The sequence below is a fragment of the Streptomyces sp. NPDC054786 genome (assembly GCF_053611685.1).
Window position 1 is genome coordinate 1 of sequence record NZ_JBSHAW010000055.1, and the last position, 51,145, is coordinate 51,145.

A 51,145-nucleotide genomic window follows, 5' to 3' on the forward strand; every position below is an offset into this window, starting at 1 on the left:
CGGTTACATTTCGAACCCGGAAGCTAAGCCTTTCAGCGCCGATGGTACTGCAGGGGGGACCCTGTGGGAGAGTAGGACGCCGCCGAACAATCATTGTGGGAAAGCCCCGCACCTTATGGTGCGGGGCTTTTCTGCGTTCTGGGCCGGAAATCGGAACGGTCGGAAACGGGAAGTCTCGTTCAGCGGGATGGCGTGCTGGGATGCTGGGCCGCATGGGGTACTTGATCAGGCCGGTGACGGCGGATGAGTGGAAGAGGCTCAAAGAGCTGCGGCTGGCGGCGTTGGCCGATCCGGTGGCTCGGGTGGCGTTCAACGAAACCTTTGAGGCGGCGGCCGGCCAGCCGGATGAGTTCTGGCAGCGGCGGGCATCGTCCCTCGACGAGGGCGGTGCGGCGCTGACGTTCGTCGGGGAGACGGAGGACGGCAGTTGGGGCGGCATGGTGGTGGTCCTTGTCGAGCGGGACAAGGAGGTGCCGCAGACGCACGTGGTGGGGGTGTATGTGCGGCCCGAGCACCGGGGGACGGGGCTGGCGCGGGAGTTGTTCGAGGCGGCAATCGGGTGGTCGTGGGGCCTCGTGGACCCGGTCGTGGAGCGCGTACGGCTGTGGGTGCATGAAGAGAATGCGCGGGCCGCGGGGTTGTACCGGTCTCTGGGGTTCGTGACCACGGGGCGGACCATCGCCGATCCGAAGAATGCCGCCGCCACGGAGTGGGAGATGGCGCTGACCAGGGGGTAGCGAGCTGTGGGCCGGCGCTGTGGCGGGGCTGGGGCGTGGAGACCGGTTCCGGGCGGATGCCTCGCTGCGGGCCATTGCCGGCGAGGCGGGGGGTGCGGGTCGGGCATCTGCAGCACTACTTCCCGGCCCGGGCCGATTTGATGTTGTCGCGCTGGTGGAAGGGGCGGCCTTGGTGCGGTCGGGTATCGCCGGCAGCCGGTCGGCCGCGATGGAGGCGCAACTGGTGTGGTGTGCGGTGCAGTTGCTGCGGGACTGACGTCCGGGCGCGGAAGGGAGCCGCCCGGCTCTGGTGCGCCGCGGACACGTCCGCCTCGTCGCGTACGGGCCGGATCCGGCGCAAGGCCTCGGGCGGGCGTCAGGCCGGCAGGGAGTGATGCGGCCAGCGGGCGCGGGCCTGTTCCCGGGAGCGCATGGTCGCCAGGGTCAGCAGTCCGCGGCTGCGGCCCGTTTCGAGGAGGCCGGGGAGGGCGGGCAGTGGGGCGAGGGCCGCGATGTCGTCCAGGACGAGGGTGAGTGGTGGGTCGAGCCGACCGTCAGATGACCGTTCGGCCATGCGGCGGCCGTGCTCGACCACGCTCGAGAGGAGTGCGGTGAGCAAGGGCATCGCACCCGGGTCGGTACGCGGATCCTCGATGGGCTCGCCTACCACGTAAAGCGTTCCCCCCTCTGCGATAAATGATTCGAGGATGACCGAATCCGCTCGAAGTGGATTGCAGGCATCCCGGATATGGATCGAGGAGAGGGCGGCCAGCGCCCGGCCGACCAACTGCTGTGCTGCTTCCCGGCGTTCGGGGTGTGCGGTCAGCACCGACTCCAGCTCGCCGGCCTGGCCGGCGGAGGACTTGGCGCTGGTGCGCAGGATGCGTACGGGTTCCTGGGCGGCGCCGGCGGTATGGGCCCAGCGGTGCAGCTGGCGGAACGGACGGCCGTCCACCGCGGCGGCGTGCAGCCAGCAGCGCAGCAGGGTCTGGGCGGCGTCCGCGACGGCCGAGTCCAGCGCCCCGGACGGGCGTACGGGGGCCAGCAGGGCGGTGGCACGGGCGGTGGCGGTGGCCAGGTCCGTACAGCCGGAGGTCGGTGACCAGCGCAGCCGGGCCGGGGTGTCGAGGAGGTGCGTGGGGTCGTAGGTCAGCAGCGGGCCGAGCTTGGCGCGGGTGTCCTTGGTGTCGGACCAGAGGACGGGGTCGGTCGTGGCGACGATCAGGGGGCCCGGGGCGGCGGCCGCGGTGGTGAGGGACGCCGCGAGGGTGACGGCGCGGTCGGTGGAGAACTGGATGCGGGGGAGGGCGGGTTCGGAGCGGGTGTCGGTCGTGTCGGTACCCGGGAGCGTCGGAGCGGCCGGGGGAGCGGTGCGCTGCTCGGGGACCGGGCCGGTGGCCGCTGCCATGGTTTCGAGGGGCGGGGGCGGGGTGGCGGGCGCGGCCGGTCGGGCCGGTGCGTCCTCGCTGTGCGCCGGGCGCTCGTGGGCCGTGCGGGCCGTCTCCCGGACCGCTTCCCGGGCTTCCCGTGCCTCCGGGGCCTGCCGCGCGTCGAGTGCCGCCTCCCGGGCGTCGAGTGCCGCCTCCCTGGCCTCCCTGGCCTTCGTCCGCCGTGTCGCCCGTACGGCGCGATAGCGGGTGACCGTCCCCAGCGTGAAGATCGTCAGGACCAGCAGCACCATCAGCTCGCCGATGAGGATGCCCCAGAACAGGCCGTAGCCGGAGAGCTGGGCCTTGGGGGTGTCGGGCCAGGCGGCGGCCATGTCGTGCGGCGCGGAGACCAGATGACGCAGCGCCATCGGGGTGCCGGGGTAGGTGACCCCGTCGGGCCAGGCTCCGTGGGTGAACAGGCCGGCCAGGCCGGTCGCGGTCCACACCAGAACGGTCAGGCCCAGCAGGAAGGCGAGCAGCCCGACCAGCAGGGAGTCGGGGATGCCGCGCCCCCGGCCGCCGGGTGCGTCGCGATAGCCGCGGCCGCCTCGTTCGTCGTCGTATCCGCGCGTCACGCCACCGTCTCGCTCGACTCGTCTCTCCACTGCCGCTCCATCGCCATGGCCTCGGCGCGTGCCTCGGCCTCGGCGTCCGCCGCCGCCTGGAGGGCGCGCGCCTCGTCCGTCGGCACGGCCGATGCCTCGCTCATCGCGGACGCCTCGGTCATCGCCCGGTCGGTGTAGACCAGCGGGCGTTCGGCCTCGGTGATGAGGTGTTTGACGACCTGGACATTGCCGTTGACGTCCCAGACCGCGATGCCGGGGGTGAGGGTCGGGATGATCTCGACGGCCCAGCGGGGCAGGCCGAGGACCCGCCCTGTGGCGCGGGCCTCGTCGGCTTTCTGGGCGTAGACGGTGCGGGTCGAGGCCATCTTGAGGATCGCCGCGGCCTCCCGGGCGGCGGCGCCGTCGACCACATCGCTGAGGTGGTGGACGACGGCCACGAACGACAGGCCGAGCCGGCGGCCGAACTTCAGCAGCCGCTGGAAGAGCTGGGCGACGAAGGGGGAGTTGATGATGTGCCAGGCCTCTTCGACCAGGAAGATGCGCTTCTTGCGGTCGGGCCGGATCCAGGTGTGTTCCAGCCAGACGCCGACGATCGCCATCAGGATCGGCATCGCGATGGAGTTGCGGTCGATGTGCGAGAGGTCGAAGACGATCAGCGGTGCGTCGAGGTCGATGCCCGCCGACGTCGGGCCGTCGAACATGCCGCGCAGGTCACCGTCGACGAGCCGGTCGAGGACCAGCGCCACGTCCAGACCCCAGGCCCGGACGTCGTCTATGTCGACATTCATGGCCTCCGCCGACTCCGCTTCCGGGTGCCGCAGCTGCTCGACGATGTCGGTCAGGACGGGCTGCCGGTCGGTGATGGTGTCGTTCACATACGCATGCGCGACCTTGAGGGCGAAGCCGGAGCGTTCGTCCAGGCCGTGGCCCATCGCGACCTCGATGATCGTCCGCAGCAGGGCCAGCTGGCCGGTGGTGGTGATCGACGGATCGAGGGGGTTGAGGCGGATGCCGCCGTTGAGGGCGGAGGTCGGGTCCAGCCGGATGGGAGTTATCCCCAGCTCCTCGGCGATGAGGTTCCACTCGCCGACGCCGTCCTCGCCCTGAGCGTCCAGCACCACGACCTGACGGTCACGGAACCTCAACTGCCGCAGCACATAGGTCTTCTCCAGCGCCGACTTGCCGTTGCCGGACTCGCCGAGGACCAGCCAGTGGGGGGCCGGCAGCTGCTGGCCGTAGAGCTGGAAAGGGTCGTAGATATAGCCCTTGCCGCTGTAGACCTCACGGCCGATGATCACGCCGGAGTCGCCGAGGCCGGGGGCCGCGGTGGGCAGATAGACGGCCTGGGCCTGACCGGTGGAGGTGCGTACGGGCAGCCGGGTCGTCTCCACCTTCCCGAACAGGAAGCTGGTGAACGCGTCGGTGAGCGCTCCGAGCGGATCGATCATGGCCATGACGTACGCGCCTCCCAGCGGCTTTAGCGGCGGATTCCGGTCGCGAACGGCAGGGTGTTGACGAACGCCCGGTGGTGCTCGCGGTCGCACCACTCCAGCTTGAGGTAGGACTTGCCGGCCGAGGCGCGGATGGTGCGCTTGTCGCGTGCGAGCGCCTCGGGCGAGCGGGAGGAGACCGTGAGATAGCCGACGAGGTTGACGCCGGCGGCGCCGGACGCCAGGTCCTCGCCGCGCTGGTCGACGCGGCCGTGGTGGGCGACATCCCGCGGGTCGACGACCCGGTTCATCTTCGCCGCCCGGCTGGCCTCCGCATCGTCGTTCGTCTTCTCCGTGAGCATCCGCTCGATGGCGATCTCGGTGGGCTCCAGGTCCATGCAGACCGCGACCGTACGGATCACGTCCGGGGTGTGCACCAGGAGGGGCGCGAGGAAGTTGACGCCCACCGGGGTCAGCGGCCACTCCTTGACCCAGGCGGTGGCATGGCACCAGGGCGCGCGGGTCGTCGACTCACGCGTCTTGGCCTGCAGATACGTCGGCTCCATCGCATCCAGCTCGGCCGGCCAGGCGTTGCGCTTGCCCATCGCCTGGATGTGGTCGATGGGGTGGTCCGGGTCGTACATGGAGTGCACGAGGGAGGAGAGCCGGGCCTGGCCCAGCGGCTGCCGTACGCGGATGTCGGCCTCGGCGAGCCGGGCACAGATGTCGGTCAGCTCACGGGCCATGACGACCGCGAGGCCGGCGTCGCGGTCCAGCTTCTTGCGCAGCAGCCCGCCCTGGTGCATCCGGGCGGCGCGCGCCATGGTGTGCGCCTCGGCGGCCAGCTCACGGGTGTAGTGCATACAGGCGACGAGGTAGGCGCGGTGCTGCTCGGAGGAGGTGGAGACCATCGACTGCAGCTGGTCGTAGGAGTCCTGCAGCCAGGCCGGGGAGGAGCGGTCGCCGCGCTGGGCGACGTCCTTGGCGTGCGCGTCCGGGTCGGCGGGCAGCGTACGGGCCAGCATCTGCAGCCGGGTCACGAAGCCGTCGCCGTTGGCCACATGCTTGAGCAGCGTCCCGAAGCGGTCGACCAGCGCCTCCTGGTCCTCGCTGTCGCGCAGGCCGACGCCCGGCCCCTCGATCTCGATGGCGGCCGTCACCGTCTTGCGGTCGGCGTGCAGCAGCACCGCGATCTCGTCCGGGCCGAACGGGGCGGAGAGCCAGTTGATCCGGCCGATGCCGGGCGGCGGGCCGATCTCGACCTCCCGGCCGTCCAGCCGGATGCCCGCCTCGGCGTTGCCGGAGCGGTAGCTGGCGCCGCGGCGGACCGAACGGCGGAAGCTGCGCCGGATCTCGAACCACTTGTAGAACGTACGGCCCTTGTACGGCACATAGACGACGGCGAGCGCCAGCATCGGGAAGCCGGTGAGGGACACGATCCGCAGCGGCAGCATCGGCACCAGCAGCCCGCACATCATGCCGAGGAACGCCCCCGCGATGATCAGCGCGATCTCACCGGTCTCGCGGTTCTTGCCGACGATCGCGTTGGGCCGGGCGCGGCCGATGAGATAGGTGCGACGTGGCGCGATCGGGTGGGACTGCGTGCTCAACGCCCCTCACCTCCTGCTGTCTTGCCGGAGCGGGAGCTGGTGCTCGGGCCGGGGTTCGTACGGGGGGCAGGGGTGGCGGGTGCCGAGGACCTGCCGCCGCCGGTGCGGGAGCTGTGCGCGGCGACACCGCCGGCCACCGCGTCGGCCGGCCGGGACTGGCCGCCCTGTGCGCCCTGGGCCTGCCCGCCGCCGTCCCCGCCGGACCTGCGGGAGCTGTGGGTCTTGATGCCCTGGGACACCAGCGCGGCGGGCGAGGAGATCATGGCGGCGGCCTGGCTGCCGTCGGTGGCCCGGCCCTTGTTCGTACGGGCCGAGACCATCTCGTCGCCGAAGCCGGGGACGAAGCGGTAGATCACCGCACTGGCGAAGATGGCGAGGACGATGATCGCGAGGCCGGAGACGACCGCGGAGAAGGCGTTCGGGCCCTTGTCGTGGGAGAGCGCACCGGCGATGCCGAGCACGATCACGATGACCGGCTTCACCATGATCACCGCGATCATGATGCCCGCCCAGCGGCGCACATGCCCCCACATGTTCTTGTCGACCAGCCCGGCGTAGACGACCGTGCCGAGCAGCGCCCCGACGTACAGCAGCGCGGCCCGGATCACCAGCTCCAGCCACAGCACACCGGCGGCGAGCACCGAGACCAGCGACACCACGATCAGCATGATCGGGCCGCCGCCGATGTCCGTGCCCTTCGTGAGCGCCTGCGAGAACGCCCCGAAGAAGGTGTCGGTCTGTGCTCCGGTCCCCTTCGCGATGATCTCGGTGACCCCGTCGGTCGCCGAGACGATCGTGTAGAGGATGAGCGGGGTGAAGGCGGAGGCGAGGACGGTGAGCCAGAGGAAGCCGACCGCCTCGCTGATCGCCTCGGTGAGCCGTACCCCGCGCACCGCGCGCTTGGCGACGGCCAGCAGCCACAGGACGAGGGTGAGGATCGTCGAGGCGGCGAAGACGACGGCGTACTGCCGGAGGAAGGCGGCGTTGGTGAAGTCCACCTGGGAGGTGGCCTTCACGGCGTCGGAGAGCTTGGTGACGATCCAGGCGGCGGCTTTGGCACAGCCCTTGGCGAGGGAGTCGAGGGGGTCCAGGGGGTTGTTGTCGGTGAGGCCGCCGCCACCGGGGTCGGGTGTGCTGCCACCGCCGCCGCCCCGTCGTTCGCAGAGCTCCTTGGCCTTGTCCGTGAGCAGATCGCAGGCGCCCTCGCTCGGCTTGGGCGAGGGCGCCGCGAACGCGCGGGCCGAGAGGACCACCAGCGTTGCCTGCAGACCGGTCAGCGCCGAGGCCACAGCGAGGGCACGACGTCCGTTGTTACCTCGCATACGTGAACCCTCCGAACCCTTGGACGGCCTGGGACATGTCCTTGGCCGTCGCAGCGGTCTGGTCGCCGCCGATCGGCGCCGGCCCGGCCTTCTGCGTGAAGCCGGCGACCTTCCAGTCGCTGTTCACCCACTGCATCTGCATCGTGGACGTGTACCAGCTCTCGGCGACCGGGTTCTGGGATCCCTGGCCGGCGAGGCCGAACAAGGTGGAGTACCAGACCGCGACCGTGGCCGTGGAGCCCTCGAACTTCTCGACCTTCGTTCCGACCGGGTTCGCCCGGGAGACGAAGGTCATCCCGCCAGGTGCGTTGCCATCTGCCTTGAGGCCGATCCGGCTGAGGAACTTGGGGTCGGTGTAGATCTTGCGCAGGCTTTCCTTGCGGTCCGCGGCCGCAGAGGAGGTGTAGACGGCATCGACGATCGCGTCACGCTGGGCGGACTTGTACATTCCGCCGCTGGAGAGCGCCACCGCATAATTCGCCGCCGCCGACTGCGCCCCCTGTTCCGTCTTGGCGAAGCCCGACGCGATCCCCCCGGTCTTGCCGGTGGCCGGCTTGGTGCCGGTGGGGGCGGTGGGCTGGGCGTGGCCGGCGTCCTTGGGGGAGTCCTGGGGCGACGTCTCGCTGTTGCCGCTGCCGCCGCGGTTGGCGAAGGCGATGGCCGCGAGCAGCAGGACGATCACGCCGACGATGGTGACGAGGTTGCGGCTGGACATGCCCGCGCGGGGCCGCCGTCCCGAGCCGTAGATGTCGCCGTCGTTGTCGGGAAGTCTGGTCCGTGTCTGGCCCGTCTCGGAACCGCGGTGGCCGTCGCCTCCGTAGCCGCCGTCGTCACTGAGACTCATCGCGCCTGTGCCCCCTCTGCCGCCGTCGCCATGCGTGCCCTAGTTGTGCCGCCCTCATATGACCGTAGCCGCGCGGGCGGCGGCTCGGGTGCAGCGGTACGAGTACATCTCACCGTGACGGGTCCTCAGATGCGGTACGGCAGGGGCGAATGGGGGACTCTGGGTCATATGTGCTCATCGCCCGCTCCGCGGTTGCCGTCGTCTGCTTGCGCCTTCTTGTCTCCGGGTCCACCTGTCCCCGCGCAGCGGCCGGCCCAATCGGTCCGCTGGTGGCGGGGGTGGCGAGGGCGCGGGGGCGGGTCCGTCGGGCCGGACGTGAGGCGGCGTCAGCATGTGGCCTCGGCAGGGGAGGTGGGGCCGGTGGGAGCGAGTGGGGGCACGGGACGGCGGAGAGATGGCGGGCGGGGGCGCATAGGGAGCGGCCCGGGGACGGGCGCGGGCCGGGGTGTGCACCATGCGGGCGGCCGCGGCACGCCCTGAGGTGTGGCCGCGCTAGACCGCCATGCCGTAGACGATCGTGAACAGCGTCCCCAGGGAGCCGATGATGAAGACGCCGGTCAGGCCGGCCACGATCAGGCCCTTGCCCTGTTCGGCGCTGAAGGTGTCGCGCAGCGCGGTGGCGCCGATGCGCTGTTTGGCGGCGCCCCAGATCGCGATGCCCAGGCACAGCAGGATCGCCACTGCCATGACCACTTCGATCATCACGCGGGCTTCGTTGCCCAGGGTTCCGAACGGCCCCCAGTCCGGGGCGATTCCGCCGATGATGGTGGTGATGTCGCCTTTTTCGGCCGCAATGAACATGTGTGAACTCACCGCCCCTTGATGGGTAGTTGTGTGCCCGTGCCGACGCGGCACGGGTCAGTCTCTATCTTCGCTGACGAACGGGCCGTCAGCTGTCGACTTGGCGGCTTTCTTCGACGGATCCCGTGGGAGTGGCGTGTATGTGTGGGCGCACGCCGTCCATTGAACCGACTGGTCTCACTGTGTGTATCACGGGGGTCAACCCTGAGCAATGATCATCGGAAGCACTGGTGGCCGGTCCGGCGCGCCGTGAGGGCCGGGGGCCGTTCGGGTGGCGGCCGTGGCCCGTGCGCGGCTACTTGGGGGCGTGCGACATGGCGAAGATCATGACGAGCGCCACCAGGTGGATGGCGAACAGGAAATACCCGACGCGCCACCACAGGTGCCGGCTCATCTGCTTCTGATTGTTCGGGTCCACGGCTCTCGTTCCGTCTCGGGGCTCTTGTGCAGTGTCGCCCATCCGGCGGTGTTCCGGGCGTCGCCGTGAGCGGACTCGCACCCCGGGCCGGAGCGCCCCCTGCGCCCTGCCATGCGCCGCCGTGCCGCGCCGGGGGCGACACAACGCGCGGGGAGCGACCGGAAAAAGGCAGTGAACCGCGGCTGAATGGGGGAGGGTTGGGGCGTGCGGAAATTCTGGGTGGCCGGTGGGCTCGGGGTGGGGCTGGTGCTCTGCCTGCTCGGGCTGCTTGTGATCGGTACGTACACGGTGGCGGCCGGGCTGGCCGGGGCCGGTGGACGGGCGCTGGGGCTGGCGAAGGGATCGGTGCCGGCCGAGTACCAGCAGCTGGTGCAGAAGTGGGGGACGCTCTGCCCGGCGATAAGCCCCTCGCTGCTGGCGGCGCAGCTCTATCAGGAGAGCGGGTGGAACCCGCGGGCGCAGAGCCCGGCGGCCGCGCAGGGCATGGCGCAGTTCATCCCGGGGACGTGGCAGACCCATGGCGTCGACGGGAACGGCGACGGCAAGAAGGACGTGTGGGACCCGCACGACGCGATCGCGTCGGCGGCCTCGTACGACTGCGAACTGGCCGGCTATGTGAAGGGCGCGCCGGGCAACGCCACGCACAACATGCTCGCCGCGTACAACGCGGGGGCGTACCGCGTGATCCAGTACAACGGGGTGCCGCCGTACCGCGAGACACGCAACTACGTGAAGACGATCACGACGCTCGCCAAGAGCTTCGAGGCGCCGGCCGGGCCGGTGGCGCCGTCGAGGCAGGCCGCGGGGGCCATCTACTTCGCGCAGGAGAAGCTCGGCTCGCGCTATCTGTGGGGTGGTACGGGAACGGCGTCGCAGGGCGGGCGGTTCGACTGTTCGGGGCTGACCCAGGCGGCGTACCACTCCGTGGGCATCGAGCTGCCGCGGGTGGCGAACGACCAGTGGAACGCCGGGGCGCATCCGAAGCGGGATGAGCTGCTCCCGGGGGACCTGGTGTTCTTCGCCTACGACCTGAAGGACCCGCGGTCGATCCACCATGTGGGGATCTATGTGGGGGGCGGGTACATGATCAATGCGCCGTACACCGGGGCCGTGATCCGGTTCGACAAGATCGATTCGCCGGACTACATCGGTGCCACCCGCGTCACGTCGGATGGCGCAAAAGCGCTGCCCGGTACGAACGCTGCGTGAACATAGGGCCCTGAACTGCAGTGATGGGTCAAGCTTCGATAACGTCCTGGTGATCTTCCGGTGGAGAGTGGAACGGCAGGGGTGTACATCGCGTTTCCTTGGCGTGGGGACGTAGCAGAGCTCGACGCAGCACACGCTCGACGACCACGGGGGCAGGCAGCACACGACGGCGCTCGCGCGCGCGAAAGATAAGGGGCCGCGGCAGATGGCTGGACTCGCACTCGAGGGGCCGAACCCCGACGTCGACGTGCTCGACGGCATCAACGGCCTCGCGAAGGACGCCCCCCACTGGGTCAACAAGGCCATGGAGTACATCGGCGAGTACGGCATCATCGCCGGCCTCGCGCTGCTGTGTGTGATCGCCTGGTGGTCCGCGCGTCGTAAGCCGGGCGCGCCGTCCGTCGTCGCGGGCCTGGTCTGGGCGCCGCTGGCCGCGGGCATCGCGCTGCTGGCCAATATCCCCATCCGGGCGTTCGTCGAACGGCCGCGGCCGTTCAAGGACCATGCCGGGCTGGAAGTGCTGATCCCCGGCAAGAGCGACTTCTCGTTCGTGAGCGATCACGCGACGCTCACCATGGCGGTCGGCGTCGGCCTCTTCCTCGCCCACCGGAAGTACGGCCTGATCGGGATCGCGCTGGCGCTCGCGGAGGGCTTCTGCCGCGTCTACATGGGCGTGCACTACCCGACCGATGTGATCGGCGGGTTCGCGCTGGGCACGGCCGTCGCGCTGCTGCTCGCGCCGCTCGCGCAGGCGCTGTTGGTGCCGCTGACGACCGCGATCGGCCGGTCGAAGCTGGCGTGGCTGGTGCGGGCGCGGGGCGCGGGCGGCTTCACGGGGCAGGACGCCGAGGGCGGCCGGGTGGTGGCCACCGGATCGGCGATGCCGCGGGGACACAAGGAGCGGGACAAGGATCTGGCGGCCTGAGGGGCGGTCAGACCGGTGGGGCGAACCGGTCTGACGGCCTCCGGGAGGACGACCTGGCGGATGCGGACGGCCCGGACCCCCTCGTGGGGCCGGGCCGTCCGTGTGTCCGCCGGGGTGCCGGGCGGGGTCAGAGCGCCTGCGGGAAGGTGCTGAACAGTCGCTGCGGGTCGTAGGTCCGCTTGACCTGGGCGAGGCGGGTGGCGGCGGCGCCGTAGTAGGCGGACTTCCAGTCGCTGAGGCCCGGGTCGGTGTAGTTCTGGTAGGCGGCGCCCGAGGAGTGGCGGCGCATCGCGTCATGGAACGAATTCAGCCACGCTGTGCGCGTGCTGGACGAGCCGTTCGCCGACCACGACGTCAAGTACTGGGCCAGGAACCGCGAGCCGCGGTGGACGAAGGCGGTGTCGGTGCGCCCGACGCGGTTGATGGCGCCGCCCAGCGCCGTCAGCGCCACGTTCCCGTTGACGCCCTGACGGCCGCCGCGCTCGATCTGGTCCATCAGGGTGCGGATACCGGTCGTGGACAGCGAGCGGTCGAAGAAGTGCGAGCGGGCGGCGTAGGTCTCGCGGCCCAGTTGGCCGGCGCCGGTGTGGCCGGGCAGCGAACCCGGCATATGGCACTGCGCGGTGGACTTGGAGGAGCAGCCCGCGTAGGACTCCATCGCGTCCAGGTAGCCGGTCGGCGTGAGGTGGACGGTGGTGGCCGGGCCGGGGCCGCCCGGCTGGTCGGCGAGCTTGTCGACGGCGTTCTGCAGCTCGCGGTAGCTGCCCAGCGAGAAGGCCGCGACGGAGACGGACGGGGTGTTGCCGGGGCGTGCGTCGAGATGGCAGGCGGACCATATCTCGTCGGCCTGCGCCGGCCCCCACTTCTGCCAGGACGCCACGACCTTCGCCGCCTTGGACCACGGCCAGGTCATGTACGCCATCACCGCGCGCGGCGCCGGATGTGTACGGAAGCGGAGTTCGGTCACCACGCCGAAGTTGCCGTTGCCGGCGCCGCGCAGCGCCCAGAACAGGTCGGAATGCCGGCTCTTGTCGCAGTCGACGGTCTTGCCGTCGGCCGTGACCAGGGTGGCACCGACGAGGCTGTCGCAAGTCAGCCCGTACGCACGGGAGACCACGCCATGGCCGCCGCCGAGGGTGAGACCGGATATGCCGACGGTGGGGCAGGAGCCCCCGGGTATCGTCACGCCGTGCGGCGCCAGGCCCTCGTAGACGTCGATGAGCTTGGCCCCGGCGCCGATGCGGGTGGTGCCGCCGGACGGTGCGCGGACCTTGGAGAGGGCGGAGACGTCGACGATGAGCTTGCCGTTGCCGCTGGACCAGCCGGCGTAGGAGTGGCCGCCGCTGCGGATGGCGACCGGGGTGTCGTAACGCCGGGCGAAGGCGAGGCATTCGGCGATGTCCGACGGGTGCTGGACATACGCGATGGCCGACGGCTTCAGCGTGTCGTAGCGGGTGTTGTAGAGGCGGCGGGCGGTCGCGTAGGCGGCGTCGGAGGCCCGGACCAGCTTGCCGTCCAGGCTCTTGCCCAGCGCGGTCCAGGAGGACTGCGAGGCGCGGCTCCGGGCGGCGCCCGCGGGGGCGGAGGCCGCGTTGGTCTGTGCCGTGCCGGTGCCGCTCGCGGCCCCTGTGGCGGATGTGGAGGACGCCGCACCCGCCTTGCCGGTCTTGTTGTCGCAGCCGGTGGCCCAGGCGACCGAGGTCGCTGCCGCCAGTCCGCCGCCCGCCTGCAGGAGTGTGCGCCGCTTCACTGGGATGAATCCCCCTCGATGTTCGTACGGTCCTGCCCCGCCGCCGATGGCCCGGCCGCCGGCCGCGGGGCACGTGCCGGGAACGCAGCACCGGGCGGGTACGGCGCGCTGCCCGCACGTTCCGCTGTGCCCGGTAATGCTCCGCACTGTCCGGTGCCGTCCGTGAAGTCCGTTACCGGCGCGGTGCTTTTGCTTCCCTCACTAGCCAGATGCCGTACGGGCGTGGGGGGTTCCCGGAACGGACTCGCTCATACCCGGGGAGGCTCGGGGGCGGTGCCCGTTTCCGGTCCGGCCCCGGCGTCGGCCAGATGGCGCTCCGCGTCCGTACGCGCCTGAGAGCGGGCACGACGGGCCGGCCCCCGCCAGCCACAGGCGCAGCGAGCCGTGCAGAAGGCGCCGCTCTCGGTGGTGGAGGTCGCATGGGGGGCTCGGTCGGGCACCCCGTCACGCTACGCGTCCCAGGTGGCCTTGCGTGACGAGCCCCCTTGCCGGTCGTTGAACGAATCGGTCGACGGAACGTCAGATGCGGCGGTGGCGGAACGTCCGACCCTCCCGAGCGGACCGGCCGGCCCAGGCCGTTCCCGAAGACAGCGGCCGAGGGGGCTCGTACGCGATGGTGGTGCAGGACAGGCGAGGCGGCGGCGCGGCCGCCGTGGCCGTGGCGTGCGGGACGGGTCTGGCGGTCGGGCTGCTGACGACGGGCTGTTCCCCGGACGGTGCCGCGGCCGACGACCAGGAGCCGTCCGCCCGGGCCGCTGCCGCCGCGGAGGTTCGCAACAGCGCCGCCGCCCTGCTGCGGGCCGGCTCCGCCAGGGTCCGTACGTCCATGGAGATGGTGAGCGGCGGCACCCGCGTCGCCATCCGGGGCGCCGGCAGCTATGACTTCGCCACGAGCACCGGACGGCTGCGGGTGATCCTCCCCGATCCGGCGGGCAGGCCCAGCGGGGGTCGTCAGCCGATCACGGAGATCCTCGCGCCCGGTGCGCTGTACATGAAGAACCGCGGCGCGGGAGTGCCGGCGGACAAGTGGGTGCGGGTGGACACCGCTTCGCTGAGCGACGGGAATCTGGTCACCGGCGGTGCCACCGACCCGCTGGCCGCCGCGGAACTGCTGCGCGGCGCGCGGGAGGTGACGTACCGGGGCGAGGAACGACTGGACGGCGTCCCGGTGCGGCACTACCGGGGGACGACGGACATCGGGACGGCCGCGAGGGCGGCGTCGCCGCGTACGAGGCCCGCGCTGGTCGCTGCGGAGCGGGGGTTCACCACCGACGCGGTGCCGTTCGACGCGTATCTGGACGAGGACGGGCGGCTGCGCAAAGTGCGCCAGTGGTTCCACTTCGCCAACGGTGCGCCCAAGGGGGCATCGGTGACATCGACCACGCAACTGTCAGAATTCGGGACGAAGGTCGCGGTGCAGTTGCCGGACGAGCGCACCATCTACGCGGGGAAGATCGCTTCGCCCCCACCGTAGGGCGGGGCGGCCGGGCACGTGACGGGGGCGCTTGCCGGATGGCGGAAATGGTCCATCCGTGCCATGCGCGGAGCGTGCGCCCGTCCTTACGCTGACGGTAACCACCGGAGGCGTGGGAAGGCGCTCGAAGGAGGAGGTGTTGTACGTGGCCGGACACCGCCCTACGACGGTCCAGGACCACGTAGCCCTCGTCGAGATCGACCTGGCCGGTGAGTTGATGATCGCGGCTGCGGCCGCGAGCGAGGATCGGCTCAGCCCGGACCGCATCGACGAGGTGCTGGAGGTCGACGGGGAGGACGGCTGCGGTGTGGACCGGGTGCCTCCGGGGCCCGGGGCCGCGAGGCGCTCTCCGGGCTAGCGCGGGGCCCGGCGGGCGGGCCGGTCAGGTGCGCAGCATCCGTTCGATGGCCTTGGTGGCTTCCTGGACCTTGGCGTCGATGGCCTCGGGTCCCTTGACGGCGGCGTCGGCGACGCAGTGCCGCAGATGCTCCTCCAGGAGTTGGAGGCCGAAGGACTGCAGGCCCTTCGTGCTCGCCGAGACCTGGGTGAGTATGTCGATGCAGTAGACATCCTCTTCGAGCATCCGCTGCAGTCCGCGGATCTGCCCCTCGATCCGGCGCAGTCGCTTGATGTGTGCGTCCTTCTGCTTTGCGTAGCCGTGGGTACCGGATGTCGCCGAAGTCTCTGCGTTATCGGTCACGGTTTGAGCAGCGTCCCGGGGGTCGGTACCCGGCTGCTGGGGGTGGCAGGCCGCGGCGGCTGCGGCGCTGCCGTTGGTGTCGGCGTCCGTGGTCGTCATGGCCGTCTCCCGTGGTATCTAGGCGATCTATATACCCCTGGTAGGTATATGGTACCGAACTTTGCGGGCACCCGTGGTACCCCGTGCAGAGCATGCTGCACGATGGGCGACACTGAAGGAATGCCGGTTAGCTGTGGCTGGATGATGCGCCTAGCATCAACTCGACCGAATCCGATGCACCCCGAGGATTTCACGTGCGCTTTCGTCTGACCCCCAGGGAGACGAGCTTCTACGACATGTTCGCCGCCTCCGCGGACAACATCGTCACGGGCTCCAAGCTCCTGATGGAACTGCTCGGGGCGGACGCCTCCGCTCGTGCAGAGATCGCTGAGCGAATGCGGGCGGCGGAGCACGCGGGTGATGACGCGACCCACGCGATCTTCCACCAGCTGAACTCCTCGTTCATCACGCCGTTCGACCGCGAGGACATCTACAACCTCGCCTCGTCGCTCGACGACATCATGGACTTCATGGAAGAGGCGGTCGACCTGGTCGTCCTCTACAAGGTCGAGGAGCTGCCCAAGGGCGTCGACCAGCAGATCGAGGTACTGGCACGGGCGGCCGAGCTGACCGCCGAGGCCATGCCGCATCTGCGGACCATGACCAACCTCACCGAGTACTGGATCGAGGTCAACCGACTGGAGAACCAGGCCGACCAGATCCACCGCAAGCTGCTCGCGCACCTCTTCAACGGCAAGTACGACGCCATGGACGTGCTGAAGCTCAAGCAGATCGTGGACATCCTGGAGGAGGCGGCGGACGCGTTCGAGCATGTCGCCAACACGGTCGAGACCATCGCGGTCAAGGAGTCCTGAGCGCCGCCCATGGACACCTTCGCGCTCGTCGTGACCATTGCGGTCGCGCTCGGTTTCACGTACACCAACGGCTTCCACGACTCCGCGAACGCCATCGCGACCTCGGTCTCGACGCGGGCACTGACCCCGCGCGCGGCGCTGGCGATGGCCGCCGTGATGAACCTCGCCGGTGCGTTTCTCGGCAGCGGGGTCGCCAAGACGGTCAGCGAAGGGCTGATCGCCACTCCCCAGGGCAACCAGGGGATGGGCATTCTCTTCGCCGCGCTGCTCGGCGCGGTGGTCTGGAACCTCGTCACCTGGTACTTCGGTCTGCCGTCCTCGTCCTCGCACGCGCTGTTCGGCGGCATGGTCGGGGCGGCGCTCGCCGGTGGCACCAAGGTCATCTGGGGCGGGGTGATCGAGAAGGTCGTCCTGCCGATGTTCATCTCGCCGGTCATCGGCCTGGTGCTCGGCTACCTCGTGATGGTGGCCATCCTCTGGCTGTTCCGTAAGTCCAACCCGCACAAGGCCAAGCGCGGCTTCCGCATAGCGCAGACCGTCTCGGCCGCCGGTATGGCGCTCGGACACGGTCTGCAGGACGCGCAGAAGACCATGGGTGTCGTGGTGATGGCGCTGGTCATCGCCGATGTCGAGGACGCGAACGACGCCATCCCGATCTGGGTCAAGCTGGCCTGTGCGCTCACCCTCTCGCTGGGTACGTACGCGGGTGGCTGGCGCATCATGCGCACCCTGGGCCGCCGCATCATCGAGCTGGACCCGCCGCAGGGCTTCGCCGCGGAGACCACGGCCGCCTCGGTCATGTACACCGCGTCGTTCATGTTCCAGGCGCCGATCTCCACGACGCACGTCATCACCTCCGCCATCATGGGCGTCGGCTCGACCAAGGGCCCGCGCGCGGTGCGCTGGGGCGTCGCCAAGAACATCGTGATGGGCTGGTTCATCACGATGCCGGCGGCGGCGCTGGTCGCGGCGCTCGCGTACTGGCTGATCCAGCTGGCGTTCGGCTGACGGACCGGCTCGCGGCCCCGGGGGGGCCGCGGAACGGGCCGGGGCCGGCGGCCCGCGGGCCGCAGCCGGCCGTGGCCGACCCACGCAGAGCAAAGGAATGGGCCCGCCCCCGGGAAGAGGGGCGGGCCCTTCGTCGTGCGGTGGCACCGCCATGCAGCACCGCAGGACGTGGAGGGGGCGGCCCGGCCGGAGCGGCCGGGCCGCACTCGCCGCTCAGCCGAAGCGGCCGGAGATGTAGTCCTCCGTGGCCTGGACCGACGGGTTGGAGAAGATCCGCTCGGTCTCGTCGATCTCGATCAGCTTGCCGGGCTGACCGACGGCGGCGAGGTTGAAGAAGGCCGTACGGTCCGAGACGCGCGCGGCCTGCTGCATGTTGTGCGTCACGATGACGATCGTGAAGCGCTCCTTGAGCTCACCGATCAGGTCCTCGATGGCGAGGGTGGAGATCGGGTCGAGCGCCGAGCACGGCTCGTCCATCAGCAGCACCTGCGGCTCGACGGCTATCGCGCGGGCGATGCACAGCCGCTGCTGCTGGCCGCCGGAGAGGCCGGAACCGGGCTTGTTCAGGCGGTCCTTGACCTCGTTCCAGAGGTTGGCGCCCTTGAGGGACTTCTCGACGATGTCCTTGAGCTCGCTCTTCTTGTAGGAGCCGTTCAGCCGCAGACCGGCCGCGACATTGTCGAAGATCGACATCGTGGGGAACGGGTTGGGGCGCTGGAAGACCATGCCGACGGTGCGGCGGACGGCGACCGGGTCGACGCCCGAGCCGTAGAGGTTCTCGTCGTCCAGCATCACCTTGCCCTCGACGCGGCCGCCGGGGGTGACCTCGTGCATCCGGTTCAGGGTGCGCAGGAAGGTCGACTTGCCGCAGCCGGACGGGCCGATGAAGGCCGTCACGGAGCGCGGTTCGACCGTCATCGAGATGTCGTCGATGGCCTTGTGGCTGCCGTAGTAGGCGGAGAGGCCGCTGACGTCGATTCGCTTGGCCATGGAAATCACTGCTTCTTTCGTGTCGCCGGGCTTGGTCAGCGGCCGGTCTTGGGGGCCTTCCAGCGGGCGATGCCGCGGGCCACCAGGTTGAGGATCATGACGAAGGCGATGAGGACCAGTGCCGCGGCCCATGCGCGGTCGTAGGAGGCCTCGGAACCCTGCTGCCACTGCTGGAAAACGTAGAGCGGAAGTGACTGCTGGGCATCTTCGAAGGGGTTGTTGTTGATCGTCTTCGCGCCCCACACCAAGAGCAGCACGGGTGCCGTCTCCCCGGTGATACGGGCGATGGAGAGCATCACGCCGGTGGTGATGCCGCCGATCGACGTCGGCAGGACGACCTTGAGGATGGTGCGCCACTTGGGCACGCCGAGGGCCAGGGACGCCTCGCGCAGCTCGTTCGGGACGAGCTTGAGCATCTCCTCGGTGGAGCGGACGACGACCGGCATCATCAGGATCGCCAGGGCCATCGCACCGGCGAAGCCGGACGGGCCGAAGCCGAGGATCAGGATCCACACGGAGAGGATGAACAGTCCGGCCACGATCGACGGGATACCGGTCATGACGTCGACGAAGAAGGTGACGGCCCGGGAGAGCCGGCCGCGCCCGTATTCGACGAGGTAGATCGCGGTGAGCAGACCGATCGGCGCGGCGATCAGGGTGGCCAGGCCGACCTGCTCCAGGGTGCCGATGATCGCGTGGTAGATACCGCCGCCGGGCAGCGCGTCCGGGGTGGTGCCCATCGAGTGCGACAGGAAGTAGCCGTTCAGGACCTTGGTGCCGCGGGCGACGGTCTCCCACAGGAGGGAGGCCAGCGGTACGACGGCGATCAGGAAGGCGAACCAGACCAGGCTGGTGGACAGCCGGTCCTTGGCCTGCCGGGCGCCCTCGACGCCCGCGGCCAGCGCGAACGTGCCGAAGACGAAGAGCAGGGCGGCGATCAGGCCCCACTGGATGAAGCTGTCCAGGCCGGCGGCCAGCCCGATGCCGCAGCCCGCGCCGGCCGCGACCAGCGCGAGAACCGGCGGGGTCCAGCGGGGCAGCCGGGCCTGCTTGAGGGAGACCGGAAGCGGGCTGCCGCCGTTCGAGACCGCGGGGCGGTCGGTCGTGATGCTCATGCGGCGGCTCCCGAGTACTCCTTGCGGCGGGCGATGATCAGGCGGGCCGCGCCGTTGACGAGCAGCGTGATCACGAAGAGGACGAGGCCGGAGGCGATCAGGGCGTCCTGGCCGAATGCATCGGCCTCGCTGAACTTGCTGGCGATGTTCTGGGCGAAGGTGCCGCCGCCCGGGTCCAGCAGGCTGGCGTTGATGAGGAAGCTGGGCGAGAGGACCGTGGCCACGGCCATCGTCTCGCCGAGCGCACGGCCCAGGCCCAGCATGGAGGCGCTGATGATGCCGGAGCGGCCGAAGGGGATCACCGACATCCGGATGACTTCCCAGCGGGTGGCGCCCAGCGCCAGCGCGGCCTCCTCGTGCATCTTCGGGACCTGCAGGAACACCTCGCGGCTCACGCTGGTCACGATCGGCAGGACCATGATCGCGAGCAGGATGCCGACGGTGAACAGCGAACGGGCCGCCCCGCCGCCGTACGAGAAGATGCCGGTCCAGCCGAGGTAGTCGTCCAGCCAGGTGTAGAGGCCGCTCAGGTGCGGGACGAGGAAGAGCGCGCCCCACAGGCCGTAGATGATGCTGGGCACCGCGGCGAGCAGATCGATGACGTAGCCGAGCGGCGAGGACAGCTTGCGCGGGGCGTAGTGCGAGATGAACAGCGCGATGCCGACCGCGACCGGGACCGCGATGACCATCGCGACCACCGAGCTGACGAAGGTGCCGAAGGCGAGGACCGCGATGCCGAACTTCGGGTCCAGCCCGCTGGCGTTCCAGTCCAGCGTGGTGAAGAAGTTGGCCTTGTCGCCGGAGATGGCGATCACGGAGCGGTAGGTGAGGAAGACCGCGATGGCGGCCATGATCACCAGGAGGGCGATACCGGAGCCCCGGGAGAGCCCCAGGAAGATCCGGTCACCGGGGCGGACCGCCGTGCCGGAGACGGCGGAGCTGCCGTCGTTGCCTGGCGGAGGCGGTGTGGCGGTTGTCGACGTAACTGAATTCATGGATTCTCCGGTCTGCGGAGCAGGTGAGGGCTCCTGGCGCGGCGGTGCACCGGACGGGCGACGGCCCGAAAGGGGCCCTGGTGAAGGGGCCCCTTTGGCCAAACGGCGGTCTACGGGCCGCCGCCCGGTGGGTCAGGAGAGCGTCGCGACGGTCTTGCGGACCTTGTCGGCGATCTCGGTGGGCAGCGGGGCGTAGCCGAGCTGCTTGAGCGCGCTCTGGCCGTCCTTGCTGGCGATGTAGGTCAGGAAGGACTTGGTGGCGGCCAGCGTCTCGGGCTTGTTGCCCTTGTCGCAGGCGATCTCGTTGGTCACCAGGGTGATCGGGTAGGCACCCTCGGCCTTGGTGGTGTAGTTGAGCTTCAGGGCCAGGTCGTTGCCCTTGCCGACCTGCTCGGCCTCGGAGATCGCCTTGGAGGCGTTGTCCACGGTGGCGTCGACCGGGGTCTTGGCGCCGGTGTTCAGCTTGACCGTGGGGATCTTGCTGGCCGTGGCGTACGACAGCTCGAAGTAGGAGATGGCGCCGCTGGTCTGCTTGACCTGCGAGGAGACGCCGGCCGAGCCGGAGGCCGCCTGGCCGCCGGTGCCTTCCCACTTCTTCGCCGGCTCGTGCTTCCAGTCACCGGGGGCCGCGCCCTTGAGGTACTTGGTGAAGTTGTCGGTGGTGCCCGAGTCGTCGGAGCGGTGGAACGCCTGGATCTTGAGGTCCGGGAGCTTCGCGTCCGGGTTCAGCTTCTTGATCGCGGCGTCGTTCCACTTGGTGATCTTCGCGTCGAAGATCTTCGCCAGGGTCGGGGCGTCCAGCACGAGGTTGTCCACGCCGGGGACGTTGTAGCCGACCGCGATCGGGCCGCCGACCATCGGCAGGTCGATCGCCTGGCCGCCCTTGCAGACCTGCTTCGACTTCGCGACCTCGTCGGGCTTGAGGGGCGAGTCGGAGCCCGCGAAGGCGGTCTGGCCCTGCAGGAAGGTGGTGACACCCGCGCCGGAGCCCGTCGGCTGGTAGTTGATCTCGGTGCCCTTGCAGGCGCCCGAGTAGTTCTGCACCCAGACGTCCATGGCGTTCTTCTGCGCGGACGAGCCGGACGCGAGCAGCTTGCCCTTGCCGTCGCACTTGATGTTCGACGGCTTGGCGGCGGCACCGCCGCCCGCACCGGAGGTGTCGTCGGAGCCGCACGCCGTCAGGGCCAGGGCACCCGAGACGGCGAGAGCGCCAACGGCGAGGGCGCGAACCCGGTTCTTGCGCTGAAGCTTCACTGTCGAAAGTTCCTTCCTGGGGCGCGCCGCTTTGTCGGCGTGCGAATGGTGAGGGTGATGAGGGCTACGCGGTATGCGATGCCAGCTAGCCGTGTCGCGCTTGCGCCGTGGGCGTGACGCGCACTCGGTACGGCTGAAATTAGGCAGATCAGGTGAAGCGGCCGAAGGAGGAGAGTGAACGCACGGTGAACCTCGGCCATCGGATGGGTGCGGGGGAGAAGCGCTCGCCAGCTCGTGCGAAACGGCCCGTCGCCCTGTTGAATTACCGGCCGGTATGGCAGCATCCGCGCCTGTAGGAACACGCGAATCGGTGCGGAACGACCGGAGGTGGCTGGTGGGGAGCCAGGGGGCACGGCAGGGCGTTCGTGACATAAGGGACGGGCGGGGCGGACGGGGCGTGTGGGGTGTGCGGGGCGGGCGTCTCGCAGCGTGCACCGCTGTCGTCCTGTGCGCGATGGGGCTGCTCGGCAGTACGGCGACGGCCGCCTACGCCGAAGCCCGGAAGAACCCGTCCGCGGACCCGGGAGGGGTCGCCGGTGCGGCCGCGGACGCCGACGCCCGGCGCCTGGACGGCGTACGCAAAAAGATCGACGCCCTTTACCGCAAGGCCGAGCAGGCCACCGACGCCTACAACGCCGCGAAGGAACAGGTCGAGCTCCAGCAGAAGGAGATCGTCAAACTGGCGCGCAGTATCGACACGACCCAGCACCGGGTATCCGCCCTCAAACGGCAGGCGGGCGCGCTGGCCAGCGCCCAGTACCGCGGCGGCGGGCTGCCCGCCGAGGCGAAGCTGGTGCTCAACGTCGACCCGGAGGGCTTTCTGGACAATGCCACCCTGGCGCGCAAGGGGCAGCTGGCAGCCAAGCGAATGATCAGCCAACTGTCGCACCTCAAGGGCGACTTGGAGGACTATTCGGATTTCGCCACGGACCGCTGGGAGAAGCTGGAGGCGAACCGCAAGAAGAAGGAGAGCGCCCAGCGGGACATCAAGAAAAAGATCGACGAGGCGAAGAAGCTGGAATCCCGGCTGGCCGCCAAGGAAAAGGACCGGCTGAAGAAGCTGGAGGACGAGCTGGCCTTCAAGCAGCAGCAGAAGTGGCTGGACTCGGGCGTACTGAAAGACATCAGCAACAAAGCATCGGCCGTCGGAAAGAAGGCGATTTCGTACGCCACCGCACAGATCGGCAAGGATTATGTGTGGGGTGCGGAAGGGCCGGACACCTTCGACTGCTCCGGGCTGACCCTGCGGGCGTGGCAGGCCGGCGGTCGGACCATTCCGCGGACCTCGCAGGAGCAGTGGCGTCAGCTGCCCCGGGTCGCGCTCAAGGACATGCGGCCGGGCGATCTGATCATTTACTTCTCCGATGCCAGTCATGTCGGGATGTATCTGGGTAACGGCGCGATTGTGCATGCGCCGCGGCCCGGCCGGCAGGTCACCATCACCGGCGCCGGCTCGATGCCGATCCTCGGCGTCGTCCGCCCCGACGGCGACGGCTGACGCCATGGCGCGGATCACACGCACGATAAATGACCGGATTGTTTGCTATCTGAGTGTTGCCGTCGTGTAGCGGAATGCACTCAAGCGGGGTGATGTTCGTCATTCCGCATTCCACCTTCCCCAGGTCAAATGGCTTATCGGGTGCGGCATATGACGATGGCCGATTGCCGTCGGGCATTCCATCCCACTCCGTACTGACGCTATGGTCGCCTGTCAGTGCCCGGTGTGCGCCGCCGCTTCATTGACCGACGAGCGGTGGGGAGCCGGGCACGGTGGCGCGCCGTCGGCGCCCCGCCGCACCCCTCGGGGGGAGGGAAGGAAGCAGACCAATGCCCGTACCCGTACCGCACCAGCGGACGGTCGTGCTGCCGCACCAGGCAGGACCGGTGGACGACGCCTGCGCGGATGCCGCGCGGGTCGCCGGCGCGCCGGGCGCGGGGGACGCGACGGCCCAGGGCGTGAGCGCCCCGGCCACCGGCGTGGACCGGCAGCCGGTCCACTCGGTATCGCAGGGCTCCCAGAAGCCCGAGCAGCAGTCGGCCGAGCGGCGAGTTTCGGCCGACCAGGGCCCGGTCCATCAGGGCCTGACCCTGCTGCTCATCGGCGAGGATCCCAACAGTCATGTCCCCGACATGTGGGACTGGGCGGGCCGGAAGGTGCGCCTGCGCACCGCCCGCAACCTCACCGAGGCCGAGCGGCTGCTCACCGACGATGTGCACTGCATCCTGCTCGACCTGCCGCCGCGGCAGCCCGGCGACCGCACGGAACGCGGTCCGGGCCACGGCGACACCCCCGATGACGAACTGGGCATGCTGCGCGACGTCCTGCGAATGGCCACCTCGCACGCCGTCCTCGTCCTCACCTACGAGACGGACGCCCAGCGCGCCGCCGATGCCGTACGCGTCGGCGCCCAGGACTACCTCTTCCGCGACGAGCTGGACGGCGCGGTGCTCAGTCGCGCGGTCCGCTACGCCGTCGAGCGCAAACGCGCCGACCTCGCGCAGCGCCAGCTCACCGAGTCGCGGATGCTCGCCCAGGAGAATGCCCGCCTGGAGCGCGGCCTGCTGCCGACGCCCCTGCTCGACGGCTCCAATCTGCGGTTCGCCGCCTGCTACCGCCCCGGCCGCAGCCGCGCGCTGCTCGGCGGCGACTTCTACGACACCGTCCGCACCCCGGACGGCACCGTCCACGCGATGATCGGCGACGTCTGCGGCCACGGCCCCGACGAGGCCGCCCTCGGCGTCGAATTGCGCATCGCCTGGCGCGCGCTGACCTTCGCCGGGCTCTCCGGCGACGAGCTGCTGGCCACCCTGCAGAAGGTGCTGGAGCACGAGCGCGCGGACGACGAGATCTTCGCGACGCTGTGCACCGTCGACATCTCCGCGGACGGCCGCCGCGCCGGTCTGTGCCTGGCCGGCCACCCGGCACCACTGCTGGCCCAGGCCGGCGAGGGCCCGCAGCTGCTGCCGTACGAATTCGGCGGCCCGGCGCTCGGCCTGCTGCCGCACGCCCGCTGGCCGCGCCGGCAGGTGGAACTGGGCGGCTCGTGGAGCCTGATGATGTACACCGACGGCCTGATCGAGGGCCGGATCGGCGAGGGGAATCAGCGCCTCGGCCAGGAAGGCATGACCGAACTGGTCAGCCGGCAGATGGCCGCCGGCCTCACGGGCGAGGAGCTGCTGGACGCCTCGGTCAGGGAAGTGCGCGATCTGAACGGCGGCGAGCTGACGGACGACGTGGCCGTACTGCTGCTGGACCGGCGGTAGGGCGACCGCTGCTGAAGCGGCGGTGAGGAGAGCGCTGCCGCTGCTGGAGCGGCGGTGAGGGCCGGTGGCCGAGTCGGCCCGGGTCCATGCCGGGCCAGGCCGTCCCGTCCCGCTCAGCGCCCGCCGTTGTAGGGCCCGTACGGCCCGTCCGAGCTGGAACCCCCGCGCCGGGGGCCGCGGCCACCGCCGGAGGCCTCCCGGAGTGCCGGGCGGACGTCGACGGTGTAGACGATCACCGCGATCACGCCGATGATCGGCAGGAACGACATGATCGGGAGAATGAACAGCAGCGCCGTGGCGAGGGTGAGGAAGATCAGCCACATGCCCTTGGTCTGCTTGCTCGCGGCGCGATAGGCGTCCTCGCGGCGCACGGCCGCATCGATCAGCATCACGGCGGCATAGACACCCAGGGCGAGCTGCACCCAGCTCAGAATGCTCTGGAACCCGTAAATCAGCACGCCTTACACCGCCCGTTCGCCAGTCGTGTCGTCTCGGTCCGCGGCGGCCGTCTGCCGCCCGTGCGGCCCCACCGTACCCGGACAACGGGCCGGGCACCCGAAGTGTGCCCGGCCCGGCCCGTGAAACGGGACCCCCGGCGAAAGGTGAGCGAACTCACGCACCCTCGCCGCGTGATCCCTGCGCTGTCACTTGGCGGACGGCGGGGTGCTCTTCTTCGCCGGCGTCGGGGCCGGCTTGCGCTGCGCGACGGGCTTCTTCGTCGCGGCCGGCTTGGGCTGCGTCGAGGGGGTGGCCTTGGTCTCGGCCTTGGCGCCGTTCGCCGCCTGGGGCTTCGGGCTCGTGCCGCTCTTGCCCGCCTGCTTCGGCTCCGGCTCGATCGCCACCGCGAGGTCCTCGACCTGGTCGGCGGCCTCGCCGCGCCAGGTCGCCACCGCGCCGCGACCGCGCTCGGCCAGCTCCTCGTAGCCCTCACGGGTCCGGACGACGGCCTCGGCCGCGCGGCCCACGCCCTGCAGCGCCAGCTCCTGCGCCTGGTCACGGACCTTCTTGATGTCGCCGTCGAGCGAGCCCAGCAGCTCGGTCAGCTTCTCCTTGGCGTCCTTGGCCTGCTTGGTGACCAGTGCCTGGACGTCCTTGGGGTCGGTGCTGCGGACGGACTCGAAGCGCTTGGGCGCCTGGACCCGGATCTTCTCGACGAACTGCGGCACCTCGCCGAGCTTCTCGGCGGCCAGGTCGACGGTGCCGGCCAGGGCGTACAGCGGGGTCGCGTCGGTCAGGGCCTTGCGGAGGTCATCGGTATTGATGGCCATGACGTTATTCCTCCTGGAAACGAAGTCGGTTGCTCAGGTGGCGTGCGGGCCGCCGTCGGCCTCTGTCTCAAGGGAGTCCGTGCCGCGCCCGTTCTCAGGTCCGCTCGCAGCGGCGACCTTGCCGCCGCTCCCGAGCCCGTTCTCCTTGCGGAAGGACTCGTAGATCTGCAGCAGAACCTGCTTCTGCCTCTCGTTCAGCGCCGGGTCGGTGAGTATCGCGGTCTGCACCTCGACCCCGTCCAGACCGTGCCGTTCGTCCAGAATCCCGGCCTGGACGTACAGCGTCTCGGCGGATATCCGCAGCGCCTTGGCGAGCTGCTGCAGGATCTCCGCGCTCGGCTTGCGCAAGCCGCGCTCGATCTGACTGAGGTACGGGTTGGACACCCCGGCGGCATCCGCGAGCTGCCGCAGGCTCAGCTGCGCCGTGCGCCGCTGCTCCCGCAGGAACTCGCCGAGATTGCCGACGTTGAGTGATGCCATACAACGATGGTGCCTCGTAGTGCTAACTATTGCAAGCAAGATGCTAGCGGGAGTGGTCCGGTCGAGTGGGGCGGGCCACTGGGACCGAGTCCCCGGGAGTGACCGAGCACGAAGGATCCACCGTCATCGTCGGACGTACCGGCCTGCGCCTTTCGCCGGTCGGACCCGGCTGGTGGAGCCCCGGGTCCGGCTCCCGGTCACCGGTACCGGCCCCCGACGCCTCCACGAGCACCGCCCCGGCCGCCGTCCGCACGTACAGCACCGATCGCCCCGCCCTCCGCCGCTCCACCAGCCCCGCATCCAGCAGCACCCGCAGATGCCGCCCCACCGACCCCAGCCCCTGCCCGGTCACGGCGACCAGCTGGGTCGTACTCAGGGGAGCCCCGAGCAGCACCAGCAATCCGGCCCGCGCGGTCCCGATGAGCGCCCCGAGCCCGGCCGGGACGGGCCGCCGGTCGTGGTCCTCGGCGAGCACCCCGAGACACGGGTGGACGACGGCGTACCGTTCCCGTCCCTCCAGAAGAAGTCGGCGATCCAGGACGTGCCGAGTGCCGCCCGCACGAGCAGCGCGGTCACCGGGTCGGCCGCGAGGCGCGCGCGGTAGCCGGGCAGGTGTGCGCGCAGCCAGGCCTCCTCGCCCGGATGGGCGCCGGTCCCCGTGTGCAGCAGTTTGAGGCTCGCGAAGGTCTCGGCGAACGGCGAGAGCACGAAGCGGCTGCGGGCGAGGGTGTCGGTGTCGATCCGCCATAAGCCCATGCGTACGAACTTTCGCGTGTCGGCGAAACAGTAACCACGGCCCCCGGGCCGCTCCGAGACTCCGACGCATGCGCAGCTATCGACCCTGTTCCGCACCCCGGAGTTCACCCCGTTCCTGCTCTCCTTCTCCGCCTACGCCGCGGCCCAGACGATCGGCGGCCTGGCCCTCGGCACGCTGGTCTTCCGGGCCACCGGCTCCCCGCTCCTGTCGGCGGTGAGCATGTTCGGCCCGCAGCTGGCGCAGTTGCTGGGAGCCACGTTCCTGCTCTCGGGCGCCGACCGTCTGCCCCCACGCGCGGTCCTTTCCGGCCTCGGCCTCGCCTTCGCGGCCGGTACGGCGGTACTGGCGCTGCCCGGCCTGCCGGTCGGGGCGGTCTTCGCCGTCGTACTGGCGCAGGGCCTGATCGCGTCCCTGGGCGGGGGAGTGCGCGCGGGACTGTTGAACGACATCCTGTCGAAGGACGGCTATGTCCTGGGCCGTTCCGTGTTCAACATGCTCTGGGGCCTGATGCAGGTGGCCGGTTTCGCGACGGGCGGCGCGCTGCTGGCGCTCCTGACCCCGAGGGCGTGCCTGCTCCTGGCGGCGGCGCTGTACGTGATGTCGGCCCTCGGCAGCCGCCTGGGCCTCACGGCCCGCCCGCCGCGCTCCGCCGGCCGCCCGTCCGTCTCGGCGACCTGGCGCACCAACGCCCTCCTGTGGTCCTCGCGCCCCCGCCGCCTGACGTACCTGGGCCTGTGGATCCCCAACGGCCTGGTGGTCGGCTGCGATTCGCTCTTCGTCTCCTACGCCCCCGGGGCGGCCGGGACGCTGTTCGCGTGCGGGGCGCTGGGCATGTTCGTGGGCGACGTGACGGTGGGCCGCCTGGTACCGCCCGCGTGGCGCCCCCGTCTCGCGGTCCCGCTGCGCCTGCTGCTGGCGACGCCCTACCTGGTCTTCGTCCTACGGCCGGGAGTGGCACTGTCGGCCGTGGCCACCGCCGTGGCCTCCGTCGGCTTCGGCGCGGGCCTGGTCCTGCAGGAACGCCTGATGTCCCGCACTCCCGACGACCTCGCGGGCCAGGCACTCGGCCTGCACTTCGTCGGTATGTCCACCCTGCAGGGTGTCAGCGCGGCCCTGGCGGGCACGATGGCCCAACTGACCTCCCCGGCCACGGCGATGACGGTGCTGGCGGCCGGATCGGTCACCGTGACCCTGACCCTCGCGGCGCTGGGCAGGCACGAGGCACGACAGCCGGCCGCCCCCGGTACGGGTCCGGGCGTTCTGCCGGAACCCGCCGCCACGGACTAGCCAGGTGTGCTGTCCGGCGGATCCGGCCGACTGCAGGCAACGGCGCCTTATCAGGGCAGGTGAGCGGGGTCTGATGGGTGCAGTGGCAAGGCGGAGGAGGGCGTCGAAGCGGTGTCGTCGGCAACCGACGACAACGCCGCTGGGGGTGCCCCCTCTGACGCTGACCGGCCACATTCCGGTGCCGTTCACGAGCGGCGAACCGGCCGGTCCGGAGTGGACCGGCCGGTTCGCCGGGTTCGTCCGGGCGACGCGGTCCGGAGCCCCGGGCCCCTGAGCCGGGCCCGGGGCCAACGGCTCACTTGCCGAGGGGCTGGTTGAAGCGCAGCAGGTTGCCGGCGGGGTCGCGGAACGCGCAGTCGCGGACGCCGTAGAACTGGTCCATCGGCTCCTGCAGCACCTCGCCGCCCGCGGCGCTGATGCGCTCGAAGGTGGCGTCGCAGTCGTCCGTCGCGAAGATGACGCCGCGCAGCAGGCCCTTGGCCATCAGCTCCGCCATGGCCTGTCGGTCGTCCGGTGAGGCGTTCGGGTCGGCGAGCGGCGGTTCCAGGACGATGCTCACGTCCGGCTGCGAGGGCGCCCCGACGGTCACCCAGCGCATCCCCTCGAATCCGACGTCGTTGCGTACCTCAAGGCCGAGTACGTCGCGGTAGAAGGCGATCGCCTTGTCGTGGTCGTCGACGGCGATGAAGCATTGGGAAAGCCTGATGTCCATGCCGTTCACGCTACGGCCGAGGCGCGGTGCTCGCTTCTGCGTTCCTGACCGGCCGTGTGTGGATCTTGGCCATGCATGCCGGGATGGCGGCGCCATGGTCATGGCTCCGGGCCCGATAGCTGCTCGGGCTCTCGCCGACCAGCTCGCTGAAGCGCGAGCTGAACGACCCCAGGGACGTACAGCCGACCGCGAAGCAGACCTCGGTCACCGTGAGATCGCCGCGCCGCAGCAGCGCTTTGGCCCGCTCGATGCGGCGGGTCATCAGGTAGCTGTACGGCGTCTCGCCGAAAGCGGCGCGGAAGCTGCGGGAGAAATGGCCCGGCGACATCAGGGCGCCACGCGCCAGCGCCGGGACGTCGAGCGGCTCCGCGTAGTCGCGGTCCATCCGGTCGCGGGCCCGCCGCAGCCGGACGAGGTCGTCGAGCTCCTGCCGTCTCACGCGGTCAGTTTCCCACAGCATCCGAGGTCGGTGATGAGGAACTTGGACGGTGCCCCGGAGCCGGAGCGCCACGCGGCGCGCCCGGCGGCGGGGATCCGTCGTGCGTCGCGAAAACAGGTGCGTCGCGGAACGGGTGCCCGGACCGGTCAGGATTCGAGAAGCGCGGGTCACAAAGCCGCGGCTAGCGTGACTGCCGTGGACTTCACCCTTCACCTCCGGGGCGATCGGGCTGCCGGTTTCTCCGGATTTCCCGTTCGACCGTAAGCCGGACGGTCCCCACCGGATCCAAGACTCAGGAGTGACCATGACCAGCGCATCGACCCAGGGAATCAAGACCGTGCTGCATCCCGTGTCCGACCTCGCGGCGGCCAAGGAGGTGTACGCCGCCCTGCTCGGCGTAGCGCCGCAGGCCGACGAGTCCTACTACGTCGGCTTCGAGGCCGCGGGCCAGCACATCGGGCTGGTGCCGGGCGGCGGACCGCAGGGCATGACCTCGCCGGTGGCCTACTGGCACGTGCCGGACATCGAGGCGAAGCTGGACGAGGTCACCGCAGCGGGTGCCACGGTGAAGGAGCCCGCGCACGACGTCGGTGGCGGCCGCCTGGTGGCCACCTTCACCGACCCCGACGGCAACGTTCTCGGGCTGCTCCAGGACCGATGAGTGCCGCTCGCCGCTCCCGCGCCCGGCGTCGCCCCCCCCGCCCCCGTGCCCGGTGTTGTCGCGACACCGGGCACCGGTTCGGCCGCGACACCGGCGCCCGGGGGGCCGGTGCCTCGGCGGCCGGGGCGCCGTACCGGGTGCCGCTATCCTTCGGCCGGGACGGCGAGGCACTGCAGATGGCCACGCCGACGGACAGCCGGAGCGGCGGGGCGCACCTCACGGCCGGAGGCCGGGGGAGAACCTGGCCGCCACCCGGGCCGTTCGGCCGGGGACGGGCCACACCCGCGATGTGTCCATGACCGAGGGCGTAGCTGAGGTCCTCGATATCGCTCGAAGCCGGTCGGACCGGGCCAGGCGACGCCTACGGAGACCGCGCAGGCGGCCCGCCCAACAGAGGGAGACACGATGAGCACGGCCACGAGGACGGGCACGCAGTCGCCCGCGCTGCACGATGCCGACAGCCACGATGTGATCCGCGTGCACGGCGCGCGCGTGAACAACCTCAAGGACGTCAGCGTCGAGCTCCCGAAGCGCCGGCTGACGGTGTTCACCGGCGTCTCCGGCTCGGGCAAGAGCTCTCTGGTGTTCGGCACGATCGCCGCGGAGTCGCAGCGGCTGATCAATGAGACCTACAGCGCCTTCGTACAGGGCTTCATGCCGACACTGGCGCGGCCCGAGGTCGACGTACTCGAAGGGCTGACGACCGCGATCATCGTCGACCAGCAGCGGATGGGCGCCGACGCCCGCTCCACGGTCGGCACGGCCACCGACGCCAACGCGATGCTGCGCATCCTCTTCAGCCGACTCGGGCAGCCGCACATCGGCTCGCCCAACGCGTTCGCCTTCAACGTCCCCTCGGTCCGGGCGAGCGGTGCCCTCACGATCGAACGCGGTGCCGGCAAGACCGTGAAACAGACCTTCCACCGCACCGGCGGCATGTGTCCGCGCTGCGAAGGCCGGGGCACGGTCTCCGATATCGACCTCACCCAGCTCTTCGACGACTCCAAGTCGATCAACGAGGGCGCGATCACGATCCCCGGCTACAGCGTCGACGGCTGGTACGGCCGCATCTTCAGCGGCTCCGGGTTCCTCGACCCGGACAAGCCGATCCGTAAGTACACCAAGGCCGAGCTGCACAACTTGCTCCACAAGGAGCCGACCAAGATCAAGGTCGACAACATCAACCTGACGTACGAGGGTCTGATCCCGAAGCTGCAGAAGTCGATGCTGTCCAAGGACCGGGAGGCGATGCAGCCGCACATCCGGGCGTTCGTGGAGCGGGCGGTGACGTTCACCGCGTGCCCCGAGTGCGGCGGCACCCGGCTCAGTGAGGGGGCCCGGTCGTCGCGGATCGGCGAGATCAACATCGCCGATGCGTGCGCGATGCAGATCAGCGACCTGGCCGGATGGGTCGGCGGACTCGACGAGCCGTCGGTGGCGCCGCTGCTGACGACGCTGGGGGCGACGCTCGACTCGTTCGTGGAGATCGGGCTGGGCTACCTCTCGCTCGACCGGCCGTCGGGCACGCTGTCGGGCGGCGAGGCGCAGCGCGTCAAGATGATCCGCCACCTCGGCTCCTCGCTCACCGACACCACCTATGTCTTCGACGAGCCCACCACGGGCCTGCACCCCCATGACATCCAGCGGATGAACGACCTGCTGCTGCGGCTGCGCGACAAGGGCAACACGGTGCTCGTCGTGGAGCACAAGCCGGAGACGATCGCGATCGCCGACCACGTCGTCGACCTCGGCCCCGGTGCCGGCACGGCGGGCGGCACCGTCTGTTTCGAGGGCACCGTCGAGGGGCTGCGGGCCGGCGGCACCATCACCGGACGCCATTTCGGCGACCGGGCCGCCCTCAAGGAGGCGGTGCGCAAGCCCACCGGCACGCTGGAGATCCGCGGGGCGACGACGCACAACCTGCGGGACGTCGACGTCGACATCCCGCTCGGGGTGCTGGCCGTCGTCACCGGTGTCGCCGGCTCCGGCAAGAGCTCGCTCGTGCACGGGTCGCTGGTCAACGGTTCCGCCGGCGCGGAGGTGGTGTCGGTCGGCCAGGGCGCGATCCGCGGCTCGCGGCGGAGCAACCCGGCGACGTACACCGGACTGCTCGACCCGGTCCGCAAGGCCTTCGCGAAGGCCAACGGCGTGAAACCGGCCCTGTTCAGCGCCAACTCCGCGGGCGCCTGCCCCACTTGCAACGGCGCCGGCGTCGTCTACACCGACCTGGCGATGATGGCCGGCGTGGCCACCACCTGCGAGGAGTGCGAGGGGAAGCGGTTCCAGGCAGCGGTTCTCGACCACCACCTCGGTGGCCGCGACATCAGCGAGGTGCTCGCGATGTCGGTGGCCGAGGCGGAGGAGTTCTTCGGCGCCGGCGAGGCGCGCACGCCGGCCGCGCACAAGATCCTCGGCCGGCTCGCCGACGTCGGGCTCGGCTACCTCAGCCTCGGCCAGCCGCTCACGACGCTGTCCGGCGGCGAGCGGCAGCGGCTCAAGCTGGCCACGCACATGGCCGAGAAGGGCGGCGTCTACGTCCTCGACGAGCCGACCGCCGGCCTTCACCTCGCCGACGTCGAGCAGCTGCTCGGTCTGCTCGACCGGCTCGTCGACTCCGGCAAGTCGGTCATCGTCGTCGAGCACCACCAGGCGGTCATGGCGCACGCCGACTGGATCATCGACCTCGGCCCCGGCGCGGGCCACGACGGCGGCCGGATCGTCTTCGAGGGCACTCCCGCCGACCTCGTCGCCGCCCGCTCCACCCTCACCGGCGAGCACCTCGCGGCGTACGTCGGCACCTGACCGGGCCGGTGGCCGGCGCCAAGTTCGCCTGAGGACAGCCCCCTTGGCACCACGGTTTTGCTGCCGCCGTCGTGACGAGGCCTCCGCTGCCACCCCCCGTCACGACGGCACCGCTGCCACCCCCGTCACGACGTTTTTACTGCGCCTCCCGCGCCGGCCGGCCGGGTCCCTATGACGACCGTGGCGTAGAGCTCGTCGGAGTCGGCCACCCGGGGGAGCAGCCCGTTGCGGGTAAAGGCGTCGACGGCCCGCGATGCCTGCCGTTCGCTCGTCTCGACCAGCAGATGGCCCCCCGGTGCCAGCCACCGGGGGGCGGCCGCGGTCACCCGCCGCAGGACGTCGAGTCCGTCCGCGCCGCCGTCGAGCGCGACCAGTGGCTCGTGCTCGCGGGCCTCGGGCGGCAGCAACCCGACCTCTTCGGTCGGTACGTAGGGAACGTTGGCCACCAGGATGTCGATACGGCCGCGGAGGTCCGCGGGCAGCGCGTCGAAGAGGTCGCCCTCGTGGACCGCGCCGCCGGCGGCGGCGATGTTGCCGCGGGCGCAGCGCACCGCGGCGGGCTCGATGTCGGCGGCGTACAGCTCGACCCGGCCCAGGGCGGCGGCCAGCACGGCGCCCACCGCGCCGGAACCGCAGCACAGGTCGACGACGACCGGGAGCCGCCCGGTGCGCTCGGCGGTCCGGAGACCGAGGCCGACGGCCTGGCCCACGAGGAACTCGGTGCGGCGGCGCGGTACGAACACCCCGGGATCGACGGTGATCCGCCGCCCGCAGAACTCCGCCCAGCCGACGACGTGTTCCAGGGGCAGGCCGAGGGTGCGCCGCTCCACCATGGCGGCGAGTTCGTCGGCCGTACGGGCGGTGGCGAGGAGCAGCTCCGCCTCGTCCTCGGCGAAGACGCAGCCGGCGGCGCGCAGCGTGGTGACGACGGCGGAGCGGGAGAGGGGTGCGGAAGCGGGTGCCGCAAGGGGCGAGGAGAGAGGTGACGGGGAGGAGAGAGGTGACGGGTGGGACGGCATCGGAGCGGACGACATGTGAGCCTTTCGGGGCGCCGAGGGCGCTTCCCGGGTCACTTGCGTCGGGCGGTCACCTGCATCGGGTGGACCGTACGGGCGTGAGCCGGGAGCGCCTGCCTGGTCTGGCGGGGAATCGGTCTCACCTCCTGGGTCGGTCCACTACTGGGGGCGCAACATTACCTGACGGGGCCGCGGCGCACAGGCGGGCGGGCAAGGCCCGATGCCGGCCCCTGCCTCTCTTTCCCTCTCGCGCCACGGGCGCCACGGGTGTCGGTACGGGGCGCGTGCGGCCAAGCGCGGCCGGCTGCCCCAGCCAACGAGCCGTGGCGCACAGCGCCCTGGCGATGCCGTGTTGACTTGGAGCGCGCTCCAACTCATAGCGTCCGGGACGGGATTCCGGAACAGGTCCGCCACGAGGGCCCCGGGGTTCAGGAATCAGGGAGGGATCAGGGTCGGCGATCCGGGTCCGTCCGTCGTACGTCCAGGAGGTAGCAGCAGCATGACCACGACGAACATCCCGTCGCGTCACCTCGGCGAGCTGGTGGTTTCCGCGCAGGGGCTCGGCTGCATGGGGATGAGCCACGGGTACGGGGAGTCGGACGACGCACAGTCGGTGGCGACCATCAACCGGGCGCTCGACCTCGGTGTGAGCCTGCTGGACACCTCCGATTTCTACGGGGCGGGGCACAACGAGGAGCTGATCGGCCGGGCCGTCGCCGGCCGGCGGGACGAGGTGGTGCTGGCGACGAAGTTCGGGTTCGCCAACCGGCTCGGTGAGCCGACCGCGATCCGTGGCGATGCCGCGTACGTACGGGAGGCCTGTGACGCGTCGCTGCGCCGGCTCGGGGTCGATCACATCGACCTCTACTACCAGCACCGCGTCGACCCGGACGTGCCGATCGAGGAGACCGTCGGTGCGATGGCCGAACTCGTCGCGGCGGGCAAGGTGCGGCACCTCGGGCTGTCCGAGGCGGGCGCGGCGACCCTCCGGCGGGCGCATGCGGTGCATCCGATCGCCGCGCTGCAGAGCGAGTGGTCGCTGTGGACCCGCGATCTGGAGCAGGAGATCGCGCCGGTGTGCCGTGAACTGGGCATCGGCCTGGTGCCGTTCTCGCCGCTCGGGCGCGGCTTCCTGACCGGGCGCTACACCTCGGTGGAGGGGCTGCCGGAGTCGGATCTGCGCCGCGGCCAGCCGCGCTTCGCCGACGGCAACCTGGAGCAGAACCTCGCCATCGTCGAGCAGCTCGACGCACTCGCCGCCCAGAAGGGCGTCAGCGCCGGTCAGCTCGCCCTGGCCTGGGTGCAGCACCGCGGGGACGACGTCGTGCCGATCCCCGGCACCCGCCGGGAGAAGTATCTGGAGGAGAACCTCGGCGCGCTCGCCATCGAGCTGACCGCCGCGGAACTCGCCGCGATCGACGCCGCGGCACCGGCCGGCCGGATCGCCGGCACGCGCTACGACGAGGCCAGCATGACGTTCGTCAACAGGTGACGCGGCCCAGGGCTGTCGGAGCCAGCGGGGGAACTCCGACAGCCGGGAGGCGCTTGCTCACACCGGCGACATGACCTCGTAGAGGTTGCGGGAATCGTCGCGGAAGAACAGGCCCCGGGCGCACAGCGGATGGTCGGTCCGGCCGTTGTCCGGCGCGGCGGGGTCATTGCCGTAAGGGATGCCGGCGGCCTCGATGCGGGCCAGGATCCCGTCGAAGGTCTCGGGGTCGACGTCGAAGGCGAGGTGGTGGCCCTCGGCGTCCGGCACGGTCATGAAGTCGAGGGTGAGCGTCTCGTTCACCCGGACCGGGGCGAAGTGTCCCAGGCGCCCGGCCGGCGGGAGCTCCGGCAGGCCCATGACCGAGGCGAAGAGGCGGGCGGCGACGCGGTGGTCGGCGGCCGGGACGATGGTGTGGTTGAGGGTCACGGTCATCGGTCGTTCCCGGGGTGGTGGAGGGTGCCGCGCAGCAGCACGTCGATGAGTTCGTCGGGTGTGAGCGGGGCATCGGCGTCCGATACCGGCGTCTGCAGCCGGGTGAACAGCAGACCCAGAAACGCGGCGGAGACCTTTTCGGGGCTCAGCCGGAACGCGGCCCGGTCGGGTTCGATCAGCTCGATGACGGCGTTGCGCAGGGCGGTGACGGACTCCGCCCGGCGGTCCCGCGGCGGACCGTCCCCGTCGTCGCTGCCGGCGCCGGGTTCGCGGCCGCGGAGGTGCCCGGAGCCATGGAGGGCTCCGATGACGGTGCCCATGCGTTCCATATGGGCGCGCAGCGCCTCGGCGGCTTCGGTGAGCCGTACGGCGAGCGGTTCGTCCAGGGAGACCGAGGCGAGCTCGCGCAGGACGTGGTCCGTGCCGGCCGCCTCGGCGACACAGGCGTCCAGCACCTCGTCCTTGTCCTTGAAGGCCCGGAAGATCGTGGCCTCCCCGATACCGGCGGCGCGGGCGATCTGGCTGGTGGTGACGGCCGCGCCGTACTCCGCCACGAGCGGCAGCGCGGCGGCCACGATCATGGCCCGGCGCTGCTCGACGCTCATGCCGGGGGCGCGTTTACGGGAGGTTGGGGGCATGGCTCCACGGTACGGAGTGAGTACTCACTCCGTCAATGGGTGCGCGCATCCGTCCCCCGCTCCTTAGACTTCTTGCAGCGCGACAGGCCCGGTGCCGACGGCCGCTGAGCAGGGCCGTCGCCGTACGGAAGGACGGCGCGCCATGGACTGGAAGCTCGAACTGGTGCCGATTCCGGTGACCGACGTGGAACGGGCGAAGCACTTCTACAGCGAGCAGATGGGCTTTGCCGTCGATCACGACATGAGCGTCGGCGGCGAGGTGCGCGTGGTGCAGCTGACGCCGCCGGGGTCGGGCTGCTCGATCGTCATCGGCGCGGGCGACGGGATCGCGGAGGCGAAGCCCGGTTCGGTGCAGGGGCTGCAGCTGGTGGTCCCCGATATCGCCGCGGCCCGCGCGGAGCTGGTCGAACGGGGCGTGGTGGCCGGTCCCGTACAGCATGTGGAGGACGGGGCGATGGCCGACGGGCCCGGCGGGACATGGAACTCGTTCGTCTACTTCAGCGACCCGGACGGCAACGGCTGGGCGCTGCAGGAGGGCCCTCCCGGGGACTGAGGGACACGGGGTCGCGGGGCTCCTAGGATCGGTGGATGGCGACGGTTCAGGAAGAATTTCTGCGGACCTTTCATGCCGCGCATCCCGCGGTGACCGTGCGGGCGTTGGCCCATGGGCGGGCCGGGGACGGCCGTTCCAGTTACGAGATCCTGCGCGACCGGGTGGCGGCGTGCGGCCGGGTGCTCGATCTCGGCTGCGGCGACGGGCTGCTGCTGGAACTCCTCGCGGAGCGGGAAGCGGGTGCCCGGCGAACGCTCGCCGGAATCGACCTGTCCGCCGAGGAGTTGACGCTGGCCCGTGGCCGGCCGGGCGTCGAGGGGGCGGACCTCCGGGTCGGCCGGGCGCAGCAACTGCCGTTCCACGACGGCCGGTTCGACGGCTGTGTCTCCCATATGGCGTTGATGCTGATGAGCGATGCGGGCCAGGTGGCGGCGGAGCTGGCACGCGTGCTGGAGCCGGGCGGGACGCTGGCCGTGGTCCTGGGGGGCGGGGCGGCCGGGGGTGAGGCGTGCGAGAGGTTTCTGCAGCTGGCCAAGCCGCTGTTCACGTCGGCGCCCGCGGAGCAGCGGATCCCGTCGCTCGGGGACCCGCGGGTGCGCACCCGCGAGGGCTTCGATGCGGTGTTCCGCCCGGCCGGATTCGGCCCGGTGGAGTGGGAGACCGTACGGATCGATCTGTCCGGCCCGCCCGAACAGATCTGGCGGACCGTCGGCGGCTACTACGACCTCGGACCCTTCGACGCCGCGGTCATGACGGATCTACGGACCCGCTTCGAGGCGGAGTCGGCGGCGATGGCGCTGCCGGACGGCCGCATTCCGTGCGCGATGAACGTGCACCTCGCGACGGCCGTACGGCACGACACCTGAGGGGACCGAGCGCCGTAAGTGCCGGAAGCGCCACGGGAGAAGCGGCGCTCTGGCCCCTGCCCCGGGGCGGTGCCGGCCGACGAGACGGACGGTCTGGTCTCGGCGCTCGTCGACCGTGCGACCGGGCCGGCGGGCGAGGGGCAACGGGCCCGCCGGGTGCGGCCTCAGCCGCCGTAGGGGCGGCTCGCACGGGCCTCGCGAAGGGCCACCGCCCACCAGGTCAGCTGATGGAGCAGGGTGTCGGCGGCCTGGGTGGCGGGGGCCGGGTCGCGCAGGCGGCCCGCATCGTCGAAGAGGTTGCCGGCGAGCGAGAAGCTCACCGTTTCGCGCACCGTGGTGGCATGCAACTCGGCGAACACCAGCCGCAGTTGTTCCACGGCGCGCAGGCCGCCGGAGATCCCGCCGTACGAGACGAAGCCGACCGGCTTGGCCTGCCACTGGCCGTGCAGCAGGTCGATGGCGTGCTTGAGCGGGGCCGGGAAGGAGTGGTTGTACTCCGGCGTGATCACGACGAAGGCGTCCGCCTCGTCGACCCGCTTGGCGAAGGACTCGTACTCCTCGCTGCCGTAACGGAGTTCGTACGGGCGGACGGTGTCCAGGTCGATGACGTCCACGTCGATGTGCGGGTGGCTTTCGGTGTGCCGGGTGAACCAGTTCGCGATGACGGGCGCGAACCGGCCCTCCCGGGTGCTGCCGATGATCACTGCGAGGCGGTAGGGGTGCTCGGACATGGGGGGCCCTTCGTGGCGTGGCACGTGCGTCGGTGGACGGCGGCGTTGCCGTCGAAACCCGACGCTAGGACCTCAAGCGGACTTGAGGTCAAGCGTGTGGTGCCCCGCAGGGGCCTTGCTCACGGACGGGCTGCCGGGGCCCCGCCCATCGGGGCCCCGGCCACCGGCCGGCTACCGGGCCGGCTGCCGGGTCACTCTGCCCCGAACAGCTTCAGCAGCTCCGCCTTCTCGAACATCCGGGCCGTGTCGATGGCTGAGGGCGTGCCCGCCGTCGGGTCCGCGCCGTGGGCCACCAGGACCTTGATGACCTCGTCCTCGGCCTTGAAGACCGCGCCGGCCAGCGGCGTCTGACCGCGGTCGTTGGGGCGGTCGGCGTCGGCACCGCGCTGCAACAGCGCCTCCACGGTGGCGGGATGACCGTGGTACGCCGCCAGCATCACGAGCGAATCGCCCTTGTCGTTCGTCAGGTTGGCGGGGACGCCCGCGTCCACGTACGCCGCGACGGTGTCGGTGTCGCCGTGCCGCGCCAGGTCGAACACCTTGGCCGCGAGCTGCAGTACCTCGGGGTCGTGCGCGTGCTCGATCGCCTCGGGCCCCTGCGGCTCGGAATTAGCGTCGCTCATGGTCGCCGGCCTCCTGCTGTGGTGGGTGGTACGTGCGTGCACTGTGTCCTCGCCACCTTATGCAGGTCACCGCCGTGGGGGCAGCGGGCGCGGGGGCACGCCGTGCGGTGGCGCCGGCCCCGCGCCCCCGGCCGCGCCGGCCGGGCCCCGCCCTCAGAACGCCGCGCGGATCTCCCCCACCCGCGCGCCGCCGCCGAGGAGCGGGGCGTCCGCGAGGCGGGTCAGGACGGGGGCGTCGATGTCCATGAGGCGCAGGGTGCGGGCGAGGACCGGGCCGAGGGTGCGGGTGGCGCCGTCGTCGATCTTGAAGGCGAGGGCGCGGCCGTCGGGGAGGGCCAGGGCCTGGACGGCCTCGGCGCCCATCTTGGCGAGGGTGCCAGGGAGGGCCTGCATCAGCCAGGTGTCGGGGCGGCGGGTGCCGGCGACGTACTCCGGGTGGGCGCGCATCGCGTCCGCGACCCGCCGCTCGGGGGTGCCGGGCTCCGCCATGACGAAGTACCGGAAGGCGCGGGCCAGTCCCGTCAGCGAGAGGGAGAGCAGCGGCGCGCCGCAGCCGTCCGTGCCGACGTGCGCGACCTCCTCGCCGCTCGCGGTGCGGACGCCGTCGGCCACCAACTGCTGCAGCGGGTGAGCCTGGTCGAGGTACGAGGCGAGCGGCCAGCCGTTGAGCGCGGAGGCGGCCAGCATCGCGGTGTGCTTGCCCGAGCAGTTCATCGTGAGGCGGTCGCGGCCCCGGCCCGAGGCGAGGTACGCCTCCGCCTCCTCGGGGTCCAGCGGCAGATCCGCCGGCGTCTGCAGATCGTCGGCGGTCAGACCGTGCTCGGCCAGCATGGTCCGTACGAGATCGAGGTGGAAGGCCTCGCCGGAGTGGCTGGCGGCGGCCAGCGCCAGCCGCTCGCCGGAGAGGTCCAGGCCCGCCCGCAGCACGGCCGCGGCCTGCATCGGCTTGTTCGTGGAGCGGGGGAAGACCGGGGTGGTCACCTCGCCCAGTGACCACTCCACGCTGCCGTCCGCCGCGAGCACCACCAGGGAGCCGCGGTGCCGGCCCTCGACGAAGCCGGAGCGGACGACCTCGGCGAGGACGGGGGAAGCGGGAGCAGGTGCCCTCACCGCGGAGCCCGGGGACGCGGCGGCTTCCGGGATCGGTGCGGATATCGGAGTGGGCGAGGTCATCGGCGGCCTTCCGGGGGAGTGACCCGTTGCCCCCCGGAGGCTTGTGGCCCGGTCAGGACAGCAGGTCGTCTACTTGCGCTTCGCCTTCACGGTACCTGCGGGCGATTTCGGCACTGCAATCGTCGGTGGTGCGCTGCAGTGACTGACGGCGACGTGACACCTGCTGTTCGTAGCGGATCAGCCGGCTCATGGCGTCCTGCAGTTCCTGGTCCGTCCGCGCGGTGAGGTCGGACAGCTCCACCTCGCCGAGCATCTCCTCGGCGAGCCTGCGGTACTCCTCGCTGTGCGGAGTGCCGACCGTCACATGCCGTGCCGAGGAGCGGTGCCGTGACGGCAGGTCCGTCAGGATCTCCGGCAGCCGGTCGAGCAGGGGGGAGTGCTGCGCGGAACGGCGGGCGATCTCGGCGCGCAGAATGTCGATCCGGCCCTGCAACAGCCGTCGCAGATAGCTGAGATCGGCCTCTTCCTGCTGCGAGTCGCGCCGCACCACCCGCAGCTCGGGCAGCCCCAGACCGGACAGCTCGGGCGTCATGGCCGGACGGCAGGGGTCGCGCTGCTGCGGGGGGCGGGGATGCTGCGCCTGGCCTGCCTGGAGCATGGGGCCGTCCTCGGTGCCGGGGGGCTCGACGCGAGCCGTTGCCGTGGTCGTCGTCAGGGCGCTGGGGGGTGGTGGGGTGGTGGGGGCCGGAGCTGCGGTGTCTGTCGTGGGGGCGGTTGAGGTCGTCCGACCGGTCGGTGTCGTACGGGCGGTTGGTACGGGACCGGGTGTCTGTCCGGCGCCGAGAGTGCTCATGGGTCGTTCCGTCCCCTCGTCCGGTGCCGCTTCCTGGGCATGTTGTCCATGAAACGCACCACGTGCACGCATCGTGCCACTCTGGGCGGTCCTTCTGCAGGGCCATGGCACCCGAACGGCCCCTGTAGGGGCACGGCTGTCCGAAGGCGGTGGGGCGCCCGGCATGATGGCGGGTATGCGAGCTGTGGTGCAAAGGGTTGACGGCGCACGCGTCGAGGTGGCGGGCGAGACGGTCGGGGAGATCGTCGGTGAGGGGCTGTGCGTGCTGGTGGGGGTCACGCACGAGGACACCCCGCAGAAGGCGGCGCAGCTGGCCCGCAAGCTGTGGTCGGTGCGGATTCTGCAGGGCGAGAAGTCCTGCTCGGACACCGCGGCGCCGCTGCTGGTGATCAGCCAGTTCACTCTCTACGGTGACGCCCGCAAGGGGCGCCGCCCCACCTGGAACGCGGCGGCCCCGGGACCGGTCGCCGAGCCGCTGGTCGACGAGGTCGTCGCAGAGCTGCGGGAGCTGGGGGCCCATGTGGAGACCGGCCGCTTCGGTGCGGACATGAAGGTGTCGCTGACCAACGACGGGCCGTTCACGGTGCTGGTGGAGGTGTAGGCCCCGCCGCCGGGCACCCCGTGGGCACCCGGCCGGGCCGCCGGGTACCTGGGTGTCGCGGCCTTACGCCTTACGGCGCGACGACGGCCTCCTGCGCCGCGGCCGTGCCGCCCGCCATCAACGGCGCGTCCAGCGGAACATTCCGCTTGACCAGGGCGAGCGCGATCGGGCCGAGCTCGTGGTGGCGGGCCGAGGTGGTGATGAAGCCGAGCTGCCGGCCCTCCTCGCCGTCCGAGGCGAGGCGGACGGGGGTGCCGTGCGGCGGCAGATGGACCTCGCTGCCGTCCAGGTGCAGAAAGACCAGCCGACGCGGCGGCTTGCCCAGGTTGTGGACCCGGGCGACGGTCTCCTGGCCGCGGTAGCAGCCCTTCTCCAGGTGCACGGCGGTGCCGATCCAGCCCAGCTCGTGCGGGATGGTGCGGTGGTCGGTCTCCAGTCCCAGCCGGGGGCGGTGGGCCTCGACGCGCAGCGCCTCCAGCGCCAGGACGCCGATCGCCGGGCCTGCGCCGGGCATCGTGGAGCTCCCCCTGGTGAAACCCTCGGCGAAGGACTCCAGACCGGCCCGCGGCAGGAACAGATCCCGGCCGTGCGCGGTCTCTCGTACGACGGCGCTCCCGGGCGCCTCGGCGATGGAGCCGGCCGGCAGATGGACGACGGCGATCTCGTCCGTGCGGTCGGCGACCTCGACCCGGTAGAAGAACTTCATGCTCTCCAGGTAGGCGATCAGCGCCTCCTGGTTGCCGGGTTCGGTGTGCATCCAGGTCGTCTCGCCGTCGTCGACGAGGTAGACCGCATGCTCGATGTGGCCGTGCGCGGAAAGGATCAGCGCCTCGGTGGCGTGGCCGGGCGCGAGATCGCTGACGTGTTGGGTGAGCAGCAGATGCAGCCAGCTCAGCCGCTCGGGGCCGGTGACGGTGACCACGCCGCGGTGGGAGAGGTCCACGAAGCCGGAGCCGTCGGCGAGGGCGCGCTGCTCACGGAAGAGGTCGCCGTAGTGCGCGGCGACGCCTTCGTCGGGGGCCTCGGCGGGGACGGCGCCGGGCAGCGACAGCAGGGGGCTGGCGGGTGATGGTCGCAGCATGAGGCCAGCCTACGACTCGTCGGCGACTGCTTCAGCCGTCGCCCTCGGCGGCCTTGTCACGGCAGGCCGCACACCGCCCGAAGATCGCGAAATGCTTCATATCCGTCTCGAAGCCGAACTGTTCGCGCAGCTGCGCCGTGAACGGCTCGGCCACCGACAGATCCGCCTCGATGACGTCCGTGCAGTCCCGGCACACCAGGTGGATGTGGTGGTGGCGGTCGGCGAGGTGGTACGTGGGTGCGCCGTGCCCGAGGTGGGCATGGCTGACCAGGCCCAGCTCTTCCAGAAGTTCCAGGGTCCGGTAGACCGTGGAGATGTTCACCCCGCCCGCCGTCTTGCGCACCTCGGTGAGGATGTCGTCAGGGGTGGCGTGCTCCAGCCTGTCCACAGCCTCCAGTACGAGCTGACGCTGCGGGGTCAGGCGGTATCCGCGCCTGCGGAGGTCGCTCTGCCAGTCGGTGGTCACCACACAGCCAGTGTAGGAGAATGGGCGGCGGGTGTGCGTGGGTTGCCGTTTCAGCCGGTCGCCCGTACGCCGCGCAGATAGCGGGCCAGGTCGCTGACGGCGGCGGGGTTGCGGGGGCTCTCGACGAGCTCGGCGTAGTCCATGACGTAGATTCGGTCGTGCTTGACCGCCGAGACGCCGGCGAGCGGGGCGTAGGACTTCAGGAAGGCCTTCTTCTGTGCGGCGGAGGTGTCGCCGTAGTTGTTGATCACGATGACGTCGGGGTCGCGGTCGACGACGGTCTCCCAGCCGACGGTCGTCCAGGAGTCCTTGAGGTCCTTCATGACGTGGTTGCCGCCCGCCTTGGTGATGATGTCGTGCGGTCCGGCGTACTTGCCCGAGGTGAACGGCTTGTCGCGGCCGTCGTCGTAGAGGAAGACGGTGGGGCGTGCGGCGGGTGCGGGGGCCTTGGCCGCGGCGTCGGCCACCTGGCGCCGGTACTTCTTCACCAGGGCCGCGGCACGGTCCTCGACGCCGAAGATCTTTCCGAGTGCCGTCAGGTCGGTGTAGAGCGCCTCCAGGGGCGGCATGACGCCGCGGGCACCGCCGTCCGTGCCGTTGTGGCAGGACTCGGTCAGGACGTAGCTGCCGATGCCGAGCTTCTTGAGGGAGGCGGGGGTCAGGCCGGTGTCCTCGCCGAAGCCGTAGTTCCAGCCCGCGAAGACCAGGTCGGCGCGGGCGTCGAGGGCCATCTCCCTGGTGAGCGCCTTCCTGGAGAGCCGGGGGACCTTGTCGTACGCGGCCTTCCAGGGCAGGCCGTCGAGATCGCCCTGGTCGTCGGGCATGACGTAGCCGGCCATCCGGTTCTCCAGGCCCAGCGCGAACATGATCTCGGTGATGCCGACGTCGTTGGTGACCACCCGGCGGGGGGCCTTGTCGTAGGTGGTGCGGGTGCCGCAGTTCTCGATGGTGACGGGGTAGTGGCCAAAGGCCCCGGCGGGCTGCCGGGCGGCTGCGTCATTTCCGTCGTCGGAGACCTTCGCGCCGCAGCCGGTCAGGGCGAGCGCGAGGGCGAGGACGGTGAGCGGGGCGGTGGGGCGGCGCATGGCGGGGTCCTCAGGAGGCGGCGGCGGGGGTTTCGAGACGGTCGAACAGCAGCTGGACGGCGCCCGATTCGGGATGCCGTACGCGGTGGGCGCGGACGCCGAAGACGTCGGCGAGCAGCTCCGGGGTGAGGACGTCGTGCGGCGGGCCCGCGGCGACGACCCGGCCGCCGGCGAGGACATACAGCTCATCGCAGTGCACGGCGGCCAGGTTGAGGTCGTGCAGCGCTATCAGGACCGTCGGCCGTCCCCCGGATTCCTCCCCCGGACTCCGTCCGGGAGGTGCCCCCAGTGCGGTGTCCCCCGCCCTGACCAGCGCCAGCACCTCCAACTGCTGGGCGATGTCCAGGTGGTTGGTCGGCTCGTCGAGGACCAGCACCTGCGGGTCCTGGGCCAGCGCGCGGGCGATCAGCACCCGCTGTTTCTCGCCGCCGGACAGGCTGAGGAAGCCGCGCCCGGCCAGCTGGTCCGCGCCGACCCGGGCCAGCGCCCGCGCGCACCGTGCGGTGTCCTCGGCGCTCGCCCGGCCCGCCCCGCGCTGATGCGGCAGCCGCCCCATCGCGACGACCTCGGCCACGGTGAAGTCGAACTCCGTACTGGTCTCCTGGGGCAGCGCGGCCAGCAGCCGGGCGCCCTCGCGCGCGTCCATGGCGTGCAGGTCCGCGCCGTCCAGCCGTACGGTCCCGGCGGCCGGGCGCAGCGCGCGGTAGACACAGCGCAACAGGGTCGATTTGCCACTGCCGTTGGGGCCGACCAGGCCGACCAGCCGGCCGCTGCCGGCCCGCAGCGTGATGTCGTGGACCAGCCGTTTCCCGGCCACCTCCACGGACACTCCGGTGACGTCGATCCGCATCAGGCGCCGCCTCCGAAGGTATAGCCGCGCCGCCGCATCAGCAGGACGAAGCAGGGCACGCCGATGACGGCGGTGAGCACGCCGACCGGCAGTTCGACGGGCGCCAGCAGCACCCGGGAGAGCAGATCCACCCACACCAGCAGCACCGCGCCGAGCAGCGGTGCGACGGCCAGTACCCGGCGGTGGTCGGCGCCGGCCAGCATCCGGGTCACATGCGGCACCATCAGCCCGACGAAGCCGATCGCGCCGCTGACGGCGACCACCGCGCCGGTGACGGCGGCCGCGACGACGAACAGCTCGCGGCGCAGCCGGTGCGCGTCCACGCCGAGGGCGGCGGCGGTCTCGTCGCCCATCGCCAGTGCATTCAACCGGCCCGCTGACAGCAGCAGATGGGCCAGTGCGGCGGCCACCGCGGCGGCGGCGATCGGTACCGAGCCCCAGCCGGCCCCGCTCAGGCTCCCGAGCAGCCACATCATCGCCGAGCGGGCCGCCTCGCCGCGGTCGGCGGTGAACACCATGAGGGTGGTGACGGCGGAGAAGCCGTAGTACATCGCGGTGCCGGTCAGCACCAGACGCAGCGGGGTGAGCCCGTGGGCGGTGCGGGCGGCCGCGTAGACCAGGGCCATGGCGAGCAGTGCGGAGACGAACGCCGACACCGACAGCGCCCAGACGCCCAGGGCGCCGAGCGCCCCGAAGAGGAGGACGGCGTTGGCGCCGACGGCGGCGCCGGAGGAGATGCCGAGGACGAACGGGTCGGCCAGGGCGTTGCGGACCAGGGCCTGTACGGCGACGCCGATGGCGGAGAGCCCGGCGCCGACGACGGCGGCCAGGACCGCCCGTGGGAAGCGCAGCTCCCAGACGATGGTGTACGCGGAGACCTCGTCCGCCGAGATCGTCCCGCCGGTCAGCCCGGCGCCCAGATAGCGCACCACCTGAGCCCGGCCGAGGCCGGCCGCGCCGAGTCCGGCCCCGCACAGCAGCGAGCCGAGCAGGACGGCCGTGAGGACGGCGATCAGGGGTGGTAGGGGCAGGCGCCGGGGCGGCGCCGGTGCGCCGGTCCCGGCCGTCGTCGGATGCGCGGTGCCAGTCGCCACGGTCGGTCGGCCGCCTCGGGGTCGGGCCGTGTCCGTACGTACCAAGGGGCGGCCCGGGACCGCGCCGGTCCGGTGGCGTCCCCTCGCAGTCCACGGCGAGTTGTGCGGGAAGCTGTGCGCACCACGGGCAATCGGGCTTGCGGAAGGATGCCTTCCGCCCACCGTTGCGGGTCAGCGCCGGACTTCGACCGGCTTCCCCCGCGGGGCGCTGGCGGGGAGAGCGGGGCTCTCCCGTCGTGCTTACGGGTTGTAGGGCGTGCCGTCGGGACGGAAGAAGGACACGCCGTCCGGCACGTCGTCGGGGAGGTTCTCCGCCCACTCCTTGAGGTCGGCGACCTTCTTCAGATGCGCCGACATGTACGGCCGCAGCGGTACGTCCGGGGTGGACTTCTCGCCGACCCACATCAGGTCGCTGTTGACGTAGCCGTAGAGCCGCTTGCCGCCGCTGTACGGGCCGGAGGCGGGGGTGCGGGCGATGGCGTCGGTGGCCAGGTCGATCTGCGGCTTCTGGTCGGCCAGCTCGCCGTACCAGACCTCCACCACGCCCTGGTCACGGCACATCACGATCTCGACCTTGCGGTCCGCGTCGATGCGCCAGAAGCCGCTCTCGCTCTCCAGCGGGCGGACCTTCTTGCCCTCGGCGTCGAGCACCCAGCTGTGCGAGGTGTACTCGAGGAAGTCACGGCCGTCGTGGGTGAAGCTGACCTCCTGCCCGAAGTTGCACTTCTCGGTGCCCGGGAAGTCGGCGACGCCGGCGCCCTCCCAGTTGCCGAGGAGGAAGGCGAGCGGCACCAGGGCCGGGTTCAGGTCGGACGGGATCTCGATCATGAGAGCTCAGACGATCTATGTGGAGGGGAACCGACAGGCGCGCGCGGGGCGCTCCTCAAAAAGCTGGTGGGTGGGGCTGCCACCCGGCGGTAGCCGTGGAGCGACGGCTCAGCGCTGGCCCTGGTACAGCTTCTTCCAGGTCAGACCGGCGAACGCGATCACGCCGATGGCGACCAGAACCAGCAGGGTGGTGAAGAATGCCTCAAGCACGAGCGCGCTCCCTGAACGGAGTGAGGGTGTAACGGACCGCCTGAGAGTCTAGTCGGCGGCGGTGACAACGGCGCTGTGAGGTCCACCGCGCCTACTCTTGCCTCATGGCGAAGAAGCTCGTGATCAAGGTGACGGCGGGTGCGGATGCGCCCGAGCGGTGCTCGCAGGCGTTCACGGTGGCGGCGGTGGCGGTGGCCAGCGGTGTCGAGGTGTCGCTGTGGCTGACCGGGGAGTCCGTGTGGTTCGCGCTCCCCGGGCGGGCGGCGGACTTCGAGCTGCCGCATGCGGCGCCCCTGCCGGAACTGATCGACGGGATCCGCGCCGGCGGCGGCGCGATCACGGTCTGCACCCAGTGCGCGGCCCGGCGCGACATCGAGCAGAAGGATCTGATCGAGGGGGCCGGGATCGCCGGTGCCCAGGTGTTCGTCAGCGAGATCATGCCGGACGACGTACAGGCGCTGGTGTACTGAGGCCCGCGGGCGCCCGGCGCGCCTACTGGGGGTGCTTGTCGTCGCCCCGGTCGTCCAGCTCGCGCCACCAGCGGTCGGACTCCGGGTCGCCGGACTCGTCCCACCAGCGCTCACCGGGCTCCCGGCGGTTGCCGATGATCGCCGCGACCGGCGGAATGACCATGGCGACGACGCACATGCCGACCGCGGCCGGTACCGACCACAGCCGCACCACGCCCCAGGCCAGGACGAACAGCACCAGGCACACGCCCATGAGGACGAAGTACCTGCGATGGCGGCGCTGTACGGGCGACCGGCGGTGCGCGTCCATAAATCCACGGTAAGTCCGCGCGGGGCAGGACAGAAGTCGGCGGGTGAAACGCCGTTCGCGCCCCGGACGGCGCGGAGGGCCGCACCCCGGTCAAGGCGTCCAAACCTCTGGGGTGCGGCCCTCCGGCCGTACGGATCGTGGCGAGGGCCCCTGCGGAGCACGGCCACTCCCGCCGTCAGACAGCGATGGCAACCTCCGCCAGGCCGCCCTGCTGGGCGACGACGGTGCGGTCGGCGGTGCCGCCCGGGACGAGCGCACGCAGCGTCCAGGTGCCCTCGGCCGCGTAGAAGCGGAACTGTCCGGTCGCGGAGGTGGGAACCTCGGCGGTGAACTCACCGGTGCTGTCCAGGAGGCGGACGTAACCGGTGACGGGCTCGCCGTCGCGGGTCACGCTGCCCTGGATCGTGGTCTCACCGGGCTTGATGGTCGAGGCGTCCGGGCCGCCTGCCTGTGCTCCACACATAGGGGTACTTCCTTGAGGGGTTCGGGAGAAGCTTGCTTGCTTACTTGGCGGCGCCGAGTTCGATCGGCACGCCGACCAGCGAGCCGTACTCGGTCCAGGAGCCGTCGTAGTTCTTGACGTTCGGCTGGTCGAGGAGCTCGTGCAGCACGAACCAGGTGAGCGAGGAGCGCTCACCGATGCGGCACAGGGCGATGGTGTCCTTCGACAGGTCGACGCCCTCGTCCTCGTAGAGCGCCTTGAGCTCGGCGTCGGACTTGAAGGTGCCGTCGTCGTTGGCGTTCTTCGACCACGGGATGTTGCGGGAGGTGGGGATGTGCCCCGCCTTCTGCGACTGCTCCTGCGGGAGGTGGGCCGGGGCGAGGAGCTTGCCGGAGAACTCGTCGGGCGAGCGGACGTCGACCAGGTTCAGGTCGCCGATCGCGGCGATGACCTCGTCACGGAAGGCACGGATGGAGCTGTCCTGGGCCTTGGCCCGGTACGCGGTGGCCGGGCGCTCGGGCACCTGCGCACCGTCAACCAGGTCGCGGGAGTCCAGCTCCCACTTCTTGCGGCCGCCGTCGAGCAGCTTGACGTTCTCGTGGCCGTACAGCTTGAAGTACCAGTACGCGTAGGCCGCGAACCAGTTGTTGTTGCCGCCGTAGAGGACGACGGTGTCGTCGTTGCCGATGCCCTTGGCGGAGAGCAGCGCCTCGAATCCGGCCTGGTCGATGAAGTCACGGCGGACCGGGTCCTGGAGGTCCGTCTTCCAGTCGATCCGGACGGCGTTCTTGATGTGGTTCTTGTCGTAGGCCGAGGTGTCCTCGTCAACCTCGACGATCACGACCTTCGGGTCGTCGATGTGGGCCTCGACCCAGTCGGCGTCTACGAGGACGTCGCTACGGCTCATGTTCTTCTCCTCCGGGGCAGTTACGGGGGGCGGTGGCAGATTTCCACGCGGGTACGCCGGGTGCGCGCCGGTGACTTCCGGACGGGGTACCGGGGCGGCGCTGCGCCGGGACGCGTGGGGGCGCGGCCTCGGGGGCCGGCCGGGGAAAGACGGGTGCGGAGGCCCGTCAGACAGGGCGACAGAGCATGGCGGCGACGCGGCACAGGTCTACTGCCCGCCGCTTCGTCAGTACCGCACGTCCCCGCGGACGGAGACCGCTCAATGAGCTCTGCATGGCACCGATCGTAGGGACGCGGGGCGGGGCGTGTCACCGGCGTGTCGAATGGCGAGACGCCTTTGTCCGCGATGTGGGATCGGATGCCGTGGGGCGGGGCGCCCGCGGGCGCCCGGCGGCCGTACGCCGGTGGGGGGTCTGGCGTACGGACTTGGGTGTCTCAGGGATTGGACGATGCGCGGATCGGCCGGCGGGCCGGTGGGGCGGCCCGCCGTGGGCGTCCGGTCAGCCGGGAAGCTTGACGTCCTTGCCGGCGGCGGAGATCGAGAGGCCGTCGGGCATCGCCAGGACCTTCTCCAGCTTCAGGTTGCCGGGCAGCTGGTCCAGCTTCCAGTCGTGGTCGGTCTGGGCGCGCACCTTGGTCTCGCAGCTCGGGACGGCCTTGCACATCGCGGGGAGCCCGTCGGCGCGCAGCCGGACGGTGTTGCCGCCCACGATCGTGATGGAGCCGGTCACGTCCAGCGAGCTGAGGAGCGGGATGTTCGGCGAGATCTTGACCTGGCTGCGGCCGTCCTTCTGACCGCCGTAGGTGATCTTGACGCCGCCGCCCGCCGCCTTCGTCAGGTCGGCGTAGTTGATCCGGGCGTTGCCGGTGGCCGTGGCGGCGCTCTCGATGGAGGTGTAGTCGCTGGTCAGCGTGACGTCGTGGAACTGCGCCGACAGCTGGTCGACGCGCAGGGCGCGCCCCTCGGCGCGGGCCTCGATGCCCCCGAGCTCGGCGTCCACCTCCTGGAGGCTGCGGCCGGCGACCTGGGTCAGGAACGGGAAGCCCTTGATCGAGACCTCCGGGGTCTTGTCGAGCCCCTGGCTGCTGCGGATCTTGTCCGCGGCCATGTCCTCGGCGAGATTCACCGCCACCCGGTCGGCGGCCACGAACAGCCCGCCGAATATGACGATGACGATCAACAGCACACGAAGTGCACGCATCGAACCACTTCCCCCACACCTGGGCCGGATCCCGGCCGCATCCCTGCAGGCCCCCTGCCTGCGCTTCCGGGGGAGCCTAGACGACGCGGTCCGGGAAACGGGAGCGGCGGCCGCCGGAAGGCGCCAGGTGCGCTTCCGGCGG

The 51,145-nt window shown here is 70.9% G+C and carries 53 protein-coding genes, 1 rRNA gene and 1 pseudogene; 18 read left to right on the forward strand and 37 right to left on the reverse strand.

Going from position 1 to position 51,145, the window contains the following annotated elements; all coding sequences use genetic code 11:
• Positions 1-88 (forward strand): 5S ribosomal RNA (gene rrf, locus ACWGI6_RS33775); the annotation flags it as partial.
• 124 nt (positions 89-212) lie between these two features.
• A complete protein-coding gene (locus ACWGI6_RS33780; protein ID WP_453271040.1) occupies positions 213-737 on the forward strand; it encodes a GNAT family N-acetyltransferase in 525 nt (174 codons plus the stop codon).
• A 355-nt stretch (positions 738-1,092) separates the two neighbouring features.
• Here the strand turns inward: ACWGI6_RS33780 and ACWGI6_RS33785 are convergent, their stop codons facing one another.
• The 7 genes from ACWGI6_RS33785 to ACWGI6_RS33815 form a co-directional block, all read right to left on the reverse strand.
• Positions 1,093-2,721: a TraM recognition domain-containing protein gene (locus ACWGI6_RS33785; protein WP_453271041.1), complete on the reverse strand. Its 1,629-nt coding sequence runs from the start codon at positions 2,719-2,721 to the stop codon at positions 1,093-1,095.
• Complete coding sequence (locus ACWGI6_RS33790; protein ID WP_453271074.1) at positions 2,718-4,160, reverse strand: ATP-binding protein; 1,443 nt, start codon at positions 4,158-4,160, stop codon at positions 2,718-2,720. Before ACWGI6_RS33790 ends, ACWGI6_RS33785 begins: the two co-directional genes overlap by 4 nt.
• Positions 4,161-4,189: 29 nt before the next feature.
• Entirely contained in the window at positions 4,190-5,752 is a 1,563-nt protein-coding gene (locus ACWGI6_RS33795) for an SCO6880 family protein (RefSeq protein WP_453271042.1), read from the reverse strand.
• Entirely contained in the window at positions 5,749-7,074 is a 1,326-nt protein-coding gene (locus ACWGI6_RS33800) for a hypothetical protein (protein ID WP_453271043.1), read from the reverse strand. Before ACWGI6_RS33800 ends, ACWGI6_RS33795 begins: the two co-directional genes overlap by 4 nt.
• Positions 7,064-7,918: a hypothetical protein gene (locus ACWGI6_RS33805; RefSeq protein WP_453271044.1), complete on the reverse strand. Its 855-nt coding sequence runs from the start codon at positions 7,916-7,918 to the stop codon at positions 7,064-7,066. The genes ACWGI6_RS33800 and ACWGI6_RS33805 overlap by 11 nt, the downstream gene beginning before the upstream one ends.
• Positions 7,919-8,410: 492 nt before the next feature.
• The gene (locus ACWGI6_RS33810) at positions 8,411-8,719 is read right to left on the reverse strand and encodes a hypothetical protein (protein ID WP_030610355.1); all 309 of its coding nucleotides are present in this window, start codon (positions 8,717-8,719) and stop codon (positions 8,411-8,413) included.
• 295 nt (positions 8,720-9,014) lie between these two features.
• A complete protein-coding gene (locus tag ACWGI6_RS33815) occupies positions 9,015-9,137 on the reverse strand; it encodes a hypothetical protein (protein WP_393907715.1) in 123 nt (40 codons plus the stop codon).
• Between the two features lie 204 nt (positions 9,138-9,341).
• Between ACWGI6_RS33815 and ACWGI6_RS33820 the strand changes: the two genes are divergently transcribed.
• Both ACWGI6_RS33820 and ACWGI6_RS33825 read left to right on the forward strand, forming a co-directional pair.
• Positions 9,342-10,346 (forward strand): bifunctional lytic transglycosylase/C40 family peptidase, encoded by a 1,005-nt coding sequence (locus ACWGI6_RS33820; RefSeq protein ID WP_393907714.1) that lies wholly within the window; start codon positions 9,342-9,344, stop codon positions 10,344-10,346.
• A 205-nt stretch (positions 10,347-10,551) separates the two neighbouring features.
• A complete protein-coding gene (locus ACWGI6_RS33825; protein WP_453271045.1) occupies positions 10,552-11,271 on the forward strand; it encodes a phosphatase PAP2 family protein in 720 nt (239 codons plus the stop codon).
• A gap of 127 nt (positions 11,272-11,398) precedes the next feature.
• Here the strand turns inward: ACWGI6_RS33825 and ACWGI6_RS33830 are convergent, their stop codons facing one another.
• On the reverse strand, positions 11,399-13,021 hold the full coding sequence (locus ACWGI6_RS33830; RefSeq protein WP_453271046.1) for an FAD-binding oxidoreductase: 1,623 nt from the start codon (positions 13,019-13,021) through the stop codon (positions 11,399-11,401).
• Between the two features lie 613 nt (positions 13,022-13,634).
• Between ACWGI6_RS33830 and ACWGI6_RS33835 the strand changes: the two genes are divergently transcribed.
• The gene (locus ACWGI6_RS33835) at positions 13,635-14,495 is read left to right on the forward strand and encodes a hypothetical protein (RefSeq protein ID WP_453271047.1); all 861 of its coding nucleotides are present in this window, start codon (positions 13,635-13,637) and stop codon (positions 14,493-14,495) included.
• A gap of 139 nt (positions 14,496-14,634) precedes the next feature.
• Positions 14,635-14,853, forward strand: a complete 219-nt coding sequence (locus ACWGI6_RS33840; protein WP_453271075.1) for a hypothetical protein — start codon at positions 14,635-14,637, stop codon at positions 14,851-14,853.
• 24 nt (positions 14,854-14,877) lie between these two features.
• Here ACWGI6_RS33840 and ACWGI6_RS33845 read toward each other — a convergent pair whose 3' ends face one another.
• Positions 14,878-15,294, reverse strand: a complete 417-nt coding sequence (locus ACWGI6_RS33845; RefSeq protein ID WP_453271048.1) for a metal-sensitive transcriptional regulator — start codon at positions 15,292-15,294, stop codon at positions 14,878-14,880.
• A gap of 194 nt (positions 15,295-15,488) precedes the next feature.
• On the opposite strand from ACWGI6_RS33845, the gene ACWGI6_RS33850 reads away from it, so the two are divergent.
• Positions 15,489-16,109, forward strand: coding sequence for a DUF47 domain-containing protein (locus tag ACWGI6_RS33850; RefSeq protein ID WP_393907709.1), 621 nt, complete (start codon positions 15,489-15,491; stop codon positions 16,107-16,109).
• A gap of 9 nt (positions 16,110-16,118) precedes the next feature.
• Entirely contained in the window at positions 16,119-17,117 is a 999-nt protein-coding gene (locus ACWGI6_RS33855) for an anion permease (RefSeq protein WP_453271049.1), read from the forward strand.
• Between the two features lie 213 nt (positions 17,118-17,330).
• On the opposite strand, the gene pstB is transcribed toward ACWGI6_RS33855, so the two are convergent.
• From pstB to pstS, 4 genes are all read right to left on the reverse strand, one after another.
• Positions 17,331-18,107 (reverse strand): phosphate ABC transporter ATP-binding protein PstB, encoded by a 777-nt coding sequence (gene pstB / locus ACWGI6_RS33860; protein ID WP_030992706.1) that lies wholly within the window; start codon positions 18,105-18,107, stop codon positions 17,331-17,333.
• Between the two features lie 35 nt (positions 18,108-18,142).
• Positions 18,143-19,222, reverse strand: coding sequence for a phosphate ABC transporter permease PstA (gene pstA / locus ACWGI6_RS33865; protein WP_453271050.1), 1,080 nt, complete (start codon positions 19,220-19,222; stop codon positions 18,143-18,145).
• Positions 19,219-20,217, reverse strand: coding sequence for a phosphate ABC transporter permease subunit PstC (gene pstC, locus ACWGI6_RS33870; protein ID WP_453271051.1), 999 nt, complete (start codon positions 20,215-20,217; stop codon positions 19,219-19,221). The genes pstA and pstC overlap by 4 nt, the downstream gene beginning before the upstream one ends.
• Before the next feature lie 132 nt (positions 20,218-20,349).
• Positions 20,350-21,471: a phosphate ABC transporter substrate-binding protein PstS gene (gene pstS, locus ACWGI6_RS33875; RefSeq protein WP_453271052.1), complete on the reverse strand. Its 1,122-nt coding sequence runs from the start codon at positions 21,469-21,471 to the stop codon at positions 20,350-20,352.
• 454 nt (positions 21,472-21,925) lie between these two features.
• Between pstS and ACWGI6_RS33880 the strand changes: the two genes are divergently transcribed.
• Together ACWGI6_RS33880 and ACWGI6_RS33885 are read left to right on the forward strand one after the other, a co-directional pair.
• Complete coding sequence (locus tag ACWGI6_RS33880) at positions 21,926-22,969, forward strand: NlpC/P60 family protein (RefSeq protein WP_453271076.1); 1,044 nt, start codon at positions 21,926-21,928, stop codon at positions 22,967-22,969.
• A 329-nt stretch (positions 22,970-23,298) separates the two neighbouring features.
• Positions 23,299-24,735 (forward strand): PP2C family protein-serine/threonine phosphatase, encoded by a 1,437-nt coding sequence (locus ACWGI6_RS33885; RefSeq protein WP_453271053.1) that lies wholly within the window; start codon positions 23,299-23,301, stop codon positions 24,733-24,735.
• 113 nt (positions 24,736-24,848) lie between these two features.
• On the opposite strand, the gene ACWGI6_RS33890 is transcribed toward ACWGI6_RS33885, so the two are convergent.
• The 4 genes and pseudogenes from ACWGI6_RS33890 to ACWGI6_RS33905 form a co-directional block, all read right to left on the reverse strand.
• Complete coding sequence (locus ACWGI6_RS33890) at positions 24,849-25,193, reverse strand: DUF2516 family protein (RefSeq protein WP_453271054.1); 345 nt, start codon at positions 25,191-25,193, stop codon at positions 24,849-24,851.
• A 186-nt stretch (positions 25,194-25,379) separates the two neighbouring features.
• Positions 25,380-26,003, reverse strand: coding sequence for a hypothetical protein (locus ACWGI6_RS33895; RefSeq protein WP_453271055.1), 624 nt, complete (start codon positions 26,001-26,003; stop codon positions 25,380-25,382).
• A 33-nt stretch (positions 26,004-26,036) separates the two neighbouring features.
• Positions 26,037-26,483 (reverse strand): helix-turn-helix domain-containing protein, encoded by a 447-nt coding sequence (locus ACWGI6_RS33900; RefSeq protein WP_393907700.1) that lies wholly within the window; start codon positions 26,481-26,483, stop codon positions 26,037-26,039.
• 199 nt (positions 26,484-26,682) lie between these two features.
• Positions 26,683-27,239, reverse strand: a pseudogene (locus tag ACWGI6_RS33905) (helix-turn-helix domain-containing protein); the annotation flags it as partial.
• Between the two features lie 220 nt (positions 27,240-27,459).
• Between ACWGI6_RS33905 and ACWGI6_RS33910 the strand changes: the two are divergent.
• Positions 27,460-28,527 (forward strand): MFS transporter, encoded by a 1,068-nt coding sequence (locus ACWGI6_RS33910; protein WP_453271077.1) that lies wholly within the window; start codon positions 27,460-27,462, stop codon positions 28,525-28,527.
• A gap of 295 nt (positions 28,528-28,822) precedes the next feature.
• Here ACWGI6_RS33910 and ACWGI6_RS33915 read toward each other — a convergent pair whose 3' ends face one another.
• Positions 28,823-29,239, reverse strand: a complete 417-nt coding sequence (locus ACWGI6_RS33915; protein WP_453271056.1) for a VOC family protein — start codon at positions 29,237-29,239, stop codon at positions 28,823-28,825.
• 10 nt (positions 29,240-29,249) lie between these two features.
• Complete coding sequence (locus ACWGI6_RS33920; protein WP_453271057.1) at positions 29,250-29,699, reverse strand: helix-turn-helix transcriptional regulator; 450 nt, start codon at positions 29,697-29,699, stop codon at positions 29,250-29,252.
• 283 nt (positions 29,700-29,982) lie between these two features.
• On the opposite strand from ACWGI6_RS33920, the gene ACWGI6_RS33925 reads away from it, so the two are divergent.
• Positions 29,983-30,339 carry a VOC family protein gene (locus ACWGI6_RS33925; protein WP_453271058.1) on the forward strand — a complete coding sequence of 119 codons (357 nt, stop codon included), beginning with the start codon at positions 29,983-29,985 and terminating at the stop codon, positions 30,337-30,339.
• 405 nt (positions 30,340-30,744) lie between these two features.
• Positions 30,745-33,141 carry an ATP-binding cassette domain-containing protein gene (locus ACWGI6_RS33930; protein WP_453271059.1) on the forward strand — a complete coding sequence of 799 codons (2,397 nt, stop codon included), beginning with the start codon at positions 30,745-30,747 and terminating at the stop codon, positions 33,139-33,141.
• Between the two features lie 125 nt (positions 33,142-33,266).
• Here the strand turns inward: ACWGI6_RS33930 and ACWGI6_RS33935 are convergent, their stop codons facing one another.
• The gene (locus ACWGI6_RS33935) at positions 33,267-34,160 is read right to left on the reverse strand and encodes a putative protein N(5)-glutamine methyltransferase (protein ID WP_453271078.1); all 894 of its coding nucleotides are present in this window, start codon (positions 34,158-34,160) and stop codon (positions 33,267-33,269) included.
• Between the two features lie 496 nt (positions 34,161-34,656).
• On the opposite strand from ACWGI6_RS33935, the gene ACWGI6_RS33940 reads away from it, so the two are divergent.
• On the forward strand, positions 34,657-35,649 hold the full coding sequence (locus tag ACWGI6_RS33940) for an aldo/keto reductase (protein WP_453271060.1): 993 nt from the start codon (positions 34,657-34,659) through the stop codon (positions 35,647-35,649).
• A gap of 57 nt (positions 35,650-35,706) precedes the next feature.
• On the opposite strand, the gene ACWGI6_RS33945 is transcribed toward ACWGI6_RS33940, so the two are convergent.
• Positions 35,707-36,081 (reverse strand): VOC family protein, encoded by a 375-nt coding sequence (locus ACWGI6_RS33945; protein WP_453271061.1) that lies wholly within the window; start codon positions 36,079-36,081, stop codon positions 35,707-35,709.
• Entirely contained in the window at positions 36,078-36,662 is a 585-nt protein-coding gene (locus ACWGI6_RS33950) for a TetR/AcrR family transcriptional regulator (RefSeq protein ID WP_453271079.1), read from the reverse strand. The genes ACWGI6_RS33945 and ACWGI6_RS33950 overlap by 4 nt, the downstream gene beginning before the upstream one ends.
• Before the next feature lie 199 nt (positions 36,663-36,861).
• On the opposite strand from ACWGI6_RS33950, the gene ACWGI6_RS33955 reads away from it, so the two are divergent.
• Positions 36,862-37,272, forward strand: coding sequence for a VOC family protein (locus ACWGI6_RS33955; RefSeq protein WP_453271062.1), 411 nt, complete (start codon positions 36,862-36,864; stop codon positions 37,270-37,272).
• A 35-nt stretch (positions 37,273-37,307) separates the two neighbouring features.
• Positions 37,308-38,138 (forward strand): class I SAM-dependent methyltransferase, encoded by an 831-nt coding sequence (locus ACWGI6_RS33960; protein WP_453271063.1) that lies wholly within the window; start codon positions 37,308-37,310, stop codon positions 38,136-38,138.
• 164 nt (positions 38,139-38,302) lie between these two features.
• Here the strand turns inward: ACWGI6_RS33960 and ACWGI6_RS33965 are convergent, their stop codons facing one another.
• The 4 genes from ACWGI6_RS33965 to ACWGI6_RS33980 form a co-directional block, all read right to left on the reverse strand.
• Positions 38,303-38,869 carry an NADPH-dependent FMN reductase gene (locus ACWGI6_RS33965; protein WP_453271064.1) on the reverse strand — a complete coding sequence of 189 codons (567 nt, stop codon included), beginning with the start codon at positions 38,867-38,869 and terminating at the stop codon, positions 38,303-38,305.
• A gap of 191 nt (positions 38,870-39,060) precedes the next feature.
• Positions 39,061-39,492, reverse strand: coding sequence for an ankyrin repeat domain-containing protein (locus ACWGI6_RS33970; RefSeq protein ID WP_393907684.1), 432 nt, complete (start codon positions 39,490-39,492; stop codon positions 39,061-39,063).
• Between the two features lie 153 nt (positions 39,493-39,645).
• Positions 39,646-40,665 carry an asparaginase gene (locus ACWGI6_RS33975; protein ID WP_453271065.1) on the reverse strand — a complete coding sequence of 340 codons (1,020 nt, stop codon included), beginning with the start codon at positions 40,663-40,665 and terminating at the stop codon, positions 39,646-39,648.
• A 52-nt stretch (positions 40,666-40,717) separates the two neighbouring features.
• On the reverse strand, positions 40,718-41,263 hold the full coding sequence (locus ACWGI6_RS33980) for an RsiG family protein (protein ID WP_453271066.1): 546 nt from the start codon (positions 41,261-41,263) through the stop codon (positions 40,718-40,720).
• 370 nt (positions 41,264-41,633) lie between these two features.
• Here ACWGI6_RS33980 and dtd point away from each other — a divergent pair, with 370 nt between their 5' ends.
• Positions 41,634-42,059, forward strand: a complete 426-nt coding sequence (dtd, locus tag ACWGI6_RS33985; RefSeq protein WP_453271067.1) for a D-aminoacyl-tRNA deacylase — start codon at positions 41,634-41,636, stop codon at positions 42,057-42,059.
• Positions 42,060-42,129: 70 nt separating this feature from the next.
• Here the strand turns inward: dtd and ygfZ are convergent, their stop codons facing one another.
• The 6 genes from ygfZ to ACWGI6_RS34015 form a co-directional block, all read right to left on the reverse strand.
• A complete protein-coding gene (gene ygfZ / locus ACWGI6_RS33990; protein WP_453271068.1) occupies positions 42,130-43,140 on the reverse strand; it encodes a CAF17-like 4Fe-4S cluster assembly/insertion protein YgfZ in 1,011 nt (336 codons plus the stop codon).
• A gap of 31 nt (positions 43,141-43,171) precedes the next feature.
• Positions 43,172-43,609 (reverse strand): Fur family transcriptional regulator, encoded by a 438-nt coding sequence (locus tag ACWGI6_RS33995; RefSeq protein WP_393907679.1) that lies wholly within the window; start codon positions 43,607-43,609, stop codon positions 43,172-43,174.
• 47 nt (positions 43,610-43,656) lie between these two features.
• Positions 43,657-44,691, reverse strand: coding sequence for an ABC transporter substrate-binding protein (locus ACWGI6_RS34000; RefSeq protein ID WP_453271069.1), 1,035 nt, complete (start codon positions 44,689-44,691; stop codon positions 43,657-43,659).
• A 10-nt stretch (positions 44,692-44,701) separates the two neighbouring features.
• Positions 44,702-45,541: an ABC transporter ATP-binding protein gene (locus tag ACWGI6_RS34005; protein WP_453271070.1), complete on the reverse strand. Its 840-nt coding sequence runs from the start codon at positions 45,539-45,541 to the stop codon at positions 44,702-44,704.
• Positions 45,541-46,635 carry a FecCD family ABC transporter permease gene (locus ACWGI6_RS34010; RefSeq protein ID WP_453271071.1) on the reverse strand — a complete coding sequence of 365 codons (1,095 nt, stop codon included), beginning with the start codon at positions 46,633-46,635 and terminating at the stop codon, positions 45,541-45,543. The genes ACWGI6_RS34005 and ACWGI6_RS34010 overlap by 1 nt, the downstream gene beginning before the upstream one ends.
• 240 nt (positions 46,636-46,875) lie before the next feature.
• Positions 46,876-47,463, reverse strand: coding sequence for an FABP family protein (locus tag ACWGI6_RS34015; protein WP_393907677.1), 588 nt, complete (start codon positions 47,461-47,463; stop codon positions 46,876-46,878).
• Between the two features lie 314 nt (positions 47,464-47,777).
• Between ACWGI6_RS34015 and ACWGI6_RS34020 the strand changes: the two genes are divergently transcribed.
• A complete protein-coding gene (locus tag ACWGI6_RS34020; RefSeq protein ID WP_393907676.1) occupies positions 47,778-48,143 on the forward strand; it encodes a DsrE family protein in 366 nt (121 codons plus the stop codon).
• A gap of 22 nt (positions 48,144-48,165) precedes the next feature.
• Here the strand turns inward: ACWGI6_RS34020 and ACWGI6_RS34025 are convergent, their stop codons facing one another.
• The 5 genes from ACWGI6_RS34025 to ACWGI6_RS34045 form a co-directional block, all read right to left on the reverse strand.
• Positions 48,166-48,453, reverse strand: a complete 288-nt coding sequence (locus ACWGI6_RS34025; RefSeq protein WP_030085403.1) for a DUF3099 domain-containing protein — start codon at positions 48,451-48,453, stop codon at positions 48,166-48,168.
• 175 nt (positions 48,454-48,628) lie between these two features.
• Positions 48,629-48,916, reverse strand: a complete 288-nt coding sequence (locus ACWGI6_RS34030) for a DUF1416 domain-containing protein (protein ID WP_030085405.1) — start codon at positions 48,914-48,916, stop codon at positions 48,629-48,631.
• A gap of 40 nt (positions 48,917-48,956) precedes the next feature.
• The gene (locus ACWGI6_RS34035) at positions 48,957-49,802 is read right to left on the reverse strand and encodes a sulfurtransferase (protein ID WP_453271072.1); all 846 of its coding nucleotides are present in this window, start codon (positions 49,800-49,802) and stop codon (positions 48,957-48,959) included.
• 166 nt (positions 49,803-49,968) lie between these two features.
• Entirely contained in the window at positions 49,969-50,076 is a 108-nt protein-coding gene (locus ACWGI6_RS34040; RefSeq protein WP_350252853.1) for a putative leader peptide, read from the reverse strand.
• Positions 50,077-50,301: 225 nt separating this feature from the next.
• Positions 50,302-51,003, reverse strand: coding sequence for an LmeA family phospholipid-binding protein (locus ACWGI6_RS34045; RefSeq protein ID WP_453271073.1), 702 nt, complete (start codon positions 51,001-51,003; stop codon positions 50,302-50,304).
• Between the last annotated feature and the right edge of the window lie 142 nt (positions 51,004-51,145).

Coding starts and splice junctions, on each gene's coding strand:
- ACWGI6_RS33780 (WP_453271040.1), top strand. CDS start 213: ATGGGGTACTTGATCAGGCCGGTGACGGCGGATGAGTGGAAGAGGCTC.
- ACWGI6_RS33790 (WP_453271074.1), bottom strand. CDS start 4,160: ATGATCGATCCGCTCGGAGCGCTCACCGACGCGTTCACCAGCTTCCTG.
- ACWGI6_RS33800 (WP_453271043.1), bottom strand. CDS start 7,074: ATGCGAGGTAACAACGGACGTCGTGCCCTCGCTGTGGCCTCGGCGCTG.
- ACWGI6_RS33805 (WP_453271044.1), bottom strand. CDS start 7,918: ATGAGTCTCAGTGACGACGGCGGCTACGGAGGCGACGGCCACCGCGGT.
- ACWGI6_RS33810 (WP_030610355.1), bottom strand. CDS start 8,719: ATGTTCATTGCGGCCGAAAAAGGCGACATCACCACCATCATCGGCGGA.
- ACWGI6_RS33825 (WP_453271045.1), top strand. CDS start 10,552: ATGGCTGGACTCGCACTCGAGGGGCCGAACCCCGACGTCGACGTGCTC.
- ACWGI6_RS33835 (WP_453271047.1), top strand. CDS start 13,635: ATGGTGGTGCAGGACAGGCGAGGCGGCGGCGCGGCCGCCGTGGCCGTG.
- ACWGI6_RS33845 (WP_453271048.1), bottom strand. CDS start 15,294: ATGACGACCACGGACGCCGACACCAACGGCAGCGCCGCAGCCGCCGCG.
- ACWGI6_RS33855 (WP_453271049.1), top strand. CDS start 16,119: ATGGACACCTTCGCGCTCGTCGTGACCATTGCGGTCGCGCTCGGTTTC.
- pstB (WP_030992706.1), bottom strand. CDS start 18,107: ATGGCCAAGCGAATCGACGTCAGCGGCCTCTCCGCCTACTACGGCAGC.
- pstA (WP_453271050.1), bottom strand. CDS start 19,222: ATGAGCATCACGACCGACCGCCCCGCGGTCTCGAACGGCGGCAGCCCG.
- pstC (WP_453271051.1), bottom strand. CDS start 20,217: ATGAATTCAGTTACGTCGACAACCGCCACACCGCCTCCGCCAGGCAAC.
- ACWGI6_RS33880 (WP_453271076.1), top strand. CDS start 21,926: ATGGGGCTGCTCGGCAGTACGGCGACGGCCGCCTACGCCGAAGCCCGG.
- ACWGI6_RS33885 (WP_453271053.1), top strand. CDS start 23,299: ATGCCCGTACCCGTACCGCACCAGCGGACGGTCGTGCTGCCGCACCAG.
- ACWGI6_RS33895 (WP_453271055.1), bottom strand. CDS start 26,003: ATGGCCATCAATACCGATGACCTCCGCAAGGCCCTGACCGACGCGACC.
- ACWGI6_RS33900 (WP_393907700.1), bottom strand. CDS start 26,483: ATGGCATCACTCAACGTCGGCAATCTCGGCGAGTTCCTGCGGGAGCAG.
- ACWGI6_RS33910 (WP_453271077.1), top strand. CDS start 27,460: ATGTTCGGCCCGCAGCTGGCGCAGTTGCTGGGAGCCACGTTCCTGCTC.
- ACWGI6_RS33915 (WP_453271056.1), bottom strand. CDS start 29,239: ATGGACATCAGGCTTTCCCAATGCTTCATCGCCGTCGACGACCACGAC.
- ACWGI6_RS33920 (WP_453271057.1), bottom strand. CDS start 29,699: ATGCTGTGGGAAACTGACCGCGTGAGACGGCAGGAGCTCGACGACCTC.
- ACWGI6_RS33925 (WP_453271058.1), top strand. CDS start 29,983: ATGACCAGCGCATCGACCCAGGGAATCAAGACCGTGCTGCATCCCGTG.
- ACWGI6_RS33930 (WP_453271059.1), top strand. CDS start 30,745: ATGAGCACGGCCACGAGGACGGGCACGCAGTCGCCCGCGCTGCACGAT.
- ACWGI6_RS33935 (WP_453271078.1), bottom strand. CDS start 34,160: ATGCCGTCCCACCCGTCACCTCTCTCCTCCCCGTCACCTCTCTCCTCG.
- ACWGI6_RS33940 (WP_453271060.1), top strand. CDS start 34,657: ATGACCACGACGAACATCCCGTCGCGTCACCTCGGCGAGCTGGTGGTT.
- ACWGI6_RS33945 (WP_453271061.1), bottom strand. CDS start 36,081: ATGACCGTGACCCTCAACCACACCATCGTCCCGGCCGCCGACCACCGC.
- ACWGI6_RS33950 (WP_453271079.1), bottom strand. CDS start 36,662: ATGATCGTGGCCGCCGCGCTGCCGCTCGTGGCGGAGTACGGCGCGGCC.
- ACWGI6_RS33955 (WP_453271062.1), top strand. CDS start 36,862: ATGGACTGGAAGCTCGAACTGGTGCCGATTCCGGTGACCGACGTGGAA.
- ACWGI6_RS33960 (WP_453271063.1), top strand. CDS start 37,308: ATGGCGACGGTTCAGGAAGAATTTCTGCGGACCTTTCATGCCGCGCAT.
- ACWGI6_RS33965 (WP_453271064.1), bottom strand. CDS start 38,869: ATGTCCGAGCACCCCTACCGCCTCGCAGTGATCATCGGCAGCACCCGG.
- ACWGI6_RS33970 (WP_393907684.1), bottom strand. CDS start 39,492: ATGAGCGACGCTAATTCCGAGCCGCAGGGGCCCGAGGCGATCGAGCAC.
- ACWGI6_RS33975 (WP_453271065.1), bottom strand. CDS start 40,665: ATGACCTCGCCCACTCCGATATCCGCACCGATCCCGGAAGCCGCCGCG.
- ACWGI6_RS33980 (WP_453271066.1), bottom strand. CDS start 41,263: ATGCTCCAGGCAGGCCAGGCGCAGCATCCCCGCCCCCCGCAGCAGCGC.
- dtd (WP_453271067.1), top strand. CDS start 41,634: ATGCGAGCTGTGGTGCAAAGGGTTGACGGCGCACGCGTCGAGGTGGCG.
- ygfZ (WP_453271068.1), bottom strand. CDS start 43,140: ATGCTGCGACCATCACCCGCCAGCCCCCTGCTGTCGCTGCCCGGCGCC.
- ACWGI6_RS34000 (WP_453271069.1), bottom strand. CDS start 44,691: ATGCGCCGCCCCACCGCCCCGCTCACCGTCCTCGCCCTCGCGCTCGCC.
- ACWGI6_RS34005 (WP_453271070.1), bottom strand. CDS start 45,541: ATGCGGATCGACGTCACCGGAGTGTCCGTGGAGGTGGCCGGGAAACGG.
- ACWGI6_RS34015 (WP_393907677.1), bottom strand. CDS start 47,463: ATGATCGAGATCCCGTCCGACCTGAACCCGGCCCTGGTGCCGCTCGCC.
- ACWGI6_RS34020 (WP_393907676.1), top strand. CDS start 47,778: ATGGCGAAGAAGCTCGTGATCAAGGTGACGGCGGGTGCGGATGCGCCC.
- ACWGI6_RS34025 (WP_030085403.1), bottom strand. CDS start 48,453: ATGGACGCGCACCGCCGGTCGCCCGTACAGCGCCGCCATCGCAGGTAC.
- ACWGI6_RS34030 (WP_030085405.1), bottom strand. CDS start 48,916: ATGTGTGGAGCACAGGCAGGCGGCCCGGACGCCTCGACCATCAAGCCC.
- ACWGI6_RS34035 (WP_453271072.1), bottom strand. CDS start 49,802: ATGAGCCGTAGCGACGTCCTCGTAGACGCCGACTGGGTCGAGGCCCAC.
- ACWGI6_RS34040 (WP_350252853.1), bottom strand. CDS start 50,076: ATGCAGAGCTCATTGAGCGGTCTCCGTCCGCGGGGACGTGCGGTACTG.
- ACWGI6_RS34045 (WP_453271073.1), bottom strand. CDS start 51,003: ATGCGTGCACTTCGTGTGCTGTTGATCGTCATCGTCATATTCGGCGGG.